This window comes from Kitasatospora sp. NPDC049285, assembly GCF_040678815.1.
Taxonomy (GTDB): Bacteria; Actinomycetota; Actinomycetes; order Streptomycetales; family Streptomycetaceae; genus Kitasatospora.
The window spans coordinates 1-53,098 of record NZ_JBFAQR010000052.1; the positions used below are offsets into that span (position 1 = coordinate 1).

Sequence of the window (53,098 nt, forward strand, 5' to 3'; positions counted from 1 at the left end):
TGAGTTCTCAAGGAACGGACACTTCCTTCAGGCGGCCTTCCGACCGACCCTCCGGGCGCTTCGTTCTTTCGTGTTCCCAGCTTATCAGAGGTTTTTCACTCCGATTTCCCGCTGGTGTGGGATTTCCTTCACCTTCGCCGCAGACCTTATCAAAAGCTCTGCACTGCTCTGCTTCGGGATTATGCCGGAACCGGGCCAGCATCCTTGCGGACGCGCTGCCTCGTCTTCGGCGGTGTCGTAGACACTACGCTCGGGCCGACCGGATGTCCAGTCGCTCCCAACCGTTCAAATCTACTCGCCCACCGGAACCACGTCAATGGTCCCTGGGGTTGATCATCAGGCTACCAGGTTTGGCGGGGCACTCGTGACGCCACGCCGGTCAGGCGGCCATCGGCTGGAGGTCGGTGCGGTCGGCGGCTTCGACGTCGCCGATCTCGCCGCGGGCGGCGGCGTGGCGGCCGAGGACCAGGGCGTAGAGGAAGAAGAGGACCTCGACGGTGACGCCGATGGTGATGCGGAGCCAGGTGGGGAGGGCGGAGCCGCTGACGAAGCCCTCGATGATGCCGGTGACCAGGAGGACGCCGGCCAGGCCGATCGCGGCGCCGATGACGGAGCGGCCCTCTTCGGCGAGGGCGGCGGCGCGGGTGCGGGGGCCGGGGTCGATGACGGTCCAGCCGAGGCGGAGGCTGAGGCCGGCGGCGACGAAGACGGCGGTGAGTTCGAGCAGGCCGTGCGGGATGAGCAGGCCGAGGAAGAGGTCGAGGCGGCCGGCGGAGGCCATCAGGCCGAGGCCGGCGGCGAGGTTGACCACGTTGCTGAACAGGATGAAGAGCACGGGGATGCCGAGCAGGACGGCCGAGACCAGGCACTGGACGGCGACCCAGGCGTTGTTGGTCCACACCTTGGCGGCGAAGTTCGCGGAGGGGTGCTCGGTGTAGTAGGTCTCGTACTCGCCGCCGGGCTTGGTGAGTTCGTGGAGTTCGGCGGGCGGGATGAGCGCTTCGCGGATCTCGGCGTGGGTGCCGATCCACCAGGCCATGACGGCGCTGAGGACGAGCGAGACCGCCATGACGGTGAGCCACCAGCGGCGGGCGCGGTAGAGGGTGGCGGGGAAGCTGGTGGTGAAGTAGCGGGCCGCGTCGCGCCAGGAGGAGCTGCGAGCACCGGCCACGGCGTTGCGGCCGCGGACCACCAGGGTGGTGAGGCGGCCTTCGAGGCCGGGGTGCGGGGCGGTCGACTGGACCTGGGCGAGGTGGCTGGTGGCGCGCTGGTAGAGCGCGATCAGCTCGTCGGCCTCCTCGCCGGTGAGGCGTCGGCGTCCGGCCAGGACCTCCAGACGGTGCCACTCCGCCTGGTGGGCGGCGACGAAGACGTCCAGGTCCATGCGGCTCTCTCCGGGTGCGCGGTGGGACGGGTGGCGGGCACCGGTGCGGTGCGCAGCCCGGGCTAGCTTGCCAGAGCGGGCGGGCGACCCGGCAGGGGATTCCGGAACAGGGGTGCGCGGACGGGACCGGGGTTCCGGGTCGCGGCGGGCGGTCGTATCTTTGCGGCCTGGACGGATCCGGAACGGATGCGGGGGTCGGGTCGCGCGGCAGGGTGCCGGTCGGCGGGCCGCGGAACGGAGCGGGTGGGTGCTGTGAGCGAGTTGGTGACCGGCGAGGCGGTCGTCCTGGGGCTGCGGACGGCGCGGTTGCCGTCGCGGGGGCTGGCGCGGGCGTTGGACGGGGTCGTCTACGGGATCGGGTACCTGGTCACGTTGTTCGCGCTCTCGCTGCTGCTGTCTCGGCTGGAGGCGGCGGCGGTGGCGGCGGTGTCGCTGACCACCCTGGTGTTCTTCCTGACCCTGCTGCCGATCCTGATCGAGACGCTGTCGCACGGGCGGTCGCTGGGCAAGGTGGTGTTCGGGCTGCGGGTGGTCCGGGCGGACGGCGGGCCGATCCGGTTCCGGCACGCGCTGGTGCGCGGGTTGGTGGGGATCGTGGACTTCGGCTTCCTGGCGATGCCGGCGGTGTTCGTCTCGCTCTTCAACGAGCAGGGCAAGCGGCTGGGCGACATCTTCGCGGGGACCCTGGTGATCCGGGAGCGACTGCCGCGCAGCGCCCAGGACCACGGGGCGGTGCCGCCGGTGCCGCCGCAGGTGATGCACGCGCTGGGCGCGGACCTGGCCGCGATGGACCTGTCGGCGGTGCCGGACGGGCTGTGGCTGGCGATGCGTCAACTGCTGGGCCGCTTGAACGAGTTGGACCCGCAGGTGGCGCAGGGGCTGGCCGAGCGACTGGCCGGGGACCTGTGCGAGCGCACCGGCCGGTCGGTGCCGGTGGGGACGCCGCCGGTGATGTACCTGGGTGCGGTGCTGATGGAACGGCAGCGGCGGGAGTGGGAGCGGCAGAGCGCGGCGGCGGCCCGGTACGCGGCCGCGCAGTACGCCGCTGCGCAGCAGGCCGGCCAAACGGCTCAGGCGTCGCAGGCGTTCCAGGCTCAGCAGGCGGCGCCCGGTCAGGTGCCGCCCCCGTACCTGCCGCCGGCCGGGGCTCCGCAGCCGCAGCCGCCGGTGCGGGTGCTCGGGTACCCGCAGCCGCAGGCACCCGTGCAGCCTCCGCAGGTGGCGATCCCGGTGCAGCCGCAGGCACCCGGGCAGCAGCCGGTCCCGGCGCAGCAGCCGCCGGCCGGGGGCGGGTTCGCGCCGCCGGCCTGATGGCGTCCGCGGGTCAGCGGCGGGCGTTGGGCGGGGTGTCGAGCTCTTCGAGTTCGATGCCGGGGGCGGCGAGCAGGACGTCGCCGGTGAGGTGGAGCTCGCGGACCTCGCCGGTGTCCAGGTCGGTGACCCGGTAGTGCTCGACGGGGAGCGGGCCGGTGTCGGTGGGGTGCTGCTCGACGGCGTGGAGCTGCCAGGACTGGTCGAGGGTGCGCGGGGCGAGGGCGCTGCCGGTGAAGGAGACCAGGCGGATCCGGGTGCTCGCGCCGGGGGCGAGGTCGAGCAGCCGGGCGGTGGCGAGCAGGAAGGCCGGGGAGTCGCCGGTGAAGGCGTGGGCGCGGTCGTGGCCCTCGACGGCGTGCGCGGGGTCGGGGTCGTCGGCGGCGGTGCGCACCCAGCTGACGCCGTCGAGCGCGCCGCCGCGGACCTGCCAGCCGCCGGCCCGGAGTTCCATCCGTAGCGGGCGGCCGCGCTGGTCGAGGGTGAGGTCGGTGGTGCCGAGGACGGTGCCGTCGGGGTGGTAGCTCTTGGCGACGTAGCGCCAGCCGGCCGGGCCGGGGGCGCAGCTGAAGCGTTCCTCGCCGAGCGGGGTTCCGTCGTGCGGGTCGTGGAGGGAGTAGCGGCCGTTCGGCATGGGTGAAGCCTACGGAACGCGGTGTGCAACCCTTCCGCGGGTCGGCCGCATCAGGGGGGCGGTGGCGCGACCGCGTCACCGGTCATGGGGAGGGGGGACCGGATGGCGGAGCAGACGCGGGACGAGGAGTTCACCGCGTTCGTGGCCTCCAGGACGGTCTGGTTGCGGAAGGTCGCGTACCTGCTGTGCGCGGACTGGCATCGTGCGGACGACCTGGTCCAGGAGAGCATCACCAAGCTGTACGTGCACTGGGGTCGGGTGGGCCGGGCGGAGAACCGGGACGGGTACGCCCGGACGGTGCTGGTCAACACCTTCCTGTCCGAGCAGCGGACCGGGTGGTGGCGGCGGACCCGTCCGTCCGCGGAGCCCGGAGCCGCGGTGGTGGCGGGCGGTGCGGACCTGGCGCTGTCGCTGGACGTGCGGGAGGCCCTGGCGGCGCTGCCGCCGCGGCAGCGGGCCACGGTGGTGCTGCGCTACTTCTGCGATCTGACGGTCGAACAGACCGCTGCCGAGCTGGGGTGTTCCAGCGGCAATGTGAAGAGTCAGAGTTCGCGGGCGCTGGCGACGCTGCGGCGATCGGCGTGGCTGCGTCCGATGGGGAGGGCCGAGGTGTGACGGACGATCAGCGGCAGGCGGAGGAACTGACGGTGCGGATGGCCGAGTACGTGGCGTCCGCGGAACGGTCGGCGCCGCCCTCGTCGGTGGACCCGCTGCGGGCGGTGCGGCGCGGTCGGTCAGCGGTGCGACAGCGTCGGTGGACGGTGCTCGGCGCGGTGGCGGCGGTGGTGGTCGCCTCGGGGTCGTTCGCGGTGCTGCACCGCGGGTCGGCCACGGGCTCCGCGCCGATCGGCCCGGTGGCGCCGAACTCGACGCACTCGTCACCGACCGCCCCGTTCACGGCGCTTCCGGATCCGACGCCGACCGGCCCGGCCGCCGCGGTGCCGACGATCGGCCGGGCGGCACTGACCGTGCAGGCTCGGTTCGGCTGGCTGCCGGACGCGGTGGCCGAGGTGGAGTTCAGCGCGACCAGGGTCGGGGTGCAGACCACGGCGAGCACGGGCCCCGGGCACTCGACGCAGCACTATTCCTTGCAGGTGTTCCCGGCCGGGGTGAACCCGGACGAGGCGCCGACGTTCGCGGACGGATCGCACGGGGTGCGGGTGGCCGCGCCGCAGGTGAACGGGCGGGAGGCCTACTGGTTGCAGAAGGACCGCCCGGACGGCTGGCCGAGGGCGACGGATGTCCTGCGGTTCAGGCTGGCCGACGGACGCTGGGCGGAGCTGGACACCGAGGGCCTGGAGGACGCCGACCGCCAGGCGGTGCCGCTGCGGATCGCGGCCGGGGTGCTGGTCGGCGCGTACGCGGTGCCGATGCCGGCGTCGATGGCCTCGCTGCCTCCGTCGGCAGTGCTCGTCGCGGCGAGCATCACGGCACCGCGCAACGGCGGCGGCTGGTGGACGGCGTCGCTGGGCTTCCAGGAGCAGGGGTCGCACTACGTGTCGGTCTACGTCACCCCGGACGGGCCGAATCCGGGCGCCGGCTCGCCGTCCACGGACCCGAGCGCGGGGTCCCACCCGCAGGCGTGCTCCTCGGGCGGGGGACTGAAGTGGTGCGCCATGGCCCTGGAGCCGCCGGACGGCAAGGCCGGCGACCCGAACGCCTGGCTGCCCCGAGTGGTCGGGCACGGCGCGGACCCGAACGCCTGGACCACCGAGGTGCTGCCGTAGCGCGACGGCGCCCGGCACCCCCTCGCGGGGGTGCCGGGCGCCGTCGACGGTGTGTCAGTAGCGGTACTGCTCCGCCTTGTACGGGCCCTCGACCGGGACGCCGATGTAGTCGGCCTGGTCCTTGGTGAGGGTGGTGAGCTTGACGCCGAGGGCGTCGAGGTGGAGGCGGGCGACCTTCTCGTCCAGGTGCTTGGGGAGCACGTAGACGCCGATCGGGTACTGCTCGGTCTTGGTGAACAGCTCGATCTGCGCGATGGTCTGGTTCGCGAAGGAGTTGGACATCACGAAGGACGGGTGGCCGGTCGCGTTGCCGAGGTTCAGCAGGCGGCCCTCGGAGAGCACGATGATGGTCTTGCCGTCGGCCTTGCGCCACTCGTGGACCTGCGGCTTGACCTCGGTCTTCACGACGCCCGGCAGCTTGGCGAGGCCGGCCATGTCGATCTCGTTGTCGAAGTGGCCGATGTTGCCGACGATGGCCTGGTGCTTCATCCGCTCCATGTGGGAGGCCAGGATGATGTCCTTGTTGCCGGTGGTGGTGACGAAGATGTCGGCGATCTCGACGACCTCGTCCAGGGTGGTGACCTGGTAGCCGTCCATCGCGGCCTGCAGCGCGCAGATCGGGTCGATCTCGGTGACGATGACCCGGGCGCCCTGGCCGCGCAGCGACTCGGCGCAGCCCTTGCCGACGTCGCCGTAGCCGCAGACCACGGCGACCTTGCCGCCGATCAGGACGTCGGTGGCGCGGTTGATGCCGTCGATCAGCGAGTGGCGGCAGCCGTACTTGTTGTCGAACTTCGACTTGGTCACCGAGTCGTTGACGTTGATCGCCGGGAACAGCAGCTTGCCGTCGCGGTGCATCTCGTACAGGCGGTGGACGCCGGTGGTGGTCTCCTCGGTGACGCCCTTGATGGTGGCGGCGACCTCGGTCCACTTGGCCGGGGACTCGGTGAGCGTGCGGTTGAGCAGCTCGAGGATGATCCGGTACTCGTCGTTGTCGGCGGTGGACGGGTCCGGGGCCTCGCCGGCCTTCTCGAACTCGACGCCCTTGTGGATCAGGAGGGTGGCGTCACCGCCGTCGTCCAGGATCATGTTCGGGGTCTGGCCGTCGGGCCAGGTCAGCGCCTGCTCGGTGCACCACCAGTACTCCTCCAGCGTCTCGCCCTTCCAGGCGAACACCGGGATGCCCTGCGGGTTCTCCGGGGTGCCCTCCGGGCCGACCGCGATGGCGGCGGCGGCGTGGTCCTGGGTGGAGAAGATGTTGCAGGAGCACCAGCGGACCTCGGCGCCCAGCGCGGTGAGGGTCTCGATCAGCACGGCGGTCTGCACGGTCATGTGCAGCGAGCCGGTGATGCGGGCGCCCGCGAGCGGCTGGGTGGCGGCGTACTCGGCGCGGATCGACATCAGGCCGGGCATCTCGTGCTCGGCGAGCTGGATCTCCTTGCGGCCGAACGGGGCCAGGGAGAGGTCGGCGACCTTGAAGTCGCCGGTGGGCAGGTTCGACATGCGAACTCCTCGCTGCGTGGGCCTGGTTACGGGTGTGCTGAGCGGCAGGGGGACGCGGTGGGCGGCCCTCTGCTGCGGCACAATCCGTCGGAGGACCTCTCTCCCTCGACCGGAGCCGGACTCCGATCGACCGCCATCAGCAGCGACGTTTGGCACTGCTGACGAATCTACACCGCCCGGCCCCCGGTCAGTGGGCCTTCGGGCCGGGACCGCCCGGAGTGGCGTCGGCGTCGGGGCCGGCCAGGGCCTTCTCCTCCGAGTAGATGTCCGGCTCCAGGTAGATCGCCCGGGCGATCGGCACGGCGCGGCGGATCCGGGCCTCGGCCAGGTCGATCGCCTGGGCGACCACCGCGGCGCTGTCCTCCGCGTTGACCCCGATCTTGGCCGCGACCAGCAGTTCCTCCGGGCCGACGTGCAGGGTCCGCATGTGGATGACGTCGGTCACCGTGTCGTGGTCGACCAGCGCCGCGCGGATCGCCTCCACCACGTCGACGTCGGCGGACTCGCCGATCAGCAGCGACTTGGTCTCCAGCGCCAGCACCAGCGCGATCACCACCAGCAGCACGCCGATCGACACCGTGCCCGCGCCGTCCCAGACGCCGTTCCCGGTGGCGGCGGTCACGCCGACGCCGATCAGCGCCAGCACCAGGCCGATCAGCGCGCCGGTGTCCTCCAGCAGCACCACCGGCAGCTCGGGCGCCTTGGCCCGGCGGATGTACGCGGCCCAGCCGTGCCGGCCCTTGTCCTTGGACGCCTCGCGGTAGGCGGTGAGGAAGGAGAAGCCCTCCAGCAGTATGGCGAGGACCAGCACGCCGACCGGCCAGTACCAGTTCTCCAGCTCGTGCGGGTGGACGATCTTCTCGTAGCCCTCGTAGATCGCGAACATGCCGCCGACGCTGAACAGCACGATCGAGACCAGGAAGCCGTAGACGTACCGCTCGCGCCCGTAGCCGAACGGGTGCTGGGGGGTCGCCTCGCGCTGGGCGCGCTTGCCGCCGACCAGCAGCAGCACCTGGTTGCCGGAGTCGGCCAGCGAGTGCACGCCCTCGGCGAGCATCGAGGACGATCCGGAGAACGCGAACGCCACGAACTTGCTGACCGCGATGCCCAGGTTCGCGGCCAGTGCCGCGACCAGGGCCTTGGTACCGCCTTCGGTGCTCAACCCCTGTCCTTCCCTCCGGGCCCGGACTTTGCCGGGCCTTGGTTGACCAGGGGACGATATCGCGTCAGTTCTCGGTGGCGAGGCCCAGGTAGACCGCCGCGAAGTCGGTCAGGCCGATCAGTTCGGCCAGTGCCTGCAGCGGGTCCTCCAGGCTGGAGGCGTGATCGGTGACCCGCACCTCGTGCGCCTCGGCCAGCCGCCGGGCCCGGGCCACCGGCCAGCCCGGCTCCTCCAGTTCCTCGACGCCCGGGGTGTGACGCAGCATCAGCACCTGCAGCTGGAGCGGCACCGGCTCGTCCACCCGGTCGCGGAAGAAGTCGTCGGGGTCGGCCCCGGCGCCCAACCGGCCCGCGAACATGCCGCGGTGGGCGGTCAGCGCCTGCGGCAGCCGGCCGGTCAGCGCGGGCAGCCCGGCCCGGTCGGCCAGCGCCGCCGCGAACCGCTCCCCCACCGCCGCGGCCACCGCGCCGTCCGACCACAGCAGCGGAACGGTCTCCGCCAGCCGGCTGGCCAGCGACTTCGCCGGGTTGTCGTACGCCTGGGCGTCCGGGCGGCAGCGCACCGCCACCTCGTCCAGCCGGTCGGCGGCGGCCTCCAGCGAACCGGGGGCGAGCTGGACCAGGCCGATCCGGTCGGCCAGCTTCAGCAGCGGAGCGAGGAAGGCCCACAGCGCGGCCGGGTCCTCGGCGGGCAGGTCGGGTTCGGCGTCCGAGCCCTCCGGCTCGACCTCGCTCGGTGTGAACGGCAGCGGCAGGCCGCGGACCTGCTCCGCGGCCTCGGCCAGTTCCGACCCCTCCGGGGAGATCACCGCGATCGCGCAGCCCCGGGCGTACGCCTGCTCGGCCAGGTTGATCAGCCCGCCCTCCCGGCCGCCGGCGCTGGCCAGCACCACCAGGTCCAGCGGACCGGCCCAGCCCGGCAGCAGCCAGGACTCGCCGTCGGTGAACGCGGGCGCCGCCGGACGGGCGTCGGCCGGCGGCAGCGGCCACACCTGGCAGCTCGGCACCGCCAGCGCGGCCAGCACCGCCGCGGCGGTCAGCGCGCTGCCGTGTCCGGCGACCAGCACCGCCCGTGGACGGCCGTCCGGGCGCAGCCCGTTGACCCCGGCCGCGTCGGCCAGCCGCAGGGCGATCCGGATCCGGGCGCCCGCCCCGGCCAGGGCGAGCAGCTCGTGCCGGCGGTCGGCGCGCTGCAGGGCGGCCGGGTCGTCGATCAGGGTGTCGTCGAACATGGCGGCTGGCCTCCAACAACTGCGGGGAAGCGGCTGACGGGGGTTCAGGAGGGGCGGCGGGCCTCGTCGACCAGCAGCACCGGGATGCCGTCGCGCACCGGGTACACCAGGCCGCAGCCCTCGCCGGTGCAGCGCAGCTCGTGCTCGGCCTCCTCGGAGCCCTCGCGCACCTCGGCCAGCGGCGAACGGCACTCCGGGCAGACCAGGATCTCCAGAAGGAAGGACGGCAGGCTCATGACGGTCGGCTCCGGTCGGTGCGGCGGTCGTGGTGGATTGTCAGGCCGGTGACACAGCAGTACCCCGGCCGGTGGCAACCCTACCGGCCGGGGCACCCGAAACGTCAGCGCCAGGCTGACCAGCGGGGTCAGGCCCGCACGATCGCGAGCACGCCGTCCCGCACCTCGGCCATCTTCGCCGGGTCCTTCGCCTCGGCGTTCAGGCGCAGCAGCGGCTCGGTGTTCGAGGCGCGCAGGTTGAACCACCAGTCCTGGCCGGCCACGGTCAGGCCGTCCAGCTCGTCCACGGTGACGCCCTCCAGGCCCGCGTAGGCGGCCCGCACCCGCTCGGTGGCGGCGTGCTGGTCGGCGACGGTGGAGTTGATCTCGCCGGAGGCGGCGTACCGGTTGTACTGCTTGGTCAGCGCGGAGAGCGGCTCCTGCTGCCCGCCGAGCGCGGCCAGCACGTGCATCGCGGCGAGCATGCCGGTGTCGGCGCGCCAGAAGTCGCGGAAGTAGTAGTGCGCGGAGTGCTCGCCGCCGAACACCGCGTCGGTGACCGCCATCTCCTGCTTGATGAAGGAGTGGCCGACCCGGGTGCGCACCGGGACGGCGCCCAGCTCGCGGACCACCTCGGGCACCGTCCAGGAGGTGATCAGGTTGTGGATGATCGTCGGCTCGGCCTCGCCGTTCGCCTTCGCGCGGGCGACCTCCCGCTCGGCGACCAGCGCGGTGATCGCGGACGGCGAGACCGGGTCGCCGTTCTCGTCGATCACGAAGCAGCGGTCGGCGTCGCCGTCGAACGCCAGGCCCAGGTCGGCGCCGACCTCGCGGACCTTGGCCTGCAGGTCGACCAGGTTCTTCGGGTCCAGCGGGTTGGCCTCGTGGTTCGGGAAGGTGCCGTCCAGCTCGAAGTACATCGGGACGACGTCCAGCGGCAGGCCCGCGAACACCGTCGGCACGGTGTGGCCGCCCATGCCGTTGCCGGCGTCCACCGCGACCTTCAGCGGCCGGATGGCCGTCAGGTCGACCAGGCCGCGCAGGTGCGCCGCGTAGCCGTCCAGGGTCTCCTTGGCGCTCAGCGCGCCCGGGGTGGCGTCGACGACCGGGACGTGCACCGCGCCGTCCTCGTCCAGCCACGACTCCACCAGCTCGCGGATATCCGCCAGGCCGGTGTCCTGGCCGACCGGGGCCGCGCCCGACCGGCACAGCTTGATGCCGTTGTACTCGGCCGGGTTGTGCGAGGCGGTGAACATCGCGCCGGGCAGGTCCAGGCTGCCGCTCGCGTAGTACAGCTGGTCGGTCGAGCACAGCCCGATCTCCACCACGTCCGCGCCGCGGGAGGCCGCGCCCTCGGCGAACGCGCGGGACAGCGAGGGCGAGGACGGCCGCATGTCGTGACCCACCACGACCGCCGCGCCGCCGACCACCTCGACGAACGCCGCGCCGAACGCGTACGCCAGCGACTCGTCCCACTGGTCCGGGACGACGCCCCGGACGTCGTACGCCTTCACAAGCTGCTTCAGGTCCCGCACGAATGCTCCCGTGTGTGTGCTGCGAGCTGCCCCGGACGATGCGTCCGCCCGGCGGTAGAGGGGCAGCGTACCCGGCCACGGCGAAGCGCCGGTGCCGTGCACCCGCGGACCGGTCTCAGCTCTCCGGCGAGCGCAGCACCCGCAGGTGGCCCCGACGGCCCGACTCGCCGTCCGTCTGCGGGCCCTGACGGGGTGTCCGCTCCTGCGGACGGGCCGCCTCGCGCACCGCGTTGGCCAGCGCCTCCAGGTCGTCGCTGCTGCGCCGCAGCGGCCCCGCCTCGGCGACCAGCCGGACCACCTCCCACCCGCGCGGCGCGGTCAGCCGCTCGGCGTGCTCGGCGCACAGGTCGTAGCAGTGCGGCTCCGCGTAGGTCGCCAGCGGGCCGAGCACCGCGGTGGAGTCCGCGTAGACGTACGTCAGCGTCGCCACGGCCGGACGGCCGCACGCGGTCCGCGAACAACGACGTACAGAGCTCACGAGGGTGGACGGTACCGCACTCCCGACCGGCCCGCGAAGACCCGCCCCCTCCGCGTGTGTCTCCCCGCGGGTCTCGGAGCCGTCACGCGCCGTGCCCGAGTGGTCCACTTCCGGGCATCCAGGGACTACGCTCGACACTGCTATGGACAGCTCGACACCCTCGTCCCCGCCCGGTCCCGGCCGCCGCAAGCACCGCGACCGGCACGGCCGCGGCCTGCGCGGGCCGCTGGCACCGCCGCAGGTGCCCATCTCGCTGACCCGCTCCGAGCTCTTCGACGACTACGTCCGGGAGTCGATGGAGCGCCTGGTCCGGCGCTGGCCCCAGCTGGAGGACGTGGAGTTCGCCGTCCTGGAGGTCCCGGTGCCCGCCAAGGGTGAGCCCGAGCCCGACGGCGTCCCGCTCGGCCGGGTGATTCCCGCCGTGACCGGGCGCCGCGCCAGGATCCTGGTCTACCGGCGGCCGGTGGAGATCCGCGCCAAGTCCAAGGAGGACCGGGCGGCGCTGGTGCACGAGATCCTGATCGAGCAGGTGGCGGAGCTGTTGGGGCTGTCGCCGGATGCGATTGATCCGCGGTACGGCGAGGACGGGTAGGGGCTCGGGGAACTGCGAGGCGAGTGTCTGGTGGTCTGAGCTTGGCGGGGGGTCTTCGGAGACGTCTATGCGCCCAGACCTGGCAGCGCCCCGATACCCCGACAGCCACGCACCCCCGCCGTTCCCCGGGCCCCTGGGGGCTTCGCCCCCCCTACTTCAGGACCACTCCGGGGTCGCCTGCGGCTTGGGGGACCTGGACGGTGGCGCGGTCGTCGCGGAGTTGCTGGGTGGTGAAGGCGGGGTAGTCGCGGGCGGGGATGGTGAGTTGGCGGGCGGCTACGACGGGGCCGCCGGTGGTGGTTTCGACGGTGAGGGCGTAGGGGCCGTTGACGCCGGCGGGGTCGATGCCGTCGACGGTGACGGTGGTGCCGGCGGGGATGTCGACGTCCTTGGTGGCGGGGGTGCCGCCGTTGCTGCCGGCCGAGGAGGTGACCTTGACCTTGGCGTCGGTGTCGGTGGCGGTGAGCATCAGGGCGGTCTGCCCGGCCCGGTTGTCGGCGATGGAGGCGCGGGTGCCGACGGGGGCGGCGCCGGCCAGCCACGCGGCCTCGTTCTTGCCCTTGTTGTTGCGGTCGACCCGCAGGCCGGCCACCACGGGGGTGGCGTGGGCGGGGTCGGTGGGGGTGAGGCGGACCGCGGTGGCACCCTCGTGGGCGAGCTTGGAGACGTCGAAGTCGAGGGTGGCGGTCATGCCGGCCTTGACGTGCAGGGTCTCGTGGTCGGCGGGGGTGAACCAGCCGTTCTTGCCGGAGAGTTGGACCTTGAGGTCGGCGTCGTCGGCGGAGTCGGTGGCGACCACCAGGTGCGCGGCGGTGAGGTCGGCGGGGACGCCGGGCACGGTGACCGTGGCGGCGGGGTCGGCGGAGGGCTCCAGCCAGTCGCTGCCCTTGCCGCCGTCGCGGGCGTGCAGGCCGGCGCCGACGCGTCCGCTGCGGGCGACCACGTGGACGGCGAGGTCGTTGACCTGGCCCTTGGAGAGGCCGCTGAGCAGGATCTGCTGGGAGGTGCCGGGGGCGACCGCGATGCCGGTGGCGAGCTCGTTGTCGATCAGGCCCTTGTCGCCGTAGAGGCGCAGGTCGACGACGGCGGGCAGGGTGTCGGCGTTGACCAGGGTGACGTAGTCGACCCGGTCGCCGGCGGTGCTGGCGCCGGAGAACCAGAAGCTGGTGCCGGTGGGGGTGCAGCGGGCGCCGGAGAGCGCCGGGGAGCCCTGCTCGGAGCTGGTGGTCTGGGTGACCGTGAAGCCCGGGGCGAGGGCGCCGGTGCCGACCGCGAAGGTGCCGGGGGCGGTGTCGTTGTTGGCGGCGGGGCCGGCGGTCGGGACGCCCGGCTTGGCCAGGGTGACCCGGGCGTCGGCGGCGGCCGGGGCGCCGGAGGCGGTGCCGGACGGGGCGGTGGCCGGCTGGGCGGGGGCCTGGGCGGCGACCACGCTCTGCGGGGTGACGTCGTTGAGCACGCCGGTGCCGCCCTGGGCGGTGCCGCCGGGCGGGGTGAACAGGGTGAGCGTGGTGGAGCCGACCGCGCCCTGCAGCGGGGGCGGGCAGACCAGCGCGGTGCGTTCGACCTGGGTGCTGGTGAGCTTGCCGGTGGCGCCCGTCGTCGGGGTGACCGGTGAGCGGAGTTCGGCGACGCCGAACACCACCGCGAGGATGGCGGCCCCGGCGAGCAGGGACTGGCCGGTGCGGCTGCCGCCGGCGACGCTGCTCAGGTCGGGCGCCTTGAGCTTGGGGGCTTTCAGGGTGGGCTTCTTCATCGCGGGTCAGCTCCCCGTCCCGGGCTGCTGCGGGTGGCCGCCGTAGGGGTCGTTGGGGTCGTGCTGGGGGTATCCCCAGCCTTCGGTCTGGTCGGTCTGCTGCTGGCCGGGCAGCCAGGGCTGCTGCTGCTCCTGCTGCTGCTGCGGGTAGCCCGCCGCGTACGGGTCGGTCCAGCCCTGGGCGGGCGTCTCGTAGCCGTACTGCTGGCCGTACTGGTCGTAGCCGTCGCCCTGGTAGGGCGCGCCGACCGGCTGCTGCTGGCCGTTCGGGTCCCAGCCGGACTGGTCGTAGCCGTAGCCGTCGCCCTGGTAGGCGGGCTGCTGGTACGGGTCGGCCTGGTACGGGTCCGCCTGGTAGGTGTCGGTCTGGTACGGGTCGGCGAACGGCTCGGGGTCGGCCTGGTAGCCGCCGTCGGGTTCGCCGGTGGGCTGCTGCGGGATGGCACCGGCGTAGACGCCGGGCTCGGCGGGGGCCTGCTCGCCGTCGCCCTCGCCCTCGCCGCGTTCGGCGAGCCGGCGGGCCCGGCGGCTGCCGGGGGCGGGGGCCTGGGCCTGCGCGGCGGCGGCCAGCGCCTGGGCGGCGACCACCTCTTCGGGCAGGTCGTCGTCGTTGTGGTTGCGGCGGCCGGGCAGCGCGAGGACCAGGACCACCACGCCGAGCAGGAGCTGGCCCCACGCCCAGCCGGTGTGGGCCAGGCTGCTGGTCCGGGTGACGTCCAGTCGGCCGCCCTTGGCGGGGAGTTGGAAGCCCTGGGCCCAGCCGTCGACGGTGACCGCCTTGAGCGGGGTGCCGTCGAGGGTGGCCTGCCACTGCGGGGCGGCCTGTTCGGCGAGCCGCAGCTGCCGGCCCTCGGGGCCGTCCGGGATGGTGGTCCAGATGTCGTGGACGCCGGCCGGGACGGTGATCGGCACGGTGCCGGGGCTGGTGATCTGCGCCCGGGCGCCGGGGATCGCGGTCACCTGCCAGAGCGCGACGCCGTTGTCGAGGCTGAGCCGGGTCAGGCCGGGCGTGGTGTCCAGGACGTCGCGGACCTTGGCGATCAGCGGGTCCTTCACCTCGACGTAGCCGACGCCGTACCCGGCCAGGGTGCCGGCCTGGTCGCCGCCGGAGCCGGCCAGCAGCTTGCCGGTGAGCTGGGCGAGCTTCTGGTCGGCGGCGGCGTCCACGGTGCCCTCGGCCTGACCGGTCGTCAGGCCGGCGCCGCGGACCAGCGCGTAGCTCACCGCGGTGCCCGCGGCGTCGCCGGTGATCATCAGGGTGCGGGCGCGGTCGGTGGTGTCGGCGGCCTCCGCGATGAACGCCGGGACCTGGGCCTCGGCGGTGCGGTGCAGCGGGCCGTCGGCGCCGTGGATCGCCCACCAGGCGGCGGTGCCCAGCGGGGCGAGCACGGCGGAGGCGACGACCAGTGCGGCGACCGGCTGCCGCCAGCCGAAGGCGATGCCGGAGACGCGGGCGTTGGCGCCGTCGGCGCCGATCGCGGCGGCGGCGAGCAGGGCGACGCCGGCCAGCAGGGTGGCCGGGCCGGCCCAGGCGGCGGTGGCGGGTCCGCCGGAGGCGGGGGTCACCGAGGTGCCGGCCACCGCGACCGAGAAGACCAGACCGGCGGCGGCGGCGCCCCAGGCGGCGAGCACCGCGCGGCGCCGGTCGGCGCGCAGCAGGGCGGCGAGCGCGGCGAGCACCACGCCGGCGGAGAGCCAGATCGGGGGGACGCCGGCGCCGCCGGGGTTGACCAGGATCAGGCCGAGCGGGTCGGCGGCGGGCCCGTTGAACCCGGCGACGCCGGCCTCCAGCAGCAGCCGGGAGGGGTGCGCGAGGACGTGCAGCGACCAGGGGGCGAGCACCACGACGGGCGCGCCGAGGATCACCGCGATGCGCAGGCCGAGCAGCCGCAGCGCCTGGCCGCCGGAGCCGAACGCGCCGCCGCGCAGCACCGCGTGGGCGAGGGCGGCGAGGCAGAGCGGGAGGGCGATGGCCCAGGTGAGCGGGACGAACGCGGTGCAGACGGTGAGCATCAGCACGGTCATCCAGGCGGACCGCCAACCGGGGCGGGCGCCCTTGGCGGCGGTCTCCTTGCGGATGCCGAGGCCGGCGGTGATCGCGGCGGCGCGGGCCAGCGGCGGCAGCAGCACGGCGAGTACGGCGGTGCCGATCCGGCCCTGGGCGAGGGCGCCGGTGGCGGCGGGCAGCAGCGCGTAGGTGGCGCTGGCCCAGGCGCGGACCAGCTTCGACTCGATCAGCGGCCGGGAGACCAGGTAGGCGCTGACCGCGGCCAGCGGCACCGAGAGCAGCACGATGAGGGTGAGCGCGAAGTCGGCGTGGCCGAGGAACACCCAGGAGAGCACCGCGAGGACGCCGAGGTAGGGCGGTGCGGTGGCGGTGGAGCCGGTGCCGACGGGGTGCCAGGCGTCGGCGTACATCCGCCACAGTCCGCCGGCGCCGTCGGTGGCGGGCAGCAGGGCGCCGCCCTCGAGCCAGCCGGAGCCGATCAGGTTGCGGCCGGCGGCGAGCGCGAAGACCAGCACCGCGGCGAACAGCACGGGGGCCGGGCGCCGGGCCAACTTCTTGATCAGCGCGAACTGCTCGACCACCAGGTCGTCGGTGTCGTCGTCGCCGGGTCCGGACTCGGCCGAGCCGTGCCGGCCGGCGCCGGAGTCGTCGCCGCCGCCGATGCCGAGCGAGCCGATGACGTTCTCGATGGCCAGGCGGGCGGTGGCGCCGGGTGCGGGGAACAGCGTGCGGTCGTCCAGCGAGTCGACCGAGCGGGTCCGGCGGCGGCGCGCGCGGGCGGTCAACAGGCGCGGCAGTCGCAGCAGTTCGTGGCCGAGGCCGGCCACCTCGTCGTAGGCCTGCTTGGGGTCCTTGCCGACCAGGTTGACCACGACCCGCAGCAGGGTGCCGAGGATCAGCCGCAGCAGCGTGTACGGGAACAGCACGCCCTTGGAGTTGGCGAGCAGCGTGTAGACCGCGCCGGCCTTGTCGACCCGGTGCGGGTGGGCGGAGCCGCAGTCGATGGCGCGCCGTTCGCGGCTGGCGGCCTCGGCGTGCCGGAGCACCGCGTCGGGGGCGACCACCACGCGGTGGCCGGCGGCGTTGACCCGCCAGCAGAAGTCGGTGTCGTCGCGCATCAGCGGCAGCGCCCGGTCGAAGCCGCCGAGTTCCTCGAAGACGTCGCGCCGGACCAGCATGCCGGCGGTGGAGACGGCGAGCACGGGGCGGACCTGGTCGTGCTGGCCCTGGTCCTGCTCGCGGCGGTCGAGCCCGGTCCAGCGGCGGCCGGAGCGGGCGATCGTCACGCCGACCTCCAGCAGCTGCCGGCGGTCGTACCAGGAACGGAGCTTGGGGCCGACCACGGCGGCGCTCGGGGTGGAGTCGGCGACCTGGAGCAGTCGGCGCAGGGCGTCGGTCTGCGGTTCGCAGTCGTCGTGCAGCAGCCAGAGCCACTCGACCGGCTGGGTCTCGCGCGGTCCGCCGCGGCCGAGGTCGTCCTCGGCGCCGAGCGGGTCGCCGAAGTCGTCCCAGCCGCCGGTGACCGGGTCGTAGCCGGACGGGTCGAGGCTGTAGGAGAGGTCTTCGGGGCGCAGCGGCGCCGAGTTGAAGACGGCTTCGCCGACGGCGCGGCCGAAGCCGACCCGGCGGCCGAGGATCTGCGGGCCGCTCTCCGGCAGCCAGTCGCCGAGGGTGTCGGCGAGCAGTTGCGGGGAGGTGTCGGTGGAGCCGGTGTCCACCGCGAGGATGCGCTGCACCTGCCGGTCCTGGCCGAGCAGACCCGCGAGCGCCTGGGGCAGCCAGCGGGCGCCGTCGTGCGAAACGATCACCGCGGTGACCAGATGGCGCGGGTAGGCGGGCGGCCTGGCAGCGGAGAAGCCGCTCTGGTGGCTGTAAACAGTCATCGGGTGCGCGGACCACCGGTTCGGGTTTGACGGCAGATGACGCACCACACTAACGGCTCCGGGTGGCCGGGTTGTCCCGGGTGTGTGTGAAGAGACGGTGCAGCGGGTATCGCGGCGGCCCCCGCCGGTGTGCGGCGAAGCGAAAGCGCCCCACCTCGGGGAGGTGGGGCGCCGGCACCGGACGTGCTCCGCGGGGATGTCCCGCGCGGTCCGCGGGGATGCTCAGACCGCGCTCTTCTTGAGGCGTCGGCGCTCCCGCTCGGAGAGCCCGCCCCAGATGCCGAACCGCTCGTCGTTGGCGAGCGCGTACTCGAGGCACTCGGCCCGGACCTCACACGCCAGGCAGACCTTCTTGGCCTCCCGGGTGGACCCGCCCTTCTCGGGGAAGAACGACTCGGGGTCGGTCTGGGCGCACAGCGCCCGCTCCTGCCAGCCGAGTTCCTCTTCGTCTTCCTCGATGCCCTCACCGATCAACAGCTCAAAGAGCTCGCTCATTCTGGCGCGCCTCCTCTGCCCCTCTTGGCGTCCCCGTGGTGTTGCCGTTGCCGGTGCGGCGGAACGACACGAGAGAAATTACAGTTGCGTCACTCTGGCCCAGTCAAGCCGAGGTCTGGTATTGGGCCAAGGATTCACTCCCCGGAACCAAGCCACTACGAATAGTGTACATATCCGGACAACCCGGACATCCTGCCTGGTCCCTGACCTGCCGTCAGGCGGCGGCCTCATCGGGCCCGGCGATCTCACGGCCTGCCTTCCCGGCGATCTTCACATCGAAACATAGAGGGTGATTTATCACCCCATCCGGTGGTTCAGGCCAGGTCTGCCCCGATTGTCCTCACCTGCGCCTTGACACCGACGGCCCAGGTGCGGTCTGCTTGCCCGCATGTCACAGTTCGCCGCCCCGTCGCGCCGCCAGGCGCTCCTCGGTGCTGCCGCGAACTCCTCGTGTTGTCGCCGCTGTCTCCGCTGTATCTAGGCGCACGCGTCCCACCGCGCGCCGCCCCGGAACAGAGGCCGACCGCGCGACAGTCCCCCCTGATCGCTCTCGCGGAATCGGCTGATCCCAGCCCGAAGCCGAACCCGAGGACGACACCGCCGTGCGAATGCCCCGCCTCCGCAAGCGCAACCGCGACCGCAAGCTCCACCACTCCCCCGCGACCGACTCCGTCGCCGGCAACCCCGTGGCCGCCCGGCCCCGTTGGACCGACGGCCTGAGCGACGTCTCCATCGCCGGCGACCCGCTCGCCTTCCCGCACCTGGCCCGCACCGACCTGCCCGCGCACCCCACCACGGTGGCCGGCTACGCCCGGCTGGTCCGGGAGATCGCCGCCGACCGCGCCCGCTGGGAGCCGCTGGTCCGCTACGACCCGCTGACCCGCTGGTACGCCCGGCTGGAGACCGGCCCCGGCTACGAGGTCTGGCTGCTCAGCTGGGTGCCCGGCCAGGGCAGCGGCCTCCACGACCACGGCCGGTCCTCCGGCGTGATGACGGTCCTTCAGGGCGAACTGACCGAACGCTCGCTGACCGCCGGCGGCGAGGGCTCGCGCGTGCTCGCCCCCGGCGGCCTTCGGGTGTTCTCTCCGGGCTACCTCCACGACATGGTCAACGCAGCACTGGAGCCCGCGGTTTCACTCCACCTGTACACGCCCGGTCTGGTCGAGATGAACCAGTACCCGGCCCCGACCGGGCGGCGGCAGCTCCAGGAGTCGTAGCGCTGGCAGGATGAGGCCATGCGAATGACGGCACTGGCAGGTGGAATCGGTGGGGCGCGGTTTCTGCGCGGCTTGCGGGCGGCGGTCGATCCCGGTGACGAGATCACCGTGGTGGGGAACACCGGCGACGACATCCACCTGTTCGGTTTGAAGGTCTGTCCGGACCTGGACACCGTGATGTACACCCTCGGCGGCGGGATCCACGAGGAGCAGGGCTGGGGCCGGGCGGACGAGACCTGGTCGGTCAAGGACGAGATGAAGGCGTACGGCGTCGGGCCCGAGTGGTTCGGGCTCGGCGACCGGGACTTCGCCACCCACATCGTCCGCAGCCAGATGCTCGCCGCCGGCTACCCGTTGAGCGCCGTCACCGAGGCGCTCTGCGTGCGCTGGCAGCCCGGGGTGCGGCTGCTGCCGATGAGCGACGACCGGGTGGAGACCCACGTCCGGATCACCGACGCCGACGGGCCGCGGGTGGTGCACTTCCAGGAGTACTGGGTGCGGCTGCACGCGGCGGTGCCCGCCGAGGCGATCATCCCGGTCGGCGCGGAGAGCGCCAAGCCCGCCCCCGGCGTGCTGGAGGCGATCGCCGAGGCCGACGTGGTCATCCTGCCGCCGTCCAACCCGGTGGTCTCGATCGGCACCATCCTCGCCGTGCCCGGCATCCGCGAGGCCCTCGCCGCCACCCCCGCCCCGGTGGTCGGCCTCTCCCCCATCGTCGGCGGCGCCCCGGTCCGCGGCATGGCCGACAAGGTGCTGGCTGCGGTCGGCGTGGAGACCAGCGCCCTCGCGGTCGCCCGCCACTACGGCGCCCGCACGGCCGGCGGCCTGCTGGACGGCTGGCTGGTCGACACCTCGGACGCCGGCGCCGTCGCCGAGGTGGAGGCCGCCGGCATCGCCTGCCGCGCCGTGCCGCTGCTGATGCGCGACGTCGACGCGAGCGCCGAGATGGCGCGCGCGGCACTCGAGTTGGCCGCGGCGGTGCGCAAGTGAGCACCGAGCTGACGGTCGTTCCGGTCGACGGGCTGCCGGAGGTCGAGCCCGGCGCGGACCTCGCGGAACTCCTCGCCAAGGCGGGCGAGTACCAGGACGGCGACATCCTGGTGGTCACCTCGAAGATCGTCAGCAAGGCCGAGGGCCGGGTGCTGCACGGCGTCGACCGGGACGCCGCGATCGACGCCGAGACGGTCCGGCTGGTGGCCCGCCGCGGCCGGGCCCGGATCGTGGAGAACCGCAACGGCCTGGTGATGGCCGCCGCCGGGGTCGACGCCTCCAACACCGCGCCGGGCACCCTGCTGCTACTGCCCGAGGACCCGGACGCCTCGGCCCGCCGACTCCGCGCCCGCCTGCAGGAGTTGACCGGCCGACGGCTCGCGGTCGTGATCAGCGACACCTTCGGGCGCCCCTGGCGCAACGGCCTCACCGACGTGGCGATCGGCGCCGCCGGCCTCCCCGTCCTGGACGACCACCGCGGCCGCACCGACAGCCACGGCAACGAACTGGTCCTCACCGTCACCGCCACCGCCGACGAACTCGCCGCCGCCGCCGACCTGGTGAAGGGCAAGGCCACCGGCGTCCCGGTCGCCGTGATCCGCGGCCTGCCGCACCTGGTCACCGCCGAGGACGGCGACGGCACCCGCCCGCTGATCCGGCCCGCCGCGGACGACATGTTCCGCCTCGGCACCTCCGAGGCCGTCCGCGAGGCGGTCACGCTGCGGCGCACCGTCCGCCACTTCACCGCCGAACCGGTGGACCCCGACGCCGTCCGCCGCGCGGTCGCCGCCGCCGTCACCGCCCCCGCCCCGCACCACACCACCCCCTGGCGGTTCGTCCACCTGGAGTCCCCCGACCTCCGCACCCGCCTGCTGGACGCCATGCTCGACGCCTGGCGGCGCGACCTGCGCGAACTCGACGGCTGGTCCGCGGAACGGATCGCCCGGCGCACCGCCCGCGGCGAGGTGCTGCGCGCCGCCCCCACCCTGGTCATCCCCTGCCTGGTGATGGACGGCTCGCACGCCTACCCCGACAGTCGGCGCGCCGGCGCGGAACGCGAGATGTTCACCGTCGCGATCGGCGCCGCCGTCCAGAACCTCCTGGTCACCCTCACCGGCGAGGGCTACGGCTCCGCATGGGTCTCCTCCACGATGTTCTGCCGCGACACCGTCCGCGACGTCCTCTCCCTCCCCCCGCACTGGGACCCCATGGGCGCCATCGCCATCGGCCGCCCGGCGGACGCCCCGAAGGAACGTCAGCCACGGGACCCGGATGACTTTCTGACGGTCCTGTAGTTGCACCACCAGGGGCCCGGGTCGCTGGCGAAGCCAGGGGCCCGGGGAACGGCGGGGGTGTGTGGCGGTCGGGGTTCCGGGGCGCTGCGAGGTCTGGGCGCATGGAGGTCTCCAAGGCCCCCAGCCGGACTGAGACCGCCAGGCACTCGCCTCGCCGTTCCCCGAGCCCCTGAAAAACAACCCCGTTACCGCCCCCGGTGGTCGTTCGGGGTGAGGCGGGGGCCGTACTTCGGGGGGCGGGCGCCCGTGAGGGGGAGGATGCGGCAGAGGCGGTGGCGGTGGGGGCGGTAGGGCTCCAGCAGCGTGAGCATCTGGGCGTCGTCGCTCCGGGGCCGTCCGGCGAGGGCCCAGCCGACGATGTTGGGGAGGTGGAAGTCGCCGACGGAGACCGCGTCGGCGTCACCGTTGGAGCGCTGCAGGGTCTCCGCGGCGGTCCAGACGCCGATGCCGGGGACGGCGGTGAGGCGGGCGAAGGCTTCGGCGGAGGGCATTGCGGAGGCTTCTTCGAGGCGCGCGGCCAGCCGCGTCGCGCGGACCACGGTGGCCGAGCGCTTGGGGTCGACACCGGCCTTGTGCCATTCCCAGCTGGGGATCAGGGACCACTCGCGGGCGCTCGGCGCCACTCGCATGCCGAGGTCCGCCGCGGGCCCGGGCGCGGGGGTGCCGTAGTCGCGGAGCAGGGTGCGCCAGGCGCGGTAGGCCTCGCCGGTGGTGACCTTCTGTTCGAGGATGGCGGGAACCAGCGACTCCATGACCAGGCCGGTGCGGGTCAACCGCAGTCCGGGGCAGGAGCGTTGGGCTTCGCGCAGCGGGCCGGGCGGCAGCACCAAGCCGGCCGGGTCGTCGTCCGCGCCGAGCAGCGCGGGGAGGCGGTCCAGCAGCCAGCCGGCGCCGGGGCCCCAGGCGGTGCCGGTGAGGGTGTCGGAGGAGGGGGTCAGGCGGAGGGTGCCGGGGCCGTCGGGGGTGCGGGAGGCGCGCCAGTAGGAGTGGTCGGGGGTGCGCCGGAACGCGGGGTCGCCGGTGCCGCGTTGCAGGGGGAAGAGGGTGCGGCCGAGGTCGAGCGGGTAGCCGGGGCGCCACTGCCGGGTTTCGGGGGCCTCTGCGGACATCGCGGCGTTCCTCGGGGCGCGGGTCGGGACCTTGCGAGCCTAACGCGCCGCGATGGCGCGGCAGGGCCGGGCACCCTCCCGTCGAGGTGGGGGCAGGCCTTAGGCTGGACCGCACCATGACTGCGACTGCGCCTTTCGCTGCCGACGCCCGCACGCCCGCCGAGCTGCTGCACGCCTACCTGCGCGCCGGGGCCGATGCCGATCCGTCCCGCCCTCTGGTGACCTTCTACGACGACTCGACCGGTGAACGGGTGGAGTTGTCGGCGAAGACCTTCGACAACTGGGTGGCGAAGACCGCCAACCTGTTGCAGGACGAGTTGAACGCCGCCCCGGAGGACCGGGCCGCACTGCTGCTGCCCGCGCACTGGCAGAGCGCCGTGTGGCTGGTGGCCTGCTGGTCGGTCGGCGTGGTGGCCGTACCGGGCGGTGACCCGGCCGACGCCGACCTGGTGGTGTCGGGTCCGGACGGACTCGCGGCGGCGCAGGAGTGCGCCGGGGAGCGGGTGGCGCTGGCGCTGCGCCCGCTGGGCGGGCGGTTCCCGCAGCGGCCGGACGGGTTCCTGGACTACGCGGCGGAGGTGCCGGGGCAGGGCGACCGGTTCGCCCCGTACTCGCCGGTGGACCCGCAGGCGGCGGCGCTGGAGACCGCGGTGGACGGCCTGGCACTGAAGCTGACGGGTGAGCAGGCGGTGGCGCTGGCCCGCGAGGGTGCGGCGCGGCTCGGCCTGGACAGCGGCAGCCGGGTGCTGTCGACGCTGTCGTACGACGACTGGGCGGGGCTGGAGGCGGGGCTGCTGGCGCCGCTGGCGGCGGGCGCCTCGGTGGTGCTGTGCCGGAACTCCGAGAAGTTGACGGATGATCAGTGGCAGCAGCGGATCGACTCCGAACGGGTGACTCTGCGTCTCGGCTGACTCCAGCGGCCCGCGGTGCCGGGTAGTGCTGGAGCGATGGAAGTGGGGAACGACGGCGGGTGCCGCTCGGTCCGGTGGACCGGGTGGGGCCCGCCGTTCCCGTTCCGGCCGGGGTCACACCGTGACGGGCATCACATCCCGCCCGGATCATGGCCCGGGCTCGTCTAGGGTGTCCGGGATGAACAGCGGACACCGGAACCGGGGCGACTCGGCGAACTCGATCCCGCCCGGAGTCGACCCCGCGGACCAGTGGGTGCGCGACCCGGAGACCGGCGAGTTCCGCCTCGACCTGACCGCGGGCGTGCCGAAGGCTGCCGAGCCGCAGCCGCGCGCGACGCGGGTCCGGGCCGCCGCGAACCCGGCCGGGGCCGGGGCCAGTGCGGTGGGCGGCCGGGCCGCCCGGCGGCGCGGGGCGAAGGGCGGGCGCGGCGGGAAGGCGAAGCGCGGCCGGCGGGCGCTGAAGTGGACCGCGGGCGCGACCGGCCTGGTGCTGGTGGCGGGCTGTGGCGGCGCGTTCTACGCGTACCAGCACTTCAACCGGAACATCGCCTCGGTGAAGGTCCAGATCGGCGACGAGGCGGAGCGCCCGAAGGCCGCCGGCGACGCGATGAACATCCTGGTGATCGGCACCGACAGCCGCGTCGGCCTGGGCCGGGAGTACGGCGACGAGGGCTCGACCGGCCACGCCGACACCACGCTGCTGTTCCACGTCTCGAAGGACCGCTCCAACGCGACGGTGATGTCGATCCCGCGCGACCTGATGGTGCCGATCCCGGAGTGCCAGACCGGCGACAAGAAGATCCCCGGCTCGGCGCGGGCGATGTTCAACACCAGCCTGGGGCAGGACGGCCGCGACCCGGGCTGCACCTGGAAGACCGTGGAGAAGCTGACCGGGATCCGGGTCGACCACTTCATGATGGTCAACTTCGAGGCGGTGAAGACGCTTTCGACCGCGGTCGGCGGTGTCGAGGTGTGCGCCGCGAAGGAGATCAACGACCCGGACTCGCACCTGAAGATGTCGGCGGGCCGGCACGTGGTGCAGGGCGAGGAGGCGCTGGCCTTCGTCCGCACCCGCCACGCGGTGGGCCTGGGCGGCGACCTGACGCGGATTCCGCTGCAGCAGCAGTTCATCAGCTCGATGATCCGCAAGATGAAGAGCAGTGACACCCTGACCAGCCCGACCAAGCTGTGGAACCTGGCGGACGCCGCCACCAAGTCGCTCACCATCGACGACGGGATCGGCGGGGTCAACGGGCTGAAGGACCTGGCGCTGGACCTGTCCCGGGTGAACACCAAGAACATCACCTTCACCACGGTGCCGGTGCTGGACGACCCGGCCGACAACAACCGGCTGATCCTCAAGCCGGGCGACGCCCAGCAGTTGTTCGGGATGATCGCCGCCGACCGCTCGCTCACCACGGTCGAGCAGCCGGCGGGCGCCGCGCCGAGCACCCCGGAGGCGGCGCCGTCCTCCTCCGCGCCGGCCGCACCGGTGCCGCAGGTGGACGCGAAGAGCGTGAAGGTCACCGTGCGCAACGGCAGCGGGGCGTCCGGGCAGGCCGGCAAGGCCGTCACCGCGCTGCAGGGCAAGGGCTTCGCGCTGGCCGCGACGGGCAGCAACGCCGATGCCGCGGCGGCCACGTCGGTCTCCTACCCGGCCGGGAAGGCGGACCAGGCGGCGGCGGTGGCCGCGGCCCTCGGGCTGCCCGCGACGGCGGTGCAGCAGAGCGCCAAGCTGGGTGCCAAGGACGGCCTGCTGGTGGTGCTGGGCGCCGACTACGCGAACGGGACCGCCGGGCAGCCCTCGGCCGTCCCGACCGAGGCCCCCAAGGACCTGCAGCGGGTGCAGGCCGACGACACCGCCGTCTGCGCCAAGTAGCCGGCGGTCCGGCCGCTCAGCCGAGTTCGGCGTCCGGGACGAGGCGGCCCGCGGTCTCGGTGTAGCGCTCGCCGGTGCGCGGGCAGCGCCAGGCGTCCGGGCCGGCCGGCTCCAGCGGTTCGCCCGCCCGGCCGACCCACTTGATCCGGCGCGCGGGCACCCCGGCGACCAGGGCGAAGTCCGGGACGTCCCGGTGCACCACCGCACCGGCCGCGACCAGCGCCCAGCGGCCCACCGTCACCCCGGCGACCAGCACCGCCCGGCCGCCGATCGAGCAGCCCTGACGGAGCGTCACCCCACGGGCGTGCCAGTCGTCGCCGCGCTTCAGTTTGCCGTCCGGGTCGACCGAGCGCGGGTACAGGTCGTTGGTGAGCACCGCCGCCGGGCCGACGAAGACGCCGTCCTCCAGCACCGCGGGCTCGTACACCAGCGCGTGGTTCTGCAGCTTGACGCGGTCGCCGATCCGCACCCCCGGGCCGACGTAGGCGCCGCGGCCGATGATGCACTCGGCGCCGATCTCGGCGTCCTCGCGGACCTGGGCGAGGTGCCAGACGGTGCTGCCGGAGCCGATCACCGCCCGCGGGTCGACGTCCGCGGTGGCCTCGATCCGGGCGGGCTGGGGCAGGGGGGCGCTGGTCATGGCCGGACCCTAGCGCGGGCGGACGGCCCCCGTCCGGTGTTCCGGGGACCGTCCCTGACGACCGCTCAGGCCGTGACGGGGTCGATCGGCGCCGGGGGCTTGCTGTCGATCACCCGGCGGGCCAGCCGGCGCGGGGAGGTGAGGAAGCCGAAGCCCCAGCTGAGGTGCATGGTGGCCAGTGCCACCGGCAGCAGCAGCCGGGCCCGCCCGGACAGGCCGCGGCCCTCGACCAGGCTGCCGCCGAAGATCGCCAGCAGGTAGGCGGAGGGCAGCAGCAGGAAGAGCGGGCTGAGCAGGCCGAGCAGCAGGCCGCCGAGCACGCCGCAGAACGCGGCCGGCGGGGCCAGGTAGCGCAGGTTGACCGAGCCGCGGTGGTAGCGGGTCACCACCCGGCGCCAGCGGCCGTAGTCCTTGTACTGCTTGGCCAGCGCGCGCAGGCTCGGGCGCGGCCGGTAGGTCACCCGCAGCTGCGGGGTGAACCAGACCAGGCCGCCGTTCTGCCGGATCCGGTAGTTCAGCTCCCAGTCCTGGGCGCGGATGAACTCCTCGTTGTAGCCGCCCTGTTCGGCCAGCACCTCGCGGCGGAACGCGCCCAGGTAGACGGTGTCGGCCGGGCCGGCCAGGCCGCCGGTGTGGAACGCCGCGTTGCCGACGCCGATCTTGGAGGTCATCGCGGCGGCCACCGCGCGCTCCCACTCGGTCTCGCCCTCGGCGTGCATGATGCCGCCGACGTTGGCCGCGCCCATCTCCTCCAGCAGCCGGACCGCGGTGGTGATGTAGCCCGGGGTGAGCAGGCCGTGCCCGTCCACCCGCACCACGATCGGGTGGCGGCTGGCCCGGATCGCCGCGTTCAACCCCGCCGGGGTGCGGCCCGTCGGGTTCGGGACGGTGCGCACCCGGGGGTCCTCGGCGACCAGTTCGGCGGCGATCCGGTCGGTCTCGTCGGTGGACGGACCGAGCGCGATCACCACCTCCAACTCGCCGCCGTACTCCTGTTCCAGGATTCGGCGGACGGCGGTGCGGAGGTGACGTTCCTCGTTGAGCACCGGCATGATCACGGAGACCGCCGGCAGCTCCTCAGCAGCCTTGGTGTTCATCGTGCCCGAGCGTACCGGCGCGGCCCGCCCCTTGTCAGACGGGGTCGGCACCCGTTCGGCGCGCCGACCGGGCGACCGCGGCCCGCCCGCCTACCATCCGGAAGATGCCCACCCAGCACCCGTCCGACCGCCTGTCCGCACCACCCCGGCCGCGGACGCCGGACCGGCGGGGTTCGCAGGCGAAGGGCCGCCGCTGGGGCCGGTGGGCGGCGGGCACCGTCTCGTTCTCCATCCTGGCCACCTCGTGCGCCGGCTGGGCGGTGCTGCACGGCGTCGGCTCCTCGATCGGCCGGGTCGACGCGATCGGCGGCGGTTCGGACCGCCCGGCCGACGACGGTGCCACCACCTTCCTGGTGGTCGGAACGGACGACCGGGAGGGCATCCCCGAGGCCACCCTCAAGGACGTGCTGCACGCCGGCGGGGAGTCCTGCCACTGCACCGACACCATGATGATCGTCCAGCTCTCCGCCGACCGCGGCCGGGCCACCGTGGTCTCCATCCCCCGCGACTCCTACGTCGACATCCCCGCGCACCAGGACCAGGCCACCGGCAGGCAGGTCCCGGCGGCCAAGGGGAAGATCAACGCCGCCTACGGGATGGGCGGGGCGCCGCTCGCCGTGCGCACCGTCGAGCAGAACACCGGCCTGCGGATCGACCACTACGTCCAGGTGAACTTCCTCGCCTTCGTCTCCACCGTGGACGCGCTCGGCGGCGTCTCGGTCTGCACTCCCAAGCCGCTCAAGGACGACTACTCGGGCCTCGACCTGCCCGCCGGCACCACCCGCCTCGACGGCGCGGGCGCCCTGCGCTACGTCCGGGCCCGGCACGTCGACGGCTCGGCGGACCTAGGCCGGATGCACCGCCAGCAGAAGTTCATCGCCCAGCTGCTGCACCAGGCCGGCTCCGGCGACACCCTGCTCAACCCGGCCAAGCTCACCGGCGTGCTGGACACCGTGCTCCGCTCGGTCAAGGTCGACAAGGACCTGGGCAACGCCGAACTCCTCGACTTCGCCACCCGGTTGAAGGACCTCTCGGCGGCCAACGCGGACTTCACGACGGTCCCGCTCGCCGACCTGGACCACCAGGTGCCGGGGTGGGGGTCGACGGTGCGGTGGGACGAGAAGGGCGCCAAGGCGCTGTTCGACGCGGTGCGGGGCGGGCGACCGCTCACGGCGGCCGCTCCTTCCCCGGCCGTCACGGCCGCCGCGGTTGCCGGAACGATTCCTCCGGGGGAGGTCCGGGTCCAGGTGCTGAACGGCGCGGGCGTCCAGGGGCTCGGCTTCCGGGTCGACGCCGACCTCCGCAAGGCCGGCTTCGCCACCACCGGCACCCCGTCCAACGCCCCCGGCGGCGGGGCGGCCGCCGCGCGGACCGTGATCCGGTACGACCCGCGGTGGGACGAGTCCGCGAAGACGCTGGCCGCGGCGCTTCCCGATGCCGAGCTGGTGGCCGCGCCGAACCTGGGCGCCACGTTCCAGGTCGTCGCGGGCACCGGCTACCACGGCCTCGCCGGCAGCAGCCCCTCCCCCGCCAGGCCCGCACCCGCGACGGCCGCCCCCGCCCCAGCGGTCACCGCGGAGACCGGCACCGAGATCACCTGTCCGTCCTGAGGGGCACGACCCCGAGGCGCCTGCCGCGGCCGTCCTACCCGCCGATGGCGTACCTCCCCACCACGAAAGCCACGTAGCCCGCCAGCGCCAGCCGGTTGAGCAGCAAGGTCCCGCCCACGGCGTCGGCACCGAGCAGGATGCGGCGGCGGCATTCGAGGCTCCCGTTCATCCGCATTCACCCGCCGAAGGCGTACCTCCCCACCACAAAGGCCAGGTAGCCCACCAACGCCAGCCGGTTGAGCAGCAAGGTCCCACCGATGGCGTCGGCACCGAGCAGGGTGCGGGGGCGGCGTTCGGGGCGGTGGGTGAGGAGGGTGATGGTGCGGGCGGCGGCTGCGGGGCTGTAGGGGCCGCCGAGGTGGCTGTGGAGGGCTTGGCCGGGCCATGCGGTGAAGCCGAGTTGGCGGCTGTCGGTGGTCTGCAGGGTGAAGCGTCCGCGGTGGACGGCGGCGGCGGTGAGGTGCTGCCAGGGGATGCGGTGGACGGTGAGCGCCCCGGCCAGGGCGATGCCGTCGCGGTCGACGGCGAGCTGCCAGCCGAACGCGCCGGTGGCGGCGACCACCAGGGGGGACAGCAGCAGCGGCTTCACCAGGCCGTCCAGCAGCCCGTCCGTGCCCAGCAGGGTGACCGCCGCACCGAGCAGCAGCGCGGCCAGCGGTCCCGCCGGCCGGCGCAGCGCCGCGGGCATGCCGTGGACCTGGGTCGGTTCGGGCGGCCCGTCCGTCTCGGGGTCCTGCTCCAGCATCCGGGCGGCGAGCGCGGGGACGGCGAGGTGCTCCTCGCGGTAGCGGCGCTTGCGGTGGCGCAGCCGGGAGGTGGCGGGGTAGTCGACGGAGAGTCCGGCGTGCCAGGCGGCGTACGGCTCCGGCGGGGCGTAGACGAGGAGTTGGCGGTGTCCGGCGTCGGGGCCGTGGTAGAGCAGGGCGTCGACCGGGCGGTCGGCGAGGGCGAGGGCGTGGGCGGCTTCGGCGGGGGTGCGGGCGTCGGGTTCCTCGCCGGGCTGCGGGCCGGGGAGCCACTCGGCGGGGCCGTCCTCGTCCTCGGGGGCGAAGTGGGCGGTGCCGCGGGCGGGCAGCCGCCACAGGCCGGGTTCGCGGTCTCCGCCGTCGACGGGGTGGACCATCAGGTGGCCGCCGCCGTCGGGGCGGACCCGGACGCGCAGTGCGGGGGCGCGGTCGGCGGGGGCGCGGCGGGAGCGGTCGGTGCGGTGGGCGGAGCCGAGCAGCAGGGCGGCGGCCGCGCCGCCGGCGCCGGCGGCGAGCCACCAGGGGGTGGGGTCGTACGGGTCGCCGGCCACCCGGGTCCAGCCGGTGTCGTCGGCGAGCAGGGCGATCCGATCGCCGACGGCCGGGGTCCAGTCCCACCAGATGTCCACGGTGGTGGTGAACCGCTGTCCGCCGCTGGGGAGTTGGTAGTCGACGGTGGCGCTGAGCCCGTCGTCGTGGACGGCCCGGACGGTGGCTCGGACCTCGTCGGCGGTGGCGGAGCGGGTGTCGCTGTCGTGCATCCGGTACAGGCCGGTGCCGAGGGCGAGGACGGCGAGCAGGCCGAGCACGGCGGCGAGGGTGCGCCGGGCGGTCGGGCGGCCGGCCGGGCCGAGCGGGGCTTCCTGGTCGAGCAGGGTCCACGGGTAGGGCACCGGCGGGCCCATCAGCGCGGCGAGCTGGGTGCGGGCGCGGCGGCGGCCGGCGGCGACCCGGTGCAGTGCGGCCGCGACCGCCAGGTGCGCGCCGGTGACGGCGAGGCGGACGGCGGTGCCGGGCAGCGCGTCGGGCAGGAACCACAGCAGCAGGCCGACCACGGCGGGGACCAGCGCGCTGCCGCGTGGCCGGGCCAGCAGCACCAGCGCCTCGACCAGCACCAGCGCCACGGCGACCGTCTCGCCGAGCGACACCGCGCAGGCGTCCAGCACGTCGCAGCTGCGCGGCAGCGGGTCGTCGGCCGCCGCCGCGAGCACGAACGTTCCGCCAGGCAGCAGGGCCAGCCATCTGCTCTCCAGCCGCCGCCACACCCGGGCGGCCCGCCACTGGTCGGCGGCGGCCAGGGTGAGTCCGGGCGCGGCGGGCAGCGGTGGTGACGCCATGTCTGACATGCCCCGAATTCTCGCAGCCCGGCGGCGGGGGCCGTCGACGAACGGGCCCGCCCGGGGCCTTGGGGGCTCCGGGCGGGCTCGGTGGGCGGATTGACGGGGCGTCAGTCGGTGGCGATGGCCGCCAGGATGTTCATCCGGGCGGCGCGGAACGCCGGGATGAGGGCGGCGATCAGGCCGATGACCACGGAGCCGACCAGGATGGAGCCGATGGTGCCGGTGGGGATGGCCAGGTCGGTGAGGCCGAAGTCGGCGAGGACCGAGCGGGCGGTGATGCCCCAGGCCAGGCCGAGGGCGGTGCCGACGACGGCGCCGAACAGGGCGATGACCACCGATTCGAGCCGGACCACGCGGCGCAGCTGGCGACGGGAGAGGCCGATGGCGCGCAGCAGGCCGATCTCGCGGGTGCGCTCGACGACCGACAGGGCCAGGGTGTTGACCACGCCGAGGACGGCGACCACGATCGTCAGGCCGAGCAGGCCGTAGACCATGTACAGCAGCTGGTTGACGCTGGACTTGATCATGTCCTTGTAGCCGGCCTGGTCCTTGATGCTGAGCTGCGGGTAGGCCTCCAGGGACTTCTGCAGGTCGGCGAGGACGGCGGCCTTGTCGGAGCCGGCCGCGGCGGTGAGGTACAGCCCGGCGTCGGGCGGGAGTTGGCCGCCGAGGGCGGTGGAGAGGGTGCCGGTGCCGACGATCAGGGCGCCGTCGAACAGTCCGCCGGTCTTCCGGATGCTGGCGACCTTGAGCGGCTGGGTGCGGCCCTGGCCGTAGTCGGCGGTGATCCGGTCGCCGAGCGCGAGCTTGCGCTCCTCGGCGAACTTCTGGTCGATCGAGACGCCGCCGTCGGCCAGTGCGTCCTCCATCCGGCCGGCGGTGAGGACGACCCGGAAGTCGTGCGTGAAGCCGGGGTCGACGGCGGCCAGCGAGGTCAGCGTGCGCCCGCCGTCCGCGGTGGTGAGGGCGGCCGGGATGTTCCGCTGCTCGGTGATGTGGTCGATGCCCTTGGCGTGCTTGACCACGTCGACCGCAGCCGGGCTGAGGCCGGCCCGCTGGCCGTCGACCACGTAGTCGGCGCCGACGGTCTTGTCGATCTGCGCGGTGGCGGAGGTGACCATCGAGGAGGTGACCACCGAGGCGCCGACCACCACGGCGAGGCCGACCATCAGGGCGGCGGCGGTGGAGCCGGTGCGCCGCGGGTTGCGCATCACGTTCCGCTGGGCGAGCCGGCCGGCCGGGCCGAACAGCGCGGGCAGCAGGCCGCCGAGCAGGCGGATCAGGCCGGCGGCGAGCAGCGGGCCGAGGACCACCGCGCCGACCAGGGTGGTGAGCACGCCGAGGCCGATCAGCAGGCCGCCGGCGGAGGCGCTGCCGGCGGTGCCGGCCAGCACCAGGGCGGCGGCGCCGAGCCCGGTGATGAGGGTGCCGAGCACGGTGCGGATCCGGTTGGCCCGCGGCTCGGCCGGGGCGGCGTGGTCGAGCAGCGCGGCCATCGGCGTGATCTTGCCGGCCCGGCGGGCCGGGATGAAGGCGGCGAGCAGGGTGACCGGCACGCCGACCGCGTAGGAGACCACCGGGACCACCCAGTTGACCTCCAGCGCGGAGGCGTCCAGGTTCATGCCGGCGGCCTTCATCAGCTGGATCAGGGCGACCGCGAGGCCGAGGCCGGCGCCGATGCCGAGGGTGGAGCCGATGCCGCCGAGCAGCAGACCCTCCGTCAGCACCGAGCCGTTGACCTGGGCGCGGCTGCCGCCGATGGCGCGCAGCAGGCCGATCTCGCGGGTGCGCTGGGTGACCAGCATGGAGAAGGTGTTGAAGATCAGGAAGCCGCCGACGCCGGCCGAGAGCACCGCGAAGCCGAGCATCGCGTAGCTCATGAAGCCGAGGAAGGAGCCGACGTCCTTGTTGTTCTCGTCCTTCTGCTCGGCGGCGGTCTTGCCCTGGAAGCCGCTGCCGAGGTCGGCCAGTGCGGCGGTCTTCAGCTGCTCGTTGGTACGGCTGCCGTCACCGAACACCTCGACCGAGGTGAAGGCGGTGCTGCCGAGCAGGACGCGCTGGGCGGTGGGGGTGTCCAGGAAGGCCAGCGCCGCGCCGGGGTTGGTGGTGCGGAAGGTGGCGATGCCGGAGATGGTGAAGTCGTAGTTGCCGGTCTCGGTGATGATGCGGAGCTTCTTGCCGAGGCCGAGGCCGGACTTCTTGGCGGTGTCGGCGTCCAGCACGATCTGGTCGGAGCCCTGCGGGACGTGCCCGGAGGTGATGTCGACCGAGGTGCGCGGGGTGTCGGTCCAGTTGCCGGTGAGGGTGGGGGCGCCGCTGGTGGGGCCGACCACCTTGTTGGTGGCCGGGTCGACCAGGGTGGCGCTGGAGGTCATCACCTGGCCGAGCGCGGCCTTGACGCCGGGCTCGGCGGCCAGCTTGTCCCGGGTCTCCACCGGGATGGTGGGGATCTGGTCGGAGCCGCGGTGGTCGGCCAGTTCGTCGGCGGCCTTCTGCACCGACAGGTCGGAGGCGGTGGCGGCGAACAGGCGGTCGAAGGTGCCGGTGGCGGTGTTGTAGAAGACCAGGGTGCCGGCCACGAAGGCGACCGAGAGCACCACGGCGAGCAGGGAGAGCACTAGGCGCCACTTGTGGGCGAAGAAGCTCCGCAGCGAGGTCTTGAGCAGCATCGGATTCCGCTCCCGTCTCAGCTGGTGCGCTTGCCGTCGAAGCGGCGCATGCGCTCGAGGACGGAGTCGGCGGTCGGGTTGTGCATCTCGTCGACGAGCGCGCCGTCGGCCAGGAAGAGCACCCGGTCCGCGTACCCGGCGGCGCCCGGGTCGTGCGTCACCATCACGATGGTCTGGCCGAGTTCGTCGACCGAGCGGCGCAGGAAGGTGAGCACCTCGGCGCCGGACCGGGAGTCGAGGTTTCCGGTGGGCTCGTCACCGAAGATGATCTCGGGGCGGGCGGCCAGCGCGCGGGCCACCGCGACGCGCTGCTGCTGGCCGCCGGAGAGCTGGGAGGGGCGGTGCTTGAGGCGGCCGGCCAGGCCGACGGTGTCGATCACCTGCTCCAGCCAGGCCTGGTCGGGCTTGCGGCCGGCGATGTCCATCGGCAGCGTGATGTTCTCCAGCGCCGACAGGGTGGGCAGCAGGTTGAAGGCCTGGAAGATGAAGCCGATCTTGTCGCGGCGCAACCGGGTGAGCTGCTTGTCGCGCAGCCCGGTGATCTCGGTGTCGCCGATCCAGATCCGCCCCTCGGTGACGGTGTCGAGGCCGGCCAGACAGTGCATCAGGGTCGACTTGCCGGAGCCTGAAGGACCCATGATCGCGGTGAACCGGCCGCGCTCGATGTCCACGCTCACCGCGTCCAGGGCGGTGACCCTGGTCTCCCCCGCGCCGTACGCCTTGGTCACCAGTCGGGCCCGGGCGGCCGCGTCGGCCTGCCCGGTGATGTGTGAAGTGTGCGCGGCGCTCGCTGCCGTGGTCACTGGATTCTCCTCGTGATGGTGTCCACCCGTCGCCCCCAAGCCTTCCGGGCGCTCCCCCCGTGGCGGAATCCAGCAGGCATCCGTCTTCGGGGTGGTGCCAGCACCACCATCACGGGTGGGGCTGAGGGGATGGCTCCACGCTAGGGGCCCTCGCGCGCGCGGTCGTCCTCCACCGGTCGTAACCCGGTCACGGGGAAATGCTCCGGGGTCCGGGCCCTCCCCCCCTAGGGGTCCGCGCGGGCGGAGTGAGGGTCCGGACCCCGAGGCGGAGACCGTACGGTGACGGAACGTCAGGCGGTGGTGGCGAGTTCCGGGTGGCGGGCCAGCGCGGCGGCGAAGGCGTCCACCACCGGGGTGAGCAGGACGTCGGTCTCCCGCTCCAGTTCGGTGCCGCCGTCCTCGCGCACCAGGATGTGCCGGTCGAGCACGAACCAGCCCTGGGTGACGTGCTCGGCGCCCATCGAGGCGAGCACCGGCCGGAGCGCGTAGTCCACCGCCAGCACGTGCGCGGGGCTGCCGCCGGTGGCCAGCGGGAGCACCGTCTTGCCGCGCAGCGCGTACTGCGGGAGCAGGTCGAGCAGGACCTTCAGCAGCCCCGAGTAGGCGGCCTTGTAGACCGGGGTGCCGATCACCACCCCGTCGGCCCGCTCGAAGAGTTCGACGGCGCGGGCTATCGCGGGGTCGGAGACGTCCGCGGCCAGCAGTGCCTCGGCGGGCAGGGCGCGGGCGTCGAGCGGCAGCACCCGGTGGCCGTGCGCGGCGAGCCGGGCGTCGACGTGGCGCAGCAGCCGGGTGGTGCGGGAGGTCGCGGACGGGGAACCGGAGACGGACAGGATCACGGCCATGGAGTCACCTCGGGACGAACGGCACGGCGGTGCCGGAAGAAGGGGGTGGCGAGGGCGCGGGCTCGCCGGGGTGAGGCGCGGCGGTGGCGGTCAGCCGCGACACAGCGAGCAGGACACCCGGCCGTGGTCGACGTGCCGTCGACGGGTGAGGACCTCGCGCTGCTCCATGCGCGCCATCGAAGCACCCCCGGTTTCGGCCGGTCAAGGCGATCCCGCCTGGTGAGCCGCACGGCACATCCGCTCCGCCGGGACGGTCCGCACCCGTCCGGCGGGCGGTCCGGACGACATTCCGGTGAACAGTCCGCGGAAGCGTCCGCACCCTGCATCAAAACGGCCACAAGGGGCTCCGCGGGGGCCGGTGGATCACTGCGCGGCCCCGGCTTCGGGCATCCTTCCCCCATGAACACGTGGCAGGAGCGCCCGGGGGGCGGCTCGTACGGTCAGGACGACGCGGCACGGGGCCAGGGCGGCGCGCCCGCCGAGCCCCCGCTGCCGCCGTCGCTGAACCCGCGCGGCGCGGGCATCCCGCTGTCCCGCCCCGCGCAGCCCGCGTACGGTGCGCCGGCCGGTCAGCCGCCGTACCGCCAGGACGGCCCGGGCGGTACGCCGCCGTACGGCCAACAGCCGCCGCAGGGCCGGCCTCCGTTCGGGCAGCCGCCGGCCGGTCAGCCGCCGTTCGGCTCCGGGCCGGAGCCGGCCGGTGCGCCGGGGCCGGCGCCGAAGCGCCGCTCGCGGAAGAAGATCGCCGGGCTGGTGGCGCTCGGCCTGGTCGGGGCGCTGCTGGCGACCGGCATCGGGACGTACTTCTGGGCGGACGGCAAGCTCAACCACGAGAACGTGCTGGCCGACTACCAGGGCCGTCCGCCGGCGGGCAAGGGCACCAACTGGCTGATCGTCGGCTCGGACAGCCGCAACGGCCTGACCGACGCGCAGGAGGACCAACTGCACACCGGCTCGGCCGAGGGCAAGCGCAGCGACTCGATGATGATCCTGCACGTCGGCGACAACGGGAACACCCTGATGTCGATCCCGCGCGACTCCTGGGTGCAGATCCCGGCCCACCAGGACACCGCGGGCAGCGGCAAGACCGTGCCGGCCGCCACCCGGAAGATCAACGCGGCCTTCAACACCGGCGGCGGGCGGCTGCTGGTGCAGACCGTGGAGACCAACACCGGCCTGCGGATCGACCACTACGCGGAGATCGGGTTCGCGGGCTTCGTCGGCCTGGTGGACGCGGTCGGCGGCGTCGACATGTGCATCGACCAGCCGATCAAGGACAAGGACTCCGGCCTGGACCTGAAGGCCGGCTGCCAGACCCTGACCGGCTCGCAGTCGCTGGCCTTCGTCCGGCAGCGGCACCAGATGGCCGACCAGGACCTGGGCCGGATGCGCAACCAGCAGAAGTTCCTCGGCGCGCTGGCCAAGCAGGCGGCCTCGCCGGCCACCCTGCTCAACCCGTTCACCTTCTACCCGATGGCCTCGGCCGGCCTGGACACCCTGATCGTCGACGACGACGCCGGGCTGACCGACCTGGGCTCGATGTTCCTCGCCATGAAGGGCGTGACCGCCGGGAGCGGCAAGACCATCACGGTGCCGATCGGCAACCCGGACTTCCACACCCCGACCGGCGAGTCCGCGGTGAAGTGGGACCCGGCCAAGTCCAAGCTGGTGTTCGACGCCCTGAAGAACGACACGGCCGTTCCGGACACCAAGTAGCCCGCAGCGGGCGGGGGTTCGCCCGGAAGGAGGCGACCCCCGCCGAGATCCGGGCCGCGGTTACGGCAGGTTGCGGGCCATGACGATGCGCTGGACCTGGTTGGTGCCCTCGTAGATCTGGGTGATCTTGGCGTCGCGCATCATCCGCTCGACCGGGTAGTCGCGGGTGTAGCCGTAGCCGCCGAGCAGCTGCACCGCGTCGGTGGTGATCTCCATCGCCGCGTCGGAGGCGAAGCACTTCGCCGCCGCGCCGAAGAAGGTCAGGTCGGAGTCGGTGCGCTGGGACTTCGCGGCGGCCGCGTAGGTGAGCTGCCGGGCGGCCTCCAGCTTCATCGCCATGTCGGCGAGCATGAACTGGACGCCCTGGAACTCGGCGATCGCCTTGCCGAACTGCTTGCGCTCCTTGACGTAGCCCTTGGCGTAGTCGAGCGCGCCCTGCGCGATGCCGATCGCCTGCGCGGCGATCGTGACGCGGGTGTGGTCGAGGGTCTTCATCGCGGTGGCGAAGCCGGTGCCCTCGGCGCCGATCATCCGGTCGGCCGGGATGCGGACGTTGTCGAAGTACACCTCACGGGTGGGCGAGCCCTTGACGCCGAGCTTCTTCTCGGGGGCACCGAACGACAGGCCCTCGTCGCCCTTCTCCACCACGAAGGCCGAGATGCCCTTGGAGCGCAGCTCCGGGTCGGTGACGGCCATGACGGTGTAGAACTCGGAGAACCCGGCGTTGGTGATCCAGCGCTTGACGCCGTTCAGCACCCAGAAGTCGCCGTCGCGCACCGCGCGGGTCTTCATCCCCGCCGCGTCGGAGCCGGCCTCCGGCTCGGACAGGCAGTAGGAGAACATGCCCTCGCCGCGGGCCAGCGCGCCCAGGTAACGGGTCTTCAGCTCCTCCGAGCCGGACAGCTGCACCGGCAGCGAACCCAGCTTGTTCACCGCCGGGATCAGCGAGGAGGTGGCGCACACCCGGGCCAGCTCCTCGATCACGATCACCGTCGCCAGCGCGTCCGCCCCCGCGCCGCCGTACTCCTCCGGCACGTGCACCGCGTGCAGGTCGTTGGCCCGCAGCGCCTCGAGTGCCTCGGTGGGGAAGCGCGCCTGCTCGTCCACGTCGGCCGCGAACGGGGCGATCTTCGCCTCCGCCAGTGAACGCACCGACTCCCGGAGCATCTCGTGCTCCTCGCTCAGCCGGTAGAGGTCGAAGTCCGCCCCGGAGTTGCCCGCCATGTGCCCGCCCCTCGGTTAGTTACCGTTAACTGGCGGTCATCCTATGATCGCGCGCGCCGCTCAGCGCACGCTGTCGCCCAACGTGTCGGCGGTGGTGCGGTGTTGGGCGAGGTAGTCGTCCATCTTGTCGTTCCGCATCGCCTCCCAGAGCAGGACCGCCGAGGAGTCGTCCATCAGCACCACCGACTGGCCGTCGACGGTGTCGAAGCCGCCGAACGGCGCGTTCATGAAGTGCACGCCGTCCGGGCGCACCGCGCGCAGGCTCCACGCCAGGTCGTAGAGGTCGGTGTTGGAGAGCCGGTCGTCCACGCTGACCACGTCGCCGACCGACTGCAGCAGGCCGGTCAGCCTGGCCGGGCTGGAGAGCGTGCCGGAGTTCATGGTCTGCAGCATCAGGGCGCGCAGGAAGTTCTGCTGCCGCTTGGTGCGGTCCAGGTCGCCGTTGGGCAGGCCGTGCCGCTCGCGGACGTACAGCAGGGCCTCGGCGCCGTCCATGTGGTGGGTGCCGGCCAGCCACTCGCGGGCGTCGCCCTTGGCCTCGATGGTGCGCGGGATGGTGATGTCCACGCCGCCGATCGCGTCGGTGAGGGCGCGGAAGCCGTTCCAGTCGATCACCGCGACGTGGTCGATGCGGATCTTGGTGAGGTCCTGGACGGTCTGCACCATCAGCGCCGGGCCGCCCCACGAGTAGGCGGCGTTGATCTTCGACTTCCCGTGGCCGGGGATCGGCACCAGGGTGTCGCGCGGGATCGAGACCACCGTGACCGACTTCCGGTCCGCCGAGATGTGCATCAGCATCATGGTGTCGCTGCGCTGCGCGCCGACCTGCCAGGCCGGGGCCTTGGCGTTCTGGCCGGTGGTGGGCTGGTCGGCCCGGGCGTCCAGGCCGACCAGCAGGAAGGTCTGCCCGGCGTGCGGGACCGGCGGCGGCTGGGCCGAGGCGGGGACGCTCGGGAAGGCGTTCGGGATCCGGGCCACCGAGGAGGCGTAGTGGTCGGCGGTCCACACCAGGAGGCCGAAGCCCGCGCCGAACAGCACCAGGAGCACCGCGAGCGTCCAGACCAGCAGCCGCCGACCGCGCCGGCGAGCACCGGTCGGCTCGGCCTCGACGGGGTCGTCCTCCGTACCGGGGTCGGCGTCGTCGTCGCGGTCGAAGATGCTCAACGGGCCGGGTTCCTGGTCGTCCTGGGCGGCCCGCTCCTCGGCAGTCATGCGCGCATTGTGAACCTTCCGCACAGGTCTTCGAGGAGAAACCGTGAAATCGCCGCCCCGAACGTTCCGCTGAGCACGGAAAATGGGGGATTCGGCGAGGGCGGCGGGGCGGCTACCATCAGTGCCTGCGGCCGTCGGCAACCAGAACGGCCCGTACCCGAAGGGAACGCACGTGGCTCCCCGCATCACGGTGATCGGCACCGGCTATCTGGGCGCGACGCACGCCGCCTGCATGGCCGAGCTCGGCTTCGAGGTCCTCGGACTGGACATCGACCGGGACAAGATCGCCGCGCTGGCCGCGGGCCGGGTGCCGATGTACGAGCCGGGCCTGTCCGAGCTGCTGGTCAAGCACGTCCCCGGCCACGAGGGCTCGTCCGGCCGGCTGCGCTTCACCGACTCGTGGGAGGAGGTCGCCGCCTTCGGCGACGTCCACTTCATCTGCGTCAACACCCCGCAGCGCAAGGGCGAGTTCGCCGCCGACATGAGCTACGTCGACGCCGCGGTGGAGTCGCTCGCCCCGCACCTGGACCGGCCCACCCTGGTGGTCGGCAAGTCCACCGTGCCGGTGGGCAGCGCCAGCCGGCTGGCGGAGAAGCTGGCCGCGCTCGCCCCGGCCGGTGCCGAGGCCGAGCTGGCCTGGAACCCGGAGTTCCTCCGCGAGGGCTTCGCGGTGGGCGACACCCTGCACCCGGACCGGCTGGTGGTCGGCGTGCGCTCCGCGCGCGCCGAGGAGCTGCTGCGCGCGGTGTACGCGACCCCGATCTCCGAGGGCGTGCCGTTCGTGGTCACCGACTTCCCGACCGCCGAGCTGGTGAAGGCCGCCGCCAACTCCTTCCTGGCCACCAAGATCTCCTTCATCAACGCGATGGCGGAGGTCTGCGAGAGCGCCGGCGCCGACGTGGTGCAGCTCAGCAAGGCGCTCTCCTACGACGAGCGGATCGGCGGCAAGTTCCTCAACGCCGGCCTCGGCTTCGGCGGCGGCTGCCTGCCCAAGGACATCCGGGCCTTCATGGCCCGGGCCGGGGAGCTGGGCGCCGACCAGGCGCTGACCTTCCTGCGCGAGGTCGACTCGATCAACATGCGGCGCCGCTCGCGGATGGTGGAGCTGGCCCGCGAGCAGTGCGGCGGCGGCTTCCTGGGCCGCCGGGTCGCGGTGCTGGGCGCGGCGTTCAAGCCGAACTCGGACGACATCCGGGACTCGCCGGCGCTGAACGTCGCCGGGCAGATACAGCTCCAGGGCGCCCAGGTGACGGTCTACGACCCGAAGGCGATGGACAACGCCCGCAAGATGTTCCCCAGCCTGTCCTACGCCGACACCGCGATGGAGGCCGTCCAGGGCGCCCACGTGGTGCTGCACCTGACGGAGTGGCAGGAGTTCCGCGAGCTCGACCCGGCCGAGGTCGGCGCGGTGGTCGCCGAGCGCCGACTGCTGGACGGCCGCAACGTGCTGGACGGCGAGCGCTGGCGCGCGGCCGGCTGGACCTACCGCGCGATGGGCCGCCCGTTCGCGGAATGACCGAAGGCGCCGCCCCGTTCTCCCCGGTATGAGCAACCACACCGTGGACTACGGGGACGACGCCGTCGTCCGGAAGATCCTCACCTCCTCCGGCGACACCTGGGCCGTGGTCGGCCTCTCCACGAACACCCGGCGGGCCGCGTACGGCGTGGCCCGGGTGTTGCAGAAGGCCGGCAAGCGGATCGTGCCGGTGCACCCGAAGGCCGAGGAGGTGCTCGGCGAGCAGGGCTACGCCTCGCTCGCCGAGATCCCGTTCCCGGTCGACGTGGTGGACGTGTTCGTCAACTCCGAGCTGGCCGGCGCGGTCGCCGACCAGGCGGTGGCGGTGGGCGCCAAGGCGGTCTGGTTCCAGCTCGACGTGATCGACGAGGCGGCCTGCGAGCGGACCCGCGCGGCCGGCCTCGACATGGTGATGGACCGCTGCCCGGCGATCGAGCTGCCGCTGCTGTGAGGCGGCGTCAGACCGTACGGACCGCCGCCGCCGTGACGCGACGTCAGACCGCGCGGACCGGGAAGGCGATGTCGCAGGCCGGGTCGTTCGGGGCGGCGGCCATGAAGTCGGTGAAGTACACCTCCCGGCCCGGCCCGGTCCGCTCGGCGCCCGCCGTCTCGGCCCACGCGCACACCGCGTCGTAGGCGCTGAGGATCTGCGGGTACTCCACCTGCGCCCTGGTGATCCGGGTGTACGCCTCGCGGTGGGCCGGCTCGACCCGGTGCTCGACCGTCACCTCGGCGGCGCGCGCCGGGTCGACCGGCACGCACACCTCCACCGGGCCGTCGCTGTCCTCGTTGACGTCGCCGTGGTAGACCACGAACGGCGCCCCCACCACGCCGCCGTACGCCTCGGCGGCCTCCGACAGTCGGCCGATCGCGCCGCCGATGAAGCCGTCCAGGTCCTTCGGGTAGGCGCGCCGGCGTTCGGTGAGCACCAGCTGCTCCGGCACCTCGCGCTGCTCGATCTCGAACATCTCGTTGATCCCTTCCAGTCCGCTGAGTTGGACGCGGAGGTGGTCGGCCAGCGTCCGCTGCGACGCGGTGCGCCGCTCGACGGCCGCCCAGTACGCGGCGACCCGCTCGGCCGCCTGCGGGCCCGGCAGGGCCAGCACCTCGGCGACCGTGGCGAGCGGCATGTCCAGGCCGCGCAGCCGGACGATCAGCCGCGCCGCGGCCAGCCGCCCGGCCCGGTAGTACCGGTAGCCGGTGTCCGGGTCGACCCGGTCCGGCGGCAGCAGTCCCTGCCGGTCGTACAGCCGCAGCGCCTTGGGCGACAGCAGACCCCGGCGGGCGAACTCGCCGATGGTGAGCAGCCGTTCCTCCTCCACGTCCTCGACCTTCGGCTCTGCCCCAGGGTCAAGGTCAAACGGCCCGGTCACGCCCCGTCCAACGCCTCGCGGGTGGCCAGCGAGGGGCCGCGCTGGGCCTGCAGGCGGCGGGCGGCGGACTCCGCCTCGCGCAACACCCGCACCGCGTTGTGCCAGGTGAGCTTGGCCAGGTCGGCCTCGGACCAGCCGCGGTGCAGCAGTTCGGCGATCAGGTTGGGGTAGCCGGCGACGTCGTCGAGGCCGTCCGGGGTGAAGGCGGTGCCGTCGAAGTCGCCGCCGATGCCCAGGTGGTCGATGCCGGCGACCTCGCGCATGTGGTCGAGGTGGTCGGCGACGGTCGCGGCGGTGGCCACCGGGCGCGGGTGGGCGGCCTCGTGGGCGCGCTGCACGGCCATCGCCTCGGGGGTGGTGTCCAGCGGGTGGAAGCCGTTGGCGCGCATGTTGGCGTCGGCGGCCAGGGTCCACTCGATCGCCGCGGGCAGGACGAACTTCGGCACGAAGGTGGCCATCGCCACGCCGCCGTTGTCGGCGAGCAGGGCGAGCACGTCGTCGGGGATGTTGCGCGGGTGGTCGCAGACCGCGCGGGCCGAGGAGTGCGAGAAGACCACCGGGGCGGCGGTGACCCGCAGGGCGTCGCGCATGGTGTCGGCCGAGACGTGCGAGAGGTCGACCAGCATGCCGAGCCGGTTCATCTCGCGGACCACCTCCTCGCCGAAGGCGCTCAGCCCGCCGTGCACCGGCCGGTCGGTGGCGGAGTCGGCCCAGGGCACGTTGGAGTTGTGGGTGAGCGTCAGGTAGCGGACGCCGAGCGTGTACAGCGCGCGCAGGGTGGCCAGCGAGGAGTTGATGGAGTGTCCGCCCTCGGCGCCCATCAGCGAGGCGATCCGCCCCTCGGCGCGGGCGGCCTCCAGGTCGTCGGCGGTGAGGGCCAGCCGCAGCCGGTCGCCGTGCCGTTCGGTCATCGCCCGGACGAAGTCGATCTGCTCCAGGGTGGCGCTGACCGCGCCGTCCCCGGCGAGTTCGGCCGGCACGAAGACCGACCAGAACTGCGCACCGACCCCGCCCGCCCGCAGGCGGCCGAAGTCGGTGTGCAGCCGGTGGCTCTGGTCGGCCGTCAGGTCGACGGCCTCCAGGTCGTAGCCGGCCTGGGCGCGCATCGCCCAGGGGAGGTCGTTGTGGCCGTCCACCACCGGGGCGGCGCGGAGGGCGGACCGGGCGCGGTCGAGCAGTTCGGGGGTCATGACCCCCGTTCTACTACTTGCCGAAGCCGAAGGAGTCGCTCCCCGCCACCTTGGCGCGCAGCTTGCGGCCCTTCTCGGTCGCCTGGGTGTTCAGGTCGGCCTGGAACTCGACCATCTTCTCGGCCAGTTCGGGGTCGAAGGCGGCGAGCATCCGGACCGCCAGCAGTCCCGCGTTGCGGGCGCCGGCCACCGACACGGTGGCCACCGGCACGCCCGCGGGCATCTGCACGATGGACAGCAGGCTGTCCATGCCGTCCAGGTAGCGCAGCGGCACCGGCACGCCGATCACCGGCAGCGGGGTGACGGAGGCCAGCATGCCGGGCAGGTGGGCGGCGCCGCCGGCCCCGGCGATGATCGCCTTCAGGCCGCGGCCGTGCGCCCGCTCGCCGTAGGACACCATCTCGCGCGGCATCCGGTGCGCGGAGACCACGTCGACCTCGTAGGGGATCTCGAACTCGTCGAGGGCCTGCGCGGCGGCCTCCATCACGGGCCAGTCGGAGTCGGAGCCCATCACGATGCCGACAAGAGGCTCAGTCATTCGGTGATCGTCCCTCGCAGGTAGGCGGCCGCGTGGCGGGCGCGCTCGCGGACGTCTTCGAGGTCGTCCCCGAAGACGTTGACGTGGCCGACCTTGCGGCCGGGCTTCACGTCCTTCCCGTACATGTGGATCCGCAGCCCGGGGTCGCGGGCCATGCAGTGCAGGAAGGCTCGGTACATGTCGGGGTAGTCGCCGCCGAGGACGTTGACCATCACGGTCCACCTGGCGCGCGGGCGGGGGTCGCCGAGCGGCAGGTCGAGGACGGCCCGCAGGTGGTTCTCGAACTGCGAGGTGACGGAGCCGTCCTGGGTCCAGTGGCCGGAGTTGTGCGGACGCATGGCCAGCTCGTTGACCAGGATCCGGCCGTCCCGGGTCTGGAACAGCTCGACCGCCAGGTGGCCGGTGATGTCGAGGTCCCCGGCGATCCGCAGCGCCAGCTGCTGGGCCTCGTCGGAGAGCGCCGGGTCCAGCTCGGGCGCGGGGGCGGTGACCTCGGCGCAGATGCCGTTCTCCTGGACGGACTCCACCACCGGGTAGGCGACCGCCTGCCCGCTGGGCGAGCGCACCACGTTGGCGGCCAGCTCGCGGACGAAGTCGACCTTCTCCTCGGCCAACACCGGCACGCCGGCCAGGAACGGCGCGGCCGCCGCGGCCTCGTCCGCGACCACCCAGACGCCCTTGCCGTCGTAGCCGCCGCGCACCGTCTTCAGCACGACGGGGTAGCCCTCCCCCTCCTCGGCGAACGCGGTGACGTCCGCCGGGTCGGCGACCAGCCGGTGCCGGGGGCAGGGCACGCCGATGGCGTCCAGCTTCGCCCGCATCACGCCCTTGTCCTGCGCGTTGACCAGCGCCTCCGGCCCGGGCCGGACGGCCACGCCCTCGGCCTGCAGGGCGCGCAGGTGCTCGGTGGGCACGTGCTCGTGGTCGAAGGTGACGACGTCGCAGTCGGCGGCGAAGGCGCGCAGCGTCTCGAGGTCGCGGTAGTCCCCGTACACGGTGGTGCCGACCACCTGCGCGGCGGACTCCTCGGGGGAGTCGGCGAGGAGTTTGAAGCGGATGCCCAGCGGGATGCCCGCCTGGTGCATCATGCGGGCGAGCTGCCCACCGCCGATGACTCCGACCACTGGAAAGTTCGCATTGCCCGCTACTGTCACGTGCTCCAGGATATCGGGGCCGGTCGGGGGCCTCGTACCGGCGTTTGCTCCAGGGGTGCGCCCCGGGCCGGGACGGAGCACTCAGGAAGTGCCGGTAGCCTGGTGGGCCGAGTCCCGCGACACCACTATCCGATCATGTGAGCAGACGGAGAGAGCCCGGATGACGAGCAGCACCGAAGCGCGCCCCTCGCTGGTCCAGCGGATGCGCGGTCTCTCCACCGAGGCACTCGGCTTCGCCCTGATCGGCGCCACCGGCGTGGTGGTCAACTTCGGTCTGTTCTGGTTCCTCACCAACGGCTTCGGCCTGGCGTCGCTGCGGTCGAACGTCGCGGCGACCCTGGTGGCGATCGCCACCAACTACCTCGGCTACCGCTACTGGCTCTACAAGGACCGCGACGCGGCCTCCCGCAAGCGCGAGATCACGCTCTTCCTGCTGTTCAGCGGCATCGGCATGCTGATCGAGACCGGCACCCTGGGCTTCACCCAGTACGTGCTCGGCCTGGACTCGCCGTTCGAGAAGCTCGGCGGCAAGGTCCTCGGCCTGGTGGTGGCCACCGTCTTCCGCTTCGTCTCCTACCGCACCTGGGTGTTCAAGGCGCTGCCGGAGCTGGAGGAGTCCGAGGCGGTCGAGCCCGAGCTGGCGCTCGCGGGCAAGTAGCGGCGCGTCAGTCGTCCGCGCGGGCGACGAAGAGCGCGAACACCGGCGGGCGCAGCGACAGCAGTTCGAGGCGTCCGCCGTCGGCTTCCGCGAGGTCGCGGGCGACGGCCAGTCCGATGCCGGTGGAGTTGCGGCCGCTGACGGCCCGTTCGAAGACCCGGTTGCCGAGTTCCCTGGGCACGCCCGCGCCCTCGTCCTGCACCTCGGCCACCACCGAGCTGCCGGAGCGCCGCACCCGCAGGGTGATGGTGCCGGCGCCGTGCATCAGCGAGTTCTCGATCAGGGTGGCCAGCACCTGGGAGACGGTGCCGGGGGTGCCGATCACCCGGGCGCCGCGCAGGCCCTCGATGACCAGCCGCCGTCCGCTGTCGCGCAGCGTCGGCGCCCACTCCTCGACCTGCTGCTTGACCACCTCGTCGAGCGGGAAGGTCACCGCGGTGGGGCTGTTGGGGTCGCGCTGGTTGGTGAGCAGGCGCTGGACGACGTCGGTGAGCCGCTCGACCTGCTGCAGGCCGATGGTGGCCTCCTCGCGGACGGTGGCCGGGTCCTCGGCGAGCGCGGTGATCTCCTCCAGCCGCATGGAGAGCGCGGTGAGCGGGGTGCGCAGCTGGTGCGAGGCGTCGGCGGCGAGCCGGCGTTCGGCGGTCAGCATCCGGGCGATCCGTTCGGCGCTGGTGTCCAGCACCTCGGCGATCCGGTCGAGTTCGGGCACCCCGTAGCGGCGGCCCTGCGGGCGGGGGTCGCCGGAGCCGAGCCGTTCGGCGGTCTCGGCGAGTTCGGTGAGCGGCCGGGCGAGGCGCTTGGCCTGCCAGACCGCGAGCGCCACGGCCGCCTGGACGGCGAGCAGCGCGACCACGCCGAGCAGCAGCAGCATGTTGCCGATCTCGTGGTCGAGCGCGGTGCGGGACTGCATGACGGTGACGGTCTCGCCGCTGGCGCCGGTCTCGGTGGCGGTCAGCGCGTCCTCGGTGACCGGGCGGCCGATCGCGATCAGCGGCTGCCCGGGGATGTCCACGGTGACGTAGAAGCCCTCGGTGACCACCGCGGCGAGGTTCTCGCCGGTGACCGGCTCGCCCGCGGCGAGCCGGCTCTCCACCAGGCCGAGCACCCGGACCGCCACCGCGTCCACCCGGTCGTGGGCGGCGTTGACGATCGACTGCTTCTCGATCAGGGCCAGCGGCACGCAGAACACCGCGACCACCACCAGGACCACACCCAGCAGTGAGTTGATCATCCTGCGCTTCACGCCGGGTGGACCTTCAGTTCTTCTCGAAGCGGAAGCCGACGCCCCGCACGGTGGCGATGTAGCGCGGGTTGGCCGCGTCGTCGCCGAGCTTCTTGCGCAGCCAGGAGATGTGCATGTCCAGGGTCTTGGTCGAGGTCCACCAGGTGGTGTCCCAGACCTGACGCATGATCTCCTCGCGGGTGACCACCCGGCCGGCGTCCCTCACCAGGACCCGCAGCAGCTCGAACTCCTTGGCGGAGAGGGTGAGTTCCTCGTCGCCGAGCCAGGCGCGGTGCGACTCGATGTCGATCTTCACGCCGTGCGCGCCGGTGGTCAGCTGGTCGACGTTGCCGCGCCGCAGCAGGGCCCGGACCCGGGCCAGCAGTTCGGCCAGCCGGAACGGCTTGGTGACGTAGTCGTCGGCGCCGGCGTCCAGGCCGACCACGGTGTCCACCTCGTCGGCGCGGGCGGTGAGCACCAGCACCGGGAAGCTCTTGCCGTCGGCGCGCAGCCGCCGGCACACCTCCAGGCCGTCCATCTCGGGCAGCCCGAGGTCGAGCACGATCAGGTCGACGTCCTCGCTGAGTCCGGCGCCCAGGGCGGCCGGACCGTCTTCGCGGACGAGCACCTCGTAGCCCTCGCGGCGCAGCGCGCGGGCCAGCGGTTCGGAGATTGCCGGGTCGTCCTCGGCCAGCAGCACACAGGTCATAGGGGCGATGGTAGACCGCCTGACGGCCGCTGATCAGGGGGTGTTTCGCGGGCTCGACGGGCCCGGCCCCGCGGCTGTGAACCGGCTCACAGAGAGTGATCAACTTGACTTGAGAGGAACCTTCGGAGCCAACTGCGCTTTCATGGACATTCTTCGCAGTACCCTTGCGTTCGCAGGTAATGTTCCGCTGCTGGCATTGATTTGCACGGCGAACGGCCACTGTTCTTTACCTTCCGAATACCATTCACGCTCCGCGATCAGCTGATCTCACGACTTACAGTGGTCGGACCCCCGATGAAGACAGGCAAGGAAACACCCATGGCTTCGACCACCCTGGAGTCCGAGGTACGGCCCACCGGCGCTCAGGAGCGCACCTTCCTCGGCCACCCCCGCGGCCTGGCCACCCTCTTCATGACCGAGACCTGGGAGCGCTTCAGCTTCTACGGCATGCGCGCGCTGCTGGTGGTCTACATGTCCGCCAAGGCGGCCGAGGGCGGCCTCGGCATGCAGGTGGCGACCGCCACCGCCGTGTACTCGGTCTACAACGCCATGGTCTACCTGCTCGCCCTGCCCGGCGGCTGGATCGCCGACCGGCTGCTCGGCGCCCGCCGCACGGTGGCGCTCGGCGGCGCGGTCATCATGGTCGGCCACTTCCTGCTGGCCGTGCCCGCCTCCGCCTCGTTCTTCGCCGGCCTGGTGCTGATCGCGGTCGGCTCCGGACTGCTGAAGGCCAACATCTCGACGATGGTCGGCCACCTCTACGACGGGCCCAACGACGCCCGCCGGGACGGCGGCTTCACCATCTTCTACATGGGCATCAACCTCGGCGCCTTCCTCGCGCCGCTGGTGATCGGCACTGTCGGCCAGCAGGTCAACTGGCACCTCGGCTTCGCGCTGGCCGGTGTCGGCATGGCGCTCGGCCTGGTCCAGTTCCTGTTCGGCACCCGCCACCTCAGCCCGCGCTCCAGCGTGGTGACCTCCCCGATCACCCCCTCCGAGCGCAACGCCGTGCTGCGCAAGGCCGGCCTGTGGCTGGCCGCCGCCGCGGTCTTCTACGGCGTGGTCGCCGGCACCGGGCACTTCACCATCTCGTGGGCGATCTGGCCGCTGTCGCTGGCCGGCCTGGCCATCCCCGCGCTGGTCTTCGCCCGGATCCGCCGCGACAGGGCGCTGTCCGGCGAGGAGCGCTCGCGGATGAGCGGCTACCTGTGGTTCTTCGCCGCCGCCGCGGTCTTCTGGATGATCTACGACCAGTCCGGCTCCACGCTCAGCGTCTTCGCCGAGCGCAACACCGCGGGCAGCCTGTTCGGCTTCGACTTCCCGTCCAGCTGGTTCCAGTCGCTGAACCCGCTGTACATCATGGCGCTGGCCCCGGTCTTCGCCTGGCTGTGGAACGTCGCCGCGCGCCGCGGCCGCAACCCCTCCACCACCGGCAAGTTCGCCTTCGGCCTGCTCATGATCGGCGCGTCCTTCCTGGTGATGATGCTCGCCATGGCCGCCGCCACCGGCGGCGCCAAGGTCACCCCGCTGTGGCTGGCGGTGGTCTACCTGATCCAGACCGTCGGCGAGCTCACCCTCTCCCCCGTCGGACTCTCGGTCACCACCAAGCTGGCCCCGGCGAAGTACGCCTCCCAGATGATGGGCATCTGGTTCCTCGCCGTCACCGCCGGTGACTGCGTGGCCGCCCTGGCCCAGCTCCTGCTCGGTGACGACGTGGTCGGCTCCACCTGGTACTTCGCCGTCCAGGGCGCCCTCGCCATCGTCGCGGGCCTCGGCCTGCTGGCCGCCCGCGGTCGGGTCGGCCGGCTGATGGGCGACGTCCGCTGACCCCTGGTCAGACCCGGCGCACCCCGCCCTGCCACACGGCGGCGGTGAGCGGGACGCCCGGGCGGTAGGCCAGGTGCACGTGCGAAGGCGCGTCCAGCATCAGCAGGTCCGCCCGGGCGCCCGGCGCGATCCGACCCACATCGGTCCGCCGCAGCGCCAGCGCCCCGCCCGCGGTGGCGGCGTGCACCGCCTCGTCCGGGGTCATCCCCATCTCGCGGACCGCCACCGCGATGCAGAACGGCATCGAACTGGTGAAGCTGGAGCCCGGGTTGCAGTCCGTCGACAACGCGACCCGGGCTCCGGCGTCCAGCAGCCGCCGCGCACTCGGGTACTCCGCCCGGGTCGAGAACTCCGCGCCCGGCAGCAGCGTCGCCACCGTCTCGCCGCCGGCCAGCGCCGCCACGTCCTCGTCGGTCAGGTGCGTGCAGTGGTCCGCCGAGGCCGCCCCCAGCTCCACCGCCAGCTGCACCCCCGGCCCGTAGGTCAACTGGTTGGCGTGCACCCGCGGCCGCAGCCCCTTGGCCATGCCCGCCTCCAGCACGGCCCGCGCCTGCTCCCCGTCGAACGCGCCGCGCTCGCAGAACACGTCCACCCAGCGCGCGTACGGCGCGCAGGCGTCCAGCATCTCCCCGGTCACCAGCTCCACGTAGCCCGCCGGGTCGTCGGCGAACTCCGGACCGACCACGTGCGCCCCGAGGTACGTCGTCTCCTCGGTGTGCCCCGCCGCGATCCGCAGCGACCGCGCCTCGTCCGCCGTGCTCAGCCCGTACCCGGACTTCACCTCGACGGTGGTCGTCCCCTGCCGCACCATCTCGCCCAGGTAGCGGGTCAGATTGGCGTTCAGCTCCGCATCGCTCGCCGCGCGGGTCGCCTGCACCGTGGTCCGGATCCCGCCCGCGGTGTACGGCCGGCCCGACATCCGCGCGTTGAACTCCGCGGTCCGGTCCCCCGCGAACATCAGGTGCGAGTGGCTGTCCACGAACCCCGGCAGCACCGCCCGGCCCTCCGCGTCCACCCGCTCGTCGGCCGCCGGAGCGTCCTTCGCCGGACCGACCCACACGACCCGCTCGCCCTCCACCACCACGGCGGCATCGGCGAGCAGCCCGAGCGACCCGTCGCCGATCGACGGGTCGTTGGTGACCAGGGATCCGACATTGGCAATGAGCAGGCTCATACGAGGACTTCATCCTTAACTAGTCGGTTCGCACCCCGCCGGGGGCGCGGGGGGTTGCGCGGAGCGGAAAGCGCACCTCGGCGGGATCGCGTGTCAGGGGCCGCTACCGCAGCGCGGCGATCGAACTGCCGAGCGCTCCCGCCACGTCCGGAACGAGCTGGTGCACACCGTCCCTGACGACGTGTCGGCCGCCGACCACCAGGTGCCGGACGTCCGCCGCGCTCGCCGCGAAGACCGCGGTCTCCGCGCCCAGCGCGGCCGGCGGTCCGGCGGTCCGCACCGAGTCGAGGGCGATCACGCAGAAGTCGGCGAGCGATCCGGCTTCCAGCCGCCCCGCCTCGGGCCAGCCCAGCGAGGCGTGGCCGTCCTCGGTGCCGGCCCGCAGCAGCGCGTTCGCGGTCCAGTGGCCCCGGGTCCGGGTCCGCAGGCGCTCGTCCAGCTCCAGCGCCCTGGCCTCCTCGAACGGGTCGATGACCGCGTGGCTGTCGCTGCCGAGGGTGATCGGGCAGCCCGCCGAGGCCAGTCGCCGGGCCGGGCCGATGCCGTCCGCCAGGTCCCGTTCGGTCGTCGGGCACATGCACACCGCGGTGGAGGTGTCGGACAGCAGCCGGATGTCCTCGTCGGTCAGGTGCGTGGCGTGGACCGCGGACGTGCGCGGCCCGAGCACGCCGTGGTCGGCGAGCAGCCGGGTCGGGGTGACGCCGTGCGCGGTCAGGCAGGCGTCGTTCTCGGCGGTCTGCTCGGACAGGTGGACGTGCAGCGGGGCCTTGCGCATGGCGGCCCAGTGCGCGACCGTCCCGAGCTGCTCGGCCGGGACGGCCCGCACGGAGTGCACCGCCGCCCCGATCCGCGCGTGCTCGGCCGGCGAGAGCCCGGACGCCCGCTCGGCCCACGCGTCGGCGTCGCCGTCCGAGAACCGCAGCTGGGTCGCGTTCGGCTCCGCGCCGAAGCCGGACGACAGGTAGCAGGTGTCCAGCAGGGTGATCCGGATGCCGGCCCGCAGCGCCGCCTCGATCAGCGCCTCGCCCATCGCGTTGGGCGCGTCGTACCGGACGCCGCCGGGCGCGTGGTGCAGGTAGTGGAACTCGCCGACCGCCGTGATGCCCGCCAGCGCCATCTCGGCGTACACCGCGGTGGCCAGCGCCAGGTAGCTGTCGGGGTCGAGCGCGGAGGCGACCCGGTACATGGTGTCGCGCCAGGTCCAGAACGTCCCCGAGCCGACCTGGACGGAGCCGCGCAGGGCGCGGTGGAAGGCGTGCGAGTGGGCGTTGGCCTGGCCGGGGAGGGCGAGGCCCGCGAGGCGGACGGCGCCGTCGGGGCAGGGCCCGCTGTCGGGGGTGACCTTGGCGATGCGTCCGCCGGGCCCGACGGCGATCAGGACGTCGCGTTCGACCACGGGGCCGTTGACGTGGGGGATCCAGGCGTGTTCGGCCCAGTACGTCACGACGGCTGACATGCGAGGTCCTCCAGTACGTCGGCGAGGGCGGCGACTCCGGCGTGGCAGTCCGGGGTCTCGGCGTACTCGGCCGGGGAGTGCGAGACGCCGCTGGGGTTCCGTACGAACAGCATGGCGGTCGGGACGGCGGACGCCAGGATCCCCGCGTCGTGTCCCGCGCCGGTCGGCAGGACGGGGGCCTTCAGCCGGTCGGCGAGGCGGTCGCGCAGCGGTCCGTCGAAGTCCACCACGGGCGTGTACGACTCCCGGACCAGCTCGACCCGCACCCCGTCGCGCTCGCCGCGCTCGGTCGCGGCCTGCGCGATGGCCTCGACCACCTGACGGAGCGTCGCCTCGTCGGCGGCCCGGGAGTCCAGCCAGCCGCGGACCAGCGAGGCGATGGCGTTGGTGCCGTTGGGTTCCACGGCGACCTTGCCGAAGGTGGCGAGCGCGCCGGCCAGCCGGGCCTTCTTGCGGGCGGCGAGGACGGTGGTGGCGTAGGTCAGCATCGGGTCGCGGCGGTCGACCAGCCGGGTGGTGCCGGCGTGGTTGGCCTCGCCGTGGAAGTCGAAGCGCCAGCGGCCGTGCGGCCAGATCGCGCTCGCCACGCCGACCGGCTGGTCCTCCGCCAGGTACCGGCCCTGCTCGATGTGGAGTTCGACGAACGCGCCGATCCGGCCGAGCAGTTCGGGGTCGGCGCCGATCAGCGACGGGTCGCGCCCGGCCCGCTCCATGGCGTCCGGCAGCCGCACCCCGTCGGCGTCGCGCAGCGCGTACGCGGCCTCCCGGTCGAGGACGCCGGTGGCCAGCCGGCTGCCGACGCAGGCGACGCCGAACCGGGCACCCTCCTCGTCGCCGAAGTTGACGATGCCCAGCGGCCGCGTGAACCCGACGCCCCTGGAACGCAGTTCGTCGAGCGCGGCGAAGGAGGACACCACGCCGAGCGGCCCGTCGTACGCGCCGCCGTCCGGAACGGAGTCCAGGTGCGATGTGGACGACATGGCCGTCGGCCGTGGTAAACTTGCGGTTCTTGGTGTCGACCTCGAGTTCCTCGGCGCCACAGACACAGGTCTTGCCCATGCCGC

44 protein-coding genes and 1 pseudogene are annotated in these 53,098 nt (G+C 73.3%); 15 read left to right on the forward strand and 30 right to left on the reverse strand.

The features are described 5' to 3' along the window. Positions 1-379 precede the first annotated feature (379 nt). Complete coding sequence (locus AB0K51_RS26530; RefSeq protein WP_363459658.1) at positions 380-1,384, reverse strand: stage II sporulation protein M; 1,005 nt, start codon at positions 1,382-1,384, stop codon at positions 380-382. A gap of 252 nt (positions 1,385-1,636) precedes the next feature. Between AB0K51_RS26530 and AB0K51_RS26535 the strand changes: the two genes are divergently transcribed. Next, positions 1,637-2,695: an RDD family protein gene (locus AB0K51_RS26535; protein WP_363459659.1), complete on the forward strand. Its 1,059-nt coding sequence runs from the start codon at positions 1,637-1,639 to the stop codon at positions 2,693-2,695. 13 nt (positions 2,696-2,708) lie between these two features. On the opposite strand, the gene AB0K51_RS26540 is transcribed toward AB0K51_RS26535, so the two are convergent. Then, positions 2,709-3,329: a hypothetical protein gene (locus tag AB0K51_RS26540; RefSeq protein WP_363459660.1), complete on the reverse strand. Its 621-nt coding sequence runs from the start codon at positions 3,327-3,329 to the stop codon at positions 2,709-2,711. A gap of 102 nt (positions 3,330-3,431) precedes the next feature. Here AB0K51_RS26540 and AB0K51_RS26545 point away from each other — a divergent pair, with 102 nt between their 5' ends. Together AB0K51_RS26545 and AB0K51_RS26550 are read left to right on the forward strand one after the other, a co-directional pair. Next, positions 3,432-3,944: a SigE family RNA polymerase sigma factor gene (locus AB0K51_RS26545; protein ID WP_363459661.1), complete on the forward strand. Its 513-nt coding sequence runs from the start codon at positions 3,432-3,434 to the stop codon at positions 3,942-3,944. Further along, complete coding sequence (locus tag AB0K51_RS26550) at positions 3,941-5,056, forward strand: hypothetical protein (protein WP_363459662.1); 1,116 nt, start codon at positions 3,941-3,943, stop codon at positions 5,054-5,056. The genes AB0K51_RS26545 and AB0K51_RS26550 overlap by 4 nt, the downstream gene beginning before the upstream one ends. A gap of 54 nt (positions 5,057-5,110) precedes the next feature. On the opposite strand, the gene ahcY is transcribed toward AB0K51_RS26550, so the two are convergent. The 6 genes from ahcY to AB0K51_RS26580 form a co-directional block, all read right to left on the reverse strand. Beyond that, on the reverse strand, positions 5,111-6,559 hold the full coding sequence (gene ahcY / locus AB0K51_RS26555) for an adenosylhomocysteinase (RefSeq protein WP_363459663.1): 1,449 nt from the start codon (positions 6,557-6,559) through the stop codon (positions 5,111-5,113). 187 nt (positions 6,560-6,746) lie between these two features. Beyond that, positions 6,747-7,721 carry a cation diffusion facilitator family transporter gene (locus AB0K51_RS26560; protein WP_363459664.1) on the reverse strand — a complete coding sequence of 325 codons (975 nt, stop codon included), beginning with the start codon at positions 7,719-7,721 and terminating at the stop codon, positions 6,747-6,749. A 64-nt stretch (positions 7,722-7,785) separates the two neighbouring features. After that, complete coding sequence (locus AB0K51_RS26565) at positions 7,786-8,952, reverse strand: SIS domain-containing protein (RefSeq protein WP_363459665.1); 1,167 nt, start codon at positions 8,950-8,952, stop codon at positions 7,786-7,788. A 44-nt stretch (positions 8,953-8,996) separates the two neighbouring features. Further along, a complete protein-coding gene (locus tag AB0K51_RS26570; protein WP_363459666.1) occupies positions 8,997-9,188 on the reverse strand; it encodes a Trm112 family protein in 192 nt (63 codons plus the stop codon). Between the two features lie 128 nt (positions 9,189-9,316). Next, positions 9,317-10,702, reverse strand: a complete 1,386-nt coding sequence (locus tag AB0K51_RS26575; RefSeq protein WP_363459667.1) for a phosphomannomutase/phosphoglucomutase — start codon at positions 10,700-10,702, stop codon at positions 9,317-9,319. A 115-nt stretch (positions 10,703-10,817) separates the two neighbouring features. Further along, positions 10,818-11,180: a DUF3499 domain-containing protein gene (locus AB0K51_RS26580; protein WP_363459668.1), complete on the reverse strand. Its 363-nt coding sequence runs from the start codon at positions 11,178-11,180 to the stop codon at positions 10,818-10,820. Positions 11,181-11,322: 142 nt separating this feature from the next. Here AB0K51_RS26580 and AB0K51_RS26585 point away from each other — a divergent pair, with 142 nt between their 5' ends. Beyond that, positions 11,323-11,772, forward strand: coding sequence for a metallopeptidase family protein (locus AB0K51_RS26585; protein ID WP_363459669.1), 450 nt, complete (start codon positions 11,323-11,325; stop codon positions 11,770-11,772). Positions 11,773-11,923: 151 nt separating this feature from the next. Here the strand turns inward: AB0K51_RS26585 and AB0K51_RS26590 are convergent, their stop codons facing one another. The 3 genes from AB0K51_RS26590 to AB0K51_RS26600 form a co-directional block, all read right to left on the reverse strand. Further along, complete coding sequence (locus tag AB0K51_RS26590; RefSeq protein ID WP_363459670.1) at positions 11,924-13,525, reverse strand: DUF5719 family protein; 1,602 nt, start codon at positions 13,523-13,525, stop codon at positions 11,924-11,926. A gap of 6 nt (positions 13,526-13,531) precedes the next feature. Beyond that, positions 13,532-17,416 (reverse strand): glycosyltransferase, encoded by a 3,885-nt coding sequence (locus AB0K51_RS26595; protein WP_363459671.1) that lies wholly within the window; start codon positions 17,414-17,416, stop codon positions 13,532-13,534. 222 nt (positions 17,417-17,638) lie between these two features. Beyond that, a complete protein-coding gene (locus tag AB0K51_RS26600; protein WP_014136066.1) occupies positions 17,639-17,911 on the reverse strand; it encodes a WhiB family transcriptional regulator in 273 nt (90 codons plus the stop codon). 602 nt (positions 17,912-18,513) lie between these two features. Here AB0K51_RS26600 and AB0K51_RS26605 point away from each other — a divergent pair. Genes AB0K51_RS26605 through AB0K51_RS26615 form a run of 3 tightly spaced genes read left to right on the forward strand, consistent with a single transcriptional unit; the run spans position 18,514 to position 21,413 of the window. After that, the gene (locus AB0K51_RS26605) at positions 18,514-19,128 is read left to right on the forward strand and encodes a cysteine dioxygenase family protein (protein WP_363459672.1); all 615 of its coding nucleotides are present in this window, start codon (positions 18,514-18,516) and stop codon (positions 19,126-19,128) included. Between the two features lie 18 nt (positions 19,129-19,146). After that, complete coding sequence (gene cofD, locus AB0K51_RS26610; protein WP_363459673.1) at positions 19,147-20,118, forward strand: 2-phospho-L-lactate transferase; 972 nt, start codon at positions 19,147-19,149, stop codon at positions 20,116-20,118. After that, a complete protein-coding gene (locus AB0K51_RS26615; RefSeq protein WP_363459674.1) occupies positions 20,115-21,413 on the forward strand; it encodes a coenzyme F420-0:L-glutamate ligase in 1,299 nt (432 codons plus the stop codon). Before cofD ends, AB0K51_RS26615 begins: the two co-directional genes overlap by 4 nt. Positions 21,414-21,598: 185 nt before the next feature. Here the strand turns inward: AB0K51_RS26615 and AB0K51_RS26620 are convergent, their stop codons facing one another. Further along, positions 21,599-22,522, reverse strand: coding sequence for a DNA-3-methyladenine glycosylase 2 family protein (locus AB0K51_RS26620; RefSeq protein ID WP_363459675.1), 924 nt, complete (start codon positions 22,520-22,522; stop codon positions 21,599-21,601). Positions 22,523-22,638: 116 nt separating this feature from the next. On the opposite strand from AB0K51_RS26620, the gene AB0K51_RS26625 reads away from it, so the two are divergent. Continuing rightward, on the forward strand, positions 22,639-23,433 hold the full coding sequence (locus tag AB0K51_RS26625; RefSeq protein WP_363459676.1) for a TIGR03089 family protein: 795 nt from the start codon (positions 22,639-22,641) through the stop codon (positions 23,431-23,433). 178 nt (positions 23,434-23,611) lie between these two features. After that, on the forward strand, positions 23,612-25,312 hold the full coding sequence (locus AB0K51_RS26630) for an LCP family protein (RefSeq protein ID WP_363459677.1): 1,701 nt from the start codon (positions 23,612-23,614) through the stop codon (positions 25,310-25,312). Between the two features lie 16 nt (positions 25,313-25,328). Here AB0K51_RS26630 and AB0K51_RS26635 read toward each other — a convergent pair whose 3' ends face one another. Both AB0K51_RS26635 and AB0K51_RS26640 read right to left on the reverse strand, forming a co-directional pair. After that, a complete protein-coding gene (locus AB0K51_RS26635) occupies positions 25,329-25,952 on the reverse strand; it encodes an acyltransferase (protein WP_363459678.1) in 624 nt (207 codons plus the stop codon). Between the two features lie 65 nt (positions 25,953-26,017). Further along, on the reverse strand, positions 26,018-27,049 hold the full coding sequence (locus tag AB0K51_RS26640) for a glycosyltransferase family 2 protein (RefSeq protein ID WP_363459679.1): 1,032 nt from the start codon (positions 27,047-27,049) through the stop codon (positions 26,018-26,020). A 104-nt stretch (positions 27,050-27,153) separates the two neighbouring features. Here AB0K51_RS26640 and AB0K51_RS26645 point away from each other — a divergent pair, with 104 nt between their 5' ends. Continuing rightward, on the forward strand, positions 27,154-28,659 hold the full coding sequence (locus AB0K51_RS26645; RefSeq protein WP_363459680.1) for an LCP family protein: 1,506 nt from the start codon (positions 27,154-27,156) through the stop codon (positions 28,657-28,659). Between the two features lie 34 nt (positions 28,660-28,693). Here AB0K51_RS26645 and AB0K51_RS26650 read toward each other — a convergent pair whose 3' ends face one another. The 5 genes from AB0K51_RS26650 to ssuE all read right to left on the reverse strand — a co-directional run bounded on the left by AB0K51_RS26650 (position 28,694) and on the right by ssuE (position 35,062). Next, positions 28,694-28,828, reverse strand: coding sequence for a hypothetical protein (locus AB0K51_RS26650; RefSeq protein ID WP_363459681.1), 135 nt, complete (start codon positions 28,826-28,828; stop codon positions 28,694-28,696). Positions 28,829-28,834: 6 nt separating this feature from the next. After that, complete coding sequence (locus AB0K51_RS26655; protein WP_363459682.1) at positions 28,835-30,751, reverse strand: hypothetical protein; 1,917 nt, start codon at positions 30,749-30,751, stop codon at positions 28,835-28,837. Between the two features lie 101 nt (positions 30,752-30,852). Continuing rightward, positions 30,853-33,414 (reverse strand): FtsX-like permease family protein, encoded by a 2,562-nt coding sequence (locus AB0K51_RS26660; RefSeq protein WP_363459683.1) that lies wholly within the window; start codon positions 33,412-33,414, stop codon positions 30,853-30,855. A 17-nt stretch (positions 33,415-33,431) separates the two neighbouring features. After that, the gene (locus tag AB0K51_RS26665; RefSeq protein ID WP_363459684.1) at positions 33,432-34,217 is read right to left on the reverse strand and encodes an ABC transporter ATP-binding protein; all 786 of its coding nucleotides are present in this window, start codon (positions 34,215-34,217) and stop codon (positions 33,432-33,434) included. 290 nt (positions 34,218-34,507) lie between these two features. Then, positions 34,508-35,062 carry an NADPH-dependent FMN reductase gene (gene ssuE / locus AB0K51_RS26670; protein ID WP_363459685.1) on the reverse strand — a complete coding sequence of 185 codons (555 nt, stop codon included), beginning with the start codon at positions 35,060-35,062 and terminating at the stop codon, positions 34,508-34,510. A 399-nt stretch (positions 35,063-35,461) separates the two neighbouring features. Here ssuE and AB0K51_RS26675 point away from each other — a divergent pair, with 399 nt between their 5' ends. After that, on the forward strand, positions 35,462-36,778 hold the full coding sequence (locus AB0K51_RS26675; RefSeq protein ID WP_363459686.1) for an LCP family protein: 1,317 nt from the start codon (positions 35,462-35,464) through the stop codon (positions 36,776-36,778). A gap of 60 nt (positions 36,779-36,838) precedes the next feature. On the opposite strand, the gene AB0K51_RS26680 is transcribed toward AB0K51_RS26675, so the two are convergent. Next, positions 36,839-38,002: an acyl-CoA dehydrogenase family protein gene (locus tag AB0K51_RS26680; protein ID WP_363459687.1), complete on the reverse strand. Its 1,164-nt coding sequence runs from the start codon at positions 38,000-38,002 to the stop codon at positions 36,839-36,841. 60 nt (positions 38,003-38,062) lie between these two features. After that, entirely contained in the window at positions 38,063-39,214 is a 1,152-nt protein-coding gene (locus AB0K51_RS26685; RefSeq protein ID WP_363459688.1) for an LCP family protein, read from the reverse strand. Positions 39,215-39,386: 172 nt separating this feature from the next. On the opposite strand from AB0K51_RS26685, the gene AB0K51_RS26690 reads away from it, so the two are divergent. Together AB0K51_RS26690 and AB0K51_RS26695 are read left to right on the forward strand one after the other, a co-directional pair. Beyond that, positions 39,387-40,730: a UDP-glucose/GDP-mannose dehydrogenase family protein gene (locus AB0K51_RS26690; RefSeq protein WP_363459689.1), complete on the forward strand. Its 1,344-nt coding sequence runs from the start codon at positions 39,387-39,389 to the stop codon at positions 40,728-40,730. A gap of 28 nt (positions 40,731-40,758) precedes the next feature. Further along, a complete protein-coding gene (locus tag AB0K51_RS26695) occupies positions 40,759-41,181 on the forward strand; it encodes a CoA-binding protein (protein ID WP_363459690.1) in 423 nt (140 codons plus the stop codon). Between the two features lie 43 nt (positions 41,182-41,224). Here AB0K51_RS26695 and AB0K51_RS26700 read toward each other — a convergent pair whose 3' ends face one another. Genes AB0K51_RS26700 through AB0K51_RS26715 form a run of 4 tightly spaced genes read right to left on the reverse strand, consistent with a single transcriptional unit; the run spans position 41,225 to position 44,919 of the window. Beyond that, positions 41,225-42,052 carry a MerR family transcriptional regulator gene (locus AB0K51_RS26700; RefSeq protein WP_363459691.1) on the reverse strand — a complete coding sequence of 276 codons (828 nt, stop codon included), beginning with the start codon at positions 42,050-42,052 and terminating at the stop codon, positions 41,225-41,227. A 47-nt stretch (positions 42,053-42,099) separates the two neighbouring features. Further along, positions 42,100-43,293 carry a dipeptidase gene (locus AB0K51_RS26705; RefSeq protein WP_363459692.1) on the reverse strand — a complete coding sequence of 398 codons (1,194 nt, stop codon included), beginning with the start codon at positions 43,291-43,293 and terminating at the stop codon, positions 42,100-42,102. 13 nt (positions 43,294-43,306) lie between these two features. Further along, entirely contained in the window at positions 43,307-43,831 is a 525-nt protein-coding gene (purE, locus tag AB0K51_RS26710) for a 5-(carboxyamino)imidazole ribonucleotide mutase (RefSeq protein WP_363459693.1), read from the reverse strand. Continuing rightward, the gene (locus AB0K51_RS26715) at positions 43,828-44,919 is read right to left on the reverse strand and encodes a 5-(carboxyamino)imidazole ribonucleotide synthase (protein ID WP_363459699.1); all 1,092 of its coding nucleotides are present in this window, start codon (positions 44,917-44,919) and stop codon (positions 43,828-43,830) included. Before AB0K51_RS26715 ends, purE begins: the two co-directional genes overlap by 4 nt. A 226-nt stretch (positions 44,920-45,145) precedes the next feature. Here AB0K51_RS26715 and AB0K51_RS26720 point away from each other — a divergent pair, with 226 nt between their 5' ends. Next, on the forward strand, positions 45,146-45,643 hold the full coding sequence (locus AB0K51_RS26720) for a GtrA family protein (RefSeq protein WP_363459694.1): 498 nt from the start codon (positions 45,146-45,148) through the stop codon (positions 45,641-45,643). 7 nt (positions 45,644-45,650) lie between these two features. Here AB0K51_RS26720 and AB0K51_RS26725 read toward each other — a convergent pair whose 3' ends face one another. Both AB0K51_RS26725 and AB0K51_RS26730 read right to left on the reverse strand, forming a co-directional pair. Further along, complete coding sequence (locus AB0K51_RS26725) at positions 45,651-46,889, reverse strand: ATP-binding protein (protein WP_363459695.1); 1,239 nt, start codon at positions 46,887-46,889, stop codon at positions 45,651-45,653. Positions 46,890-46,902: 13 nt separating this feature from the next. Then, positions 46,903-47,577, reverse strand: a complete 675-nt coding sequence (locus AB0K51_RS26730; RefSeq protein WP_253797838.1) for a response regulator transcription factor — start codon at positions 47,575-47,577, stop codon at positions 46,903-46,905. 318 nt (positions 47,578-47,895) lie between these two features. On the opposite strand from AB0K51_RS26730, the gene AB0K51_RS26735 reads away from it, so the two are divergent. After that, positions 47,896-49,404: a peptide MFS transporter gene (locus tag AB0K51_RS26735; protein ID WP_363459696.1), complete on the forward strand. Its 1,509-nt coding sequence runs from the start codon at positions 47,896-47,898 to the stop codon at positions 49,402-49,404. 7 nt (positions 49,405-49,411) lie between these two features. On the opposite strand, the gene hutI is transcribed toward AB0K51_RS26735, so the two are convergent. From hutI to AB0K51_RS26750, 3 genes and pseudogenes are all read right to left on the reverse strand, one after another. Continuing rightward, positions 49,412-50,578: an imidazolonepropionase gene (gene hutI, locus AB0K51_RS26740; protein ID WP_363459697.1), complete on the reverse strand. Its 1,167-nt coding sequence runs from the start codon at positions 50,576-50,578 to the stop codon at positions 49,412-49,414. Positions 50,579-50,681: 103 nt separating this feature from the next. After that, positions 50,682-52,034, reverse strand: coding sequence for a formimidoylglutamate deiminase (locus tag AB0K51_RS26745; RefSeq protein ID WP_363459698.1), 1,353 nt, complete (start codon positions 52,032-52,034; stop codon positions 50,682-50,684). After that, positions 52,019-53,017: pseudogene (locus tag AB0K51_RS26750) on the reverse strand (allantoate amidohydrolase); the annotation flags it as partial. The gene AB0K51_RS26745 and the pseudogene AB0K51_RS26750, both read right to left, overlap by 16 nt. Between the last annotated feature and the right edge of the window lie 81 nt (positions 53,018-53,098).

Bases quoted from the DNA above. Each gene is read 5' to 3' on its own strand.
- AB0K51_RS26570 (WP_363459666.1), bottom strand. From the start codon at position 9,188: ATGAGCCTGCCGTCCTTCCTTCTGGAGATCCTGGTCTGCCCGGAGTGC.
- AB0K51_RS26565 (WP_363459665.1), bottom strand. From the start codon at position 8,952: ATGTTCGACGACACCCTGATCGACGACCCGGCCGCCCTGCAGCGCGCC.
- AB0K51_RS26640 (WP_363459679.1), bottom strand. From the start codon at position 27,049: ATGAACACCAAGGCTGCTGAGGAGCTGCCGGCGGTCTCCGTGATCATG.
- AB0K51_RS26660 (WP_363459683.1), bottom strand. From the start codon at position 33,414: ATGCTGCTCAAGACCTCGCTGCGGAGCTTCTTCGCCCACAAGTGGCGC.
- ahcY (WP_363459663.1), bottom strand. From the start codon at position 6,559: ATGTCGAACCTGCCCACCGGCGACTTCAAGGTCGCCGACCTCTCCCTG.
- AB0K51_RS26645 (WP_363459680.1), top strand. From the start codon at position 27,154: ATGCCCACCCAGCACCCGTCCGACCGCCTGTCCGCACCACCCCGGCCG.
- AB0K51_RS26650 (WP_363459681.1), bottom strand. From the start codon at position 28,828: ATGAACGGGAGCCTCGAATGCCGCCGCCGCATCCTGCTCGGTGCCGAC.
- AB0K51_RS26540 (WP_363459660.1), bottom strand. From the start codon at position 3,329: ATGCCGAACGGCCGCTACTCCCTCCACGACCCGCACGACGGAACCCCG.
- ssuE (WP_363459685.1), bottom strand. From the start codon at position 35,062: ATGGCCGTGATCCTGTCCGTCTCCGGTTCCCCGTCCGCGACCTCCCGC.
- AB0K51_RS26625 (WP_363459676.1), top strand. From the start codon at position 22,639: ATGACTGCGACTGCGCCTTTCGCTGCCGACGCCCGCACGCCCGCCGAG.
- AB0K51_RS26545 (WP_363459661.1), top strand. From the start codon at position 3,432: ATGGCGGAGCAGACGCGGGACGAGGAGTTCACCGCGTTCGTGGCCTCC.
- AB0K51_RS26655 (WP_363459682.1), bottom strand. From the start codon at position 30,751: ATGTCAGACATGGCGTCACCACCGCTGCCCGCCGCGCCCGGACTCACC.
- hutI (WP_363459697.1), bottom strand. From the start codon at position 50,578: ATGAGCCTGCTCATTGCCAATGTCGGATCCCTGGTCACCAACGACCCG.
- purE (WP_363459693.1), bottom strand. From the start codon at position 43,831: ATGACTGAGCCTCTTGTCGGCATCGTGATGGGCTCCGACTCCGACTGG.
- AB0K51_RS26735 (WP_363459696.1), top strand. From the start codon at position 47,896: ATGGCTTCGACCACCCTGGAGTCCGAGGTACGGCCCACCGGCGCTCAG.
- AB0K51_RS26720 (WP_363459694.1), top strand. From the start codon at position 45,146: ATGACGAGCAGCACCGAAGCGCGCCCCTCGCTGGTCCAGCGGATGCGC.
- AB0K51_RS26635 (WP_363459678.1), bottom strand. From the start codon at position 25,952: ATGACCAGCGCCCCCCTGCCCCAGCCCGCCCGGATCGAGGCCACCGCG.
- AB0K51_RS26590 (WP_363459670.1), bottom strand. From the start codon at position 13,525: ATGAAGAAGCCCACCCTGAAAGCCCCCAAGCTCAAGGCGCCCGACCTG.
- AB0K51_RS26695 (WP_363459690.1), top strand. From the start codon at position 40,759: ATGAGCAACCACACCGTGGACTACGGGGACGACGCCGTCGTCCGGAAG.
- AB0K51_RS26630 (WP_363459677.1), top strand. From the start codon at position 23,612: ATGAACAGCGGACACCGGAACCGGGGCGACTCGGCGAACTCGATCCCG.
- AB0K51_RS26600 (WP_014136066.1), bottom strand. From the start codon at position 17,911: ATGAGCGAGCTCTTTGAGCTGTTGATCGGTGAGGGCATCGAGGAAGAC.
- AB0K51_RS26715 (WP_363459699.1), bottom strand. From the start codon at position 44,919: ATGATGCACCAGGCGGGCATCCCGCTGGGCATCCGCTTCAAACTCCTC.
- AB0K51_RS26730 (WP_253797838.1), bottom strand. From the start codon at position 47,577: ATGACCTGTGTGCTGCTGGCCGAGGACGACCCGGCAATCTCCGAACCG.
- AB0K51_RS26620 (WP_363459675.1), bottom strand. From the start codon at position 22,522: ATGTCCGCAGAGGCCCCCGAAACCCGGCAGTGGCGCCCCGGCTACCCG.
- AB0K51_RS26585 (WP_363459669.1), top strand. From the start codon at position 11,323: ATGGACAGCTCGACACCCTCGTCCCCGCCCGGTCCCGGCCGCCGCAAG.
- cofD (WP_363459673.1), top strand. From the start codon at position 19,147: ATGCGAATGACGGCACTGGCAGGTGGAATCGGTGGGGCGCGGTTTCTG.
- AB0K51_RS26705 (WP_363459692.1), bottom strand. From the start codon at position 43,293: ATGACCCCCGAACTGCTCGACCGCGCCCGGTCCGCCCTCCGCGCCGCC.
- AB0K51_RS26685 (WP_363459688.1), bottom strand. From the start codon at position 39,214: ATGACTGCCGAGGAGCGGGCCGCCCAGGACGACCAGGAACCCGGCCCG.
- AB0K51_RS26675 (WP_363459686.1), top strand. From the start codon at position 35,462: ATGAACACGTGGCAGGAGCGCCCGGGGGGCGGCTCGTACGGTCAGGAC.
- AB0K51_RS26680 (WP_363459687.1), bottom strand. From the start codon at position 38,002: ATGGCGGGCAACTCCGGGGCGGACTTCGACCTCTACCGGCTGAGCGAG.
- AB0K51_RS26595 (WP_363459671.1), bottom strand. From the start codon at position 17,416: ATGACTGTTTACAGCCACCAGAGCGGCTTCTCCGCTGCCAGGCCGCCC.
- AB0K51_RS26530 (WP_363459658.1), bottom strand. From the start codon at position 1,384: ATGGACCTGGACGTCTTCGTCGCCGCCCACCAGGCGGAGTGGCACCGT.
- AB0K51_RS26745 (WP_363459698.1), bottom strand. From the start codon at position 52,034: ATGTCAGCCGTCGTGACGTACTGGGCCGAACACGCCTGGATCCCCCAC.